Genomic DNA, 57,671 nt, shown 5'->3' with positions numbered 1-57,671 from the left:
GCACAGCTGCCGGATATGGCGGGCGGCCAGGTCACGCTGGCCTGGTCGCTCTACGAGCAGTACGGCGACCGGCAGGTCCTGGAGCAGACGTACCCGTTGATGAAGGCATTCGTCGACAAGAACGCGCGCGACCGGCCGTCGCACATCTGGCCGGCGGACCAGGGCTTCGGCGATTGGTGCCCTCCTGAGCGCGGGCCGGAGACGAACGACGGAATGGGCAGTCCGACCGCGGGAGACTGTTTCAGCGAGGTGTCGCTCGTCAACACCGCGCTTTCCTACCAGCAGGCCTCGAACCTGGCCAAGGCGGCGCAGGCGCTCGGGCAGTCGGCGGACGCCGGCCGGTACGCCGCGCTGGCTGCGGCCATCAAGGCGGCGTTCAACGCGCATTTCCTGTCTGCGGACAGAACGACGTACAGCAGTGGCCGGCAGGTGACCAGCATTCTCCCGATCGCCTTCGGGATGGTGCCCGACGACGCCCTGGCCGAAGTCGGCCGGCAACTCGTCGAGACGATCCTGGTCAAGGACGCGGGCCACCTGGACACGGGGATCTTCGGCACCCGCTACCTGATCGACGCGCTCGCCGAGCTCGGACGCCTCGACGTCGCGATGACCGTTCTGAACCAGGAGACCTATCCCGGCTTCGGCTTCGAGATCGCCCACGGCGCGACGACCCCGTGGGAGCAGTGGACGTACGACTCGTCGATGGAAACCCACGACCACGCGATGTTCGCCGGCATCAACGCGTCGCTCTACACCAAGCTCGGCGGGATCGAGCCCACAAGCCCTGGTTACCGGACGCTGCGCATCGCGCCGCAGGTGCCGCCCGGTCTGAGCCATGTCGACGTGACGATCGAGACGGTCCGCGGCCGCGTGGCGTCCAGCTGGGTGAGCACCGAAGCCGACTTCACGTTGACCGTCGAGATCCCGGTCAACGCCACCGCGTCGATCGAGGTCCCGCTCCGCGCCACAAGTCACGTCCAGGCCCCGTCGATTGCGACCTCGGCCGGCATCGACCGTGACGTGGCCCGGTACGTCGTCCCCGCCGGCAGATGGACGTTCCGCTCCACCTGATTGTCCCGTGGCGTGCGACAATGTGTCGAATCGGTTCGATCAAGTGTCCGCTCGAGCTCACCGCGACGGTCCGGCACGGCAGCCGCCGGCGGGACCGTCGCTGAAGTAGTGTCGACGGGACGTGTCGCTAGGAAGAGAACGTTTTGGCAACCATCGGTGACGTTGCGCGAGTGGCGGGAGTCTCCCGGAGCACGGTTTCCTACGCGCTGTCGGGGAAGCGGTCGATCTCGCCGGAGACCCGCCGCCGGGTCGACGACGCCATCAAGCAGTTGAAGTTCACCCCGAACGCCGGGGCGCGATCCCTGCGCACAGCGCAGACCGGCGTCCTGGGGTTGCTGGTCCAGTTCCACGAGGACGAGTTCGCGCCGGCGATGCTGCAGTACATCCTGCCGATCACCGAGACCGCCCGCACGCTCGGCTACGACATCTTGATGATGACCGAGAACGACGGCGCCGAAGCGCTGACGCGGGCCGCCGAGTCCGGAATGGTCGACGGTCTGATCCTCCTCGACGTCATCGACGGCGACCCGCGGGTGGCCGCGCTGCGAGCCACCCAGCAACCCGGCGTCCTCGTCGGTCTCCCCGGTGACACGCGCGGCCTGGACGTCGTGGACCTGGACTTCGCGGCCGCCGCACGCAATCTCGTCGACCACCTCTTCGACCTGGGACATCGCGACGTCGTACTGGTCTCACCGCCGCGGCACGTCTTCGACCGAGGTGGTACCTACTCCTGGCGGTTCCGTGACGCCGCCGTCCAGCGCGCCGCCGAGATCGGCCTGACGTTCACCGCGCGCTACGGGGAGTCCCAGCAGCCGGCCATCGACGCCAACCTGCACGAGATCCTCGACGAGTGCCCGAACGCGACCGGGCTGATCATGCACAACGATGCCTCGGTCGCCGCGCTGCCGCGTCTGCTGCACGCCCGGGGCGTGCGAGTGCCCGACGACCTGTCGGTCGTCAGCCTCTACTCGCGGGACTTCGCCCGCTGGTTCTCACTGCCCTACACCGCGATCGAATCCTCGCCGGGGCTCCTCGGCAAGGTCGCCATCACGCAGCTCACCCAGCGCATCGCGCACGGGGACGATGCCGGCCCGCACGGAACGCGGCTGGTGGCGGCCGAGATCGTCGATCGCGGCAGCACCCGCTGAGTCGCCGCGCCCGCCCGCGGCGAGCGCATCGCACCGTCGCCAGCCTCTTGTTGCCCGGCGCGATTCGAGTTATGTTCGTCGAACTTCCCGTCGAATCGATTCGACGAAGACAAGGCCGAAATCGTGACCGTGTCAGCCTCCGACGTCCGTCATCGAAAGAGGAGAACCATGTCACCCAGTCAAGGACATCCCTGGAACGGGGTACGCCGTAGGAAGGGACTCGCAACCCTCAGCGCCCTGCTCGTCGCGGCTGCGCTCCTGGTCAGTACCCAGAAGCCCGCGTCCGCCGAAACGGCGATCGAGGCCTCGAGCGCGAAGCAACTGAGCGTCGACCTGTCCGCGAAGACCAAGCGTTCTGCAGGCGTCGGCCTCGGCATCCTGTACGGCGTTACGCAGGACGGGCTGCAGCCGTCCGATCAGTTCATCGACCCGCTCAAGCTCAACGCGTTTCGCAGCGGCGGTTGGTATTCCGGCGGCTGGATCAGGGACAACTTCACATTCGGTGCGGCCACGCAGGCCAACATCGACGCGGTGATCGCGGAGGCGAAGCGGTTGCAGCAGCCGCCACTGCACAAGTTCGAGTACCAGGTCCTGCTCAGCGACGTGTTCGGTTCGACCGGCGGTGCGCCCGCGAGCACGCTCTGGCCGTGCACGAACGGCGACTGCGGCAACTGGATCAGCTTCATCGACGCGACCGTCACCCAGCTCCAGGCAGCTCACCAGCACTTCACCTACGAGATCTGGAACGAGCCGGACCTCAGCATCTTCTGGCGGCCGGGTGTGAACACCGACCAGTACTTCCAGATGTGGGACAGCGCCTACCGCGAGATCCGTCGCCTTGCCCCGGCGGCGACGATCGCGGGCCCCTCGTTCGCGTACACTCCGGAGCGACGTCCGGACGAATGGCAGACCTTCCTGGCCCATGCGAAGGCCGCGGGCACCGTTCCCGACGAGATCACCAACCACGACGAGGGCGACATCGACGACCCCGTGACCGTGGGCCGGTCGCTGGCAGACGCGCTGGACGCCAACGGAATCACCCAGCGGCCGCTCTCGGCGAACGAGTACCAGCCGGCCGACCGTCAGAGCGCCGGCGACACCGCCTGGTACGACGCCCGGCTCGCACAGTCGAACTACGCCAACGCCATGCGCGGGAACTGGATCTGCTGCACGATCCCGAACCTGACGGGCCTGCTCACCAAGACCCCGGCCGGCTGGGCGCCGAACGGCAACTGGTGGGCGATGCGAACCTACGCCGACCTGACCGGGACACTGGTCTCCACGTCCGAACAGGTCGGTTCGACCGCGATCTCGGCGTCCGAGGATCCCGCGGAGAAGCGCGCTGTCGCGCTGATCGGTGACATCCAGGGCGGGTACGTCGGGCCGATGGCAGTGAACTTCACCGGCCTGTCCTCGACGCCGTGGCTGGTACGCGACGGCCGGGTCCACGCCACCGTCTATCGCATCCCGGACCAAGGCCCGCTCTTCGCACGCCAGGTCGTCTTCAGTCAGGACGTCCCAGTCGACGGCGACACCGTCGCCGTGCCCTTCGACTTCCAGTCGAAGCACGATGCGTACGGCATCTACCTGTCCTCGTCCGAACCGCAGCAGGTCTCGCTGGACGCCCCGAGCGCAGTTCAGGCCGGGAGCACGTACACCGTCCCGGTCACCTTCACCAACGGCGGCAACCAGGTCGATCGCAAGGTCCGGACTGGTCTTGCTGTCTACACCGCGACCGGCGAACCGGCTCCGGGGTTCACCATCACCTGTGGCGATACGAACGCAGCGGCCTGCCCGGACGTGCCTGCGCTCGGTGCCGGACAAAGCGTGGTTGCGCAGTACACCGTGGCCACTTCAGCCGACCTGCCCAAGGGCAACTACCGGTTCACGGCTACCGCGGCTGCCAAGTCCGAGGGACAGGACATCTCTGTGCAGAACTCCTCCGATGTATTGCAGCAATGCGGAATCGGTGATGTGTGCGAGGCCGAGGACGGGACGCTCGCCGGTGGTGCCTGTCTGGCTACCGACCATCCGGGGTACACGGGCTCCGGCTTCGTCGCCTGCTTCACGTCACCCGGGGGCAGCGTGATGCAACGGATCGCGGCCCAGTCTGCGGGCACGTATACCCTCGACCTCCGCTACGCAGCCGGTCCTAACGGTCCGGCTCAAACCCGGAGCGCTTCAGTGTCGGTGAATGGTGGAGCTCCTCAGCAGATTCCACTGCCGCTCACGGGGAGCTGGAACACCTGGGGAGACGCAACCATCCCAGTGAACCTCGTGGCCGGCTCCAACACGATCAGTGTCCTCTACAGGTCCAGCGACGCCGGATGGTTCAACCTCGATCACCTGGTCGTCACCAACTAGTCGAAGACTGCCCCGTCCGTCGTGGCTGCGACGGGCGGGGCAGGCGTGCCGTCAGGCTCGGATCTTGTTGTCCTGGTTCTGGGCGGCTTTGAGGTCGGCGAGGAGGGTGTCGCGGCAGCTGTTGAGGTCGGTGAGTAGGGCGGCGACGGCCTGGTCGGGGTCGCCGCTGCGGATTGCTTCGAGGATGGCGGCGTGGCGGTCGGTCAGGGCCCCCAGGTCGAGGCCGGCGTGGGCACGCACCTGGGCGATGCACAGCTGCGTCTCGCCCATCACGGTCTCGTGCATCCGGCGCAGGCGTGCACTGCCGGTGGCGGCCACCAACGCACGGTGCAGAGCGATATCGGACTCGGTGTGCTCGGCGTGCTGGTCGCGTTCGGCCGCCATCCGCATCAGGACCAGTGAGCGGTCGGCGTCGCCGGGCACCTCGCTGCGGTTCGCGAGTGTCATCACGGCGCGGGACTCGATCGGCTCCCTGGCGAAGTAGAGATCGGCCACGTCGTCGGCCGACAGTTGCGGGACCACCGCCGTACGACGGGGTCCGCGGCGCAGGAGGCCTTCGTTCGTGAGCCGATCCAACGCGGCCTTGGCGGTCGGCCGGGCGACGGTGAACCGGTTGGCGACCCAGATCTCCGAGAGCTTCTCGCCCGGCGGGATCTCGCTGGCGATGATCTGCTTGCGGAGCGCTGTGGTCAGCGAGTCGGTCAGCGAGGTGCTCTCGAGTTCGACGCTCACTTTTAACCGCCTCCTTGAGGTTCTGCGGCCGGCTCGGGTCTCGATCGGCCTGTGCGCATACTAATTGATCCCTGGTCAACCTGCCTGACAGGTGTACTGACGATCTGGACGAGTCATCGGAAGGTCGTCCGATCCGCGTTGAGCTTCTCGATCCGATCCCAGTCGTAGGTCACACCGAGGCCCGGTCCCGCGGGTACGCCGACACAGCCGTCGTCGCCGACCGCGGACAGGTCTTCGGCGTAGTCGTCGGCGAAGACTTCCGGCAGGGACGGGTTACCGGTCGTCGGGTCCAGCAGCCCGAGCTCGTAGTAGCTCGTGTTCCGGATCGCAGCCATGCAGTGACGCTGCGCCGGTCCGGCCGCGTGCACCTCGACGTCCAGCCCGAGCGCCTCGGCAGCGTGCGCGGTCTTCATCACGCCGGTGATGCCCAGGTCGAGCTCCGGATCCGCGCGGAGGAAGTCCGTCGCGCCGTCGAGGGCCAGCGCAGTCCGCAGTTCGAGTCCGCGGACGAACTCGGTGATGAGTAGCGGCGTACGCACGCGCTCACGCAGGATCCGGTGTGCCAGCGGCGCGTCACCGCGCAGCGGGTCCTCCCACCAGAAGGCGCCTACTTCGTCGCAGAACCGGCCGAGCTTGAGCGCTGCCGCGAGCGTGGGAAGGCTTTTGCCCGGGTCGGTCATGATGTCGCTGCGCCCGGCCGATCCCTCGGCGGTGGCGCCGAAGATCTCGATCTCGTCCTTGGCCGTGCCGGCAGAGCGGCCGTGGATCTTGAAACCCGGGACGCCGAGACTGGCGCACTCGTCGGCGAAGTCGCGATAGCTGTCCGCACTGGCGAGAGTGCCCAGCCCGGATCCGCCGCCGACCGTGCTCACGTACGCCGGCAGCCGGTCCCGGTACCGGCCGAGCAACTGCGATATCCCGAGGCCGGCCAGCTTGCCGGTTGCGTCCCACAGCGCGATGTCGATCGCGCCGGCGCCGATCCGATCGGTCTTGGCGAAGCCGCCGTTGAAACCGTCCCAGATCGCCTCGCGGTCGTGCAGGTCACGACCGACGAGGCTGCCTGCCATCGCCTTGACCTGGGCGATCGCGTACGGCGGCGCGCTCCACATCACGACGTACCCGCCCTCCGCGCCGTCGTCGGTGCGGATCCGGATCCCGAACCGGCGCGTCGTCCGGCTGGTAGGCTCCGCCGCGTTCAACGGCTCGCCCCGGCGGTCGTAGCGGCGTACGACGGTGTGGTCGAACTCGATCAACTCGACTTCGGTGATGATGGACATGAGCCTCCCGCCCGGCCTACTTGAGACCGGTGGTCGCGATGCCCTGGGTCAGGGCCTTCTGGGCGAACAAGAACACGGCGAACACCGGGATCAGCGTCACGATCGACATCGCGAACAGCGCGCCGTAGTCGCTGAGTCCGGCAGAGTCGGAGAAGGTGCTCAGCCCCAGCGGGACCGTGTAGAGGTCGGGCCGGTTCAGGTAGAGCAGCGGGGTGAAGAAGTCGTTCCAGGTCCAGATGAAGGTGAAGACCGCGGTGACGCCGATCGCGGGCATGCACAGCGGCAGGATCACGCTCCAGAACGTGCGTAGCGGCCCGCAGCCGTCGATCGCCGCGGCATCGTCCAGGGTGGTCGGCAACGTCCGCATGAACTGCACCATCAAGAAGATGAAGAACGACTCGACCCCGAGGAACTTCGGCAGGATCAGCGGTACGTAGGTGTCGGTCAGACCGAGCCTGGAGAAGATCACGTACTGCGGAACGACCGTCACATGGAACGGCAGCATGATCGTCGCCAGCATGGTGGCGAACATCGGTCCGCGCAGGCCGAAGCGCAGCCGGGCGAACGCGTACGCCGCCAGCGTGCACGAGATCAGGTTGCCGACGATGCAGGCCAGCGCGACCAGCATCGAGTTGAACATGAACCGCCCGAACGAGATACCGAGCGAGCTCCAGCCGTGCAGGTAGTTGTCCAGCGTCAGCCCGCCGCCGCCGGCCCCGTCGCCGAAGATGTCGCTGTTGTTCATGAACGACCTGGTCAGCATCCAGATCAGCGGATAGATCATGATGATGCCAAAGGCAACCAACAGCAGGTGCCGCCAGCCGCGGCGCAGGATCCATTGCAGCAGTTCAGTTCTCATAGTGGACCCAACGGCGGGCGGCGACGAAGTTGACGGCGGTCAGCATGCCGATCACGACGAACAGGACCCACGCCAGTGCGCTGGCGTAGCCCATCTCGAAGTTCTTGAAGCCGGTGACGAACAGGTAGAGCGTGTAGAACAACGTCGAGTTCGCCGGGCCACCGGTTCCCGCGGAGATGATGTAGGCCTGGGTGAACGCCTGGAACGAACCGATGAGCTGCAGGATCAGGTTGAAGAACACAACCGGGCTGAGCAGCGGCAGGATCACCGAGGTGAACCGCCGCCAGGCGCCGGCTCCGTCGACCTTGGCCGCCTCGACCAGCTCTTCCGGGATCTGGCGCAGCCCGGCCAGGAAGATGATCATCGGCGAGCCGAAGGTCCACACGTGCAGGATGATCAGCGTGTCCAGCGCATGCGCGGGCTCGGAGATCCAGGAGCCCATCTGGATGCCGAGCTTCCCGGCCAGTTCGGGCACGAGTCCGGTGCTGGAGAACAGCTGTCGCCACAGCACCGCCACCGCGACGCTGCCCCCGAGCAGCGACGGCAGGTAGTACACCGATCGATAGATCGCCAGCCCCCGGACACCTTGGTTGAGCAGGACGGCGATGGCCAACGCGAAGGCGAGTTGCAGCGGAACCGAGATGAACACGTACTTCGCCGTCACGCCGGCGGCCGCGAGGAAGTCCGGGTCGCCGAACATCCGCCGATAGTTCTCCAGCCCGGTGAACCGGGGCGAGTTCCCGAGCCGGTAGTCGGTGAAGGACAGGTACAGCGAGGTCACCATCGGCATGAGCGTGATCAGCAGCACGCCGGCGATCCACGGCAGCAGGAACAAGTACGCGATCCGCGATCGCCGGCCGCGCGAACGGCCGCGGGCTGATGCCCGCTGTACCTCGGTGATCAGGGCCATCGCGCTATTCCACCGGCGACTCGGAGAGCGGCTGCCAGTCGCTCTGCTGCCCCTCCCACCGGTGCAGGCCCAGCTTGACCGCGTCCAGCCGCTCCATGGTCGCGCCGTCGTAGTGGCCCAGCGACAGGCCGTCGGCGCCTGCCTCCACGGCTGCCTTGATGCTGTCGGTCAGCGTCTGGGTCGTCGCGTTCGGCCGTACTCCGAGTGCCGCGATCAACTGCTGGTCCTCGCGGAGGGCGCGGCGGCACTTCATCAATTTCGCGCGCTTGGTCGCTACCCCCTCGGCCGTACCGAGCTGGTCGGAGTAGTCGGATTCGCGGACCGAGTCCACGTACGTGAACGCCGACGCGAAGTCGAGCCCGGCGCGCTCCGGCGAGGCCATGTACGTGTTGTAGCGGAACTCGACCTGACGCCCGGAAGCGGCGAGTGCCTCGCGGACCAGCGCGAACAGCCGGTTGACCGAGCGCTTGCGGAACTGCAGCCACGCTGTGAACGCCTCGTTCTCCACCAGCAGCGCCGATTCGGTGTAGTTGGACTCGTCGAGGAGTTGGCGTTCGTGCAGTTCCTCCAGCCCGATCCGGCGAGACAGGTTGGCGAGATGGGTGACCTCGCGGACGACGGCGTCCCAGTCGAGCCCTTCCTCGGTCGCCTTCGCCTTGCAGGCCGCGCAGAAACAGCCACCGGTCGCCACCGCGAGCAGCTGCTGCCAGGAGGTCGGGCCGAAGCTGTGCGTCCCGCCGTCGTCGCGTCCGGCGCCGAACAGGACCAGGCACGTCTGCACGTAATCGACATCGTGATTGGCCGCGACGTCGGCGAACAAGCCGTAGAGATAGTCCTGGACGTCGGGGTGGTTGAGGCAGGGGAGGGCCCGCTGGGCCTCGACCGCTTCGAACGCGCCGACGATGTTGCCGTACACATCACGCTGCAGTACGTCGGACAGGTTCTCGCGTGCGTACTGCGCGTCGATGATCGTGTGCGAGATCTCGCAACCGGTCCGCATGCCGCGCCGGCGGGCCGCGGCGGTCAGCTCGTCGAGCCAGTCCCGCCCGATCAGGAACTCGCGCTCGGTGGTCAACGGCTTGATCCGCTGATACTTGCCCGGGTCCGGCGCCCAGTAGACCCGGCTGTCCTCGGGAACGTAGTACCGACGGACCGGATTGTGCGGGTAGTGCCGCGCGTGCAGAGGCCGTTTCTCCTTGTGCATAAGGCCGACCAGGTACGCCGAGTTCACCTCCGACCGGCTGCTCAGGACGTCGAGGATGTGCTCGATGCCCTCGTCGGCCAGGTCCCACGGGTACAGGCTCGCGGCGATCTCGTTCAGAGGCATAGGGGTCCTTCCGCGCGTTCGGTGGGGTTACTTCTTGACGAGCTTGGTGCGCAGGTCGCCGAAGATCAGATCGACGGTCTGCTGGATCGAGGCCTTGTCGTAGGCGAGGTTCTTCCACGCCTTGACCATGTCGCTGGAGAACGCTCCGGAGGTCGGCAGCCCGTTGCGTACGGGCCTGGTCTTCGCCTCGGCCTCGAACCCGATGTAGGTGAGGAACTGCTTCTCCGCGGGCGTCACCGAGGTGGCGATGGCGTCGCGGACGGTCTGGGTGGGCGGCGCGCCGATCGTGGTGCCGATGATCTTGGCGCGGTCGACGTCGTTGAGCAGATAGTCCGCGAACTTCAGCGCCGCGTCCGGATTCTTCGTGTTCGCGGCGACGCAGAGCATGTTCGGCGACAGCGCGATCGCCTTGTTGCCGGCCCCGCCGTTGCCCGGGCACGGCATCAGCACCAGCGGATCCTTGGTCAGGCCCTGCAACTCGAGCATCTGGTTGGAGTTGCGCATGTGGTACGCCGCCAGCCCGCGGATCATCGGCGCGCCCTCGAAGTACGGGTTCTGCTCCAGCGCCAGCGCGGTCGGAACCGACGCCTGGGTGTCGCGCAGGTTCTTCCAGTACGTCAGCCACTCGGTCATCAGGTCCCTGGTGAAGCCGAGATCGCCGTTCTCGGCCCACATGTCCTGATCGTGCTGACGGGCGTAGGCCCCGAACCAGTCGGCCGCGCCGCCGGTGTTCGGATCGTCGGTGCCGAAGAACTTGGCCCCTTTGGCGGCGTGGATCTTCGCGCTGAGCTGCGCGTACTCGTCCCAGGTGTAGGAGTCCGGATAGTTCTTCACCGGTACGCCGACCTCGTCGAGGACGTTCTTCTTCGCGAACAGGCCGATCGACTGCAACCCGTGCGTCATCGCGTACTGCTTGCCGTCGATCACGCCCGGCGCCTTGATCGCGTCGCTGAAGCCGGCGTCGGCGATACCCTTGCCCGCGCCCAGGTGCGAGGTCAGGTCCATGACGTGGCCGCCGGCAACGAGTTGGGGCAGCAGGTCGCTGGTCACCCAGAACACGTCCGGGAGGTTCTTGCCCGACATCGCGACGGTGATCTTGGTTTCGATCGCGTCGATATCGCCGAACTCGGGGCCGACCTTGATCGAGGGGTTCTTGTCGGTGAACGCCGTACAGGCCTTCTGGAAACGTTTCACTCGGTCGTCGGAACCCCAGAACATGAACCGGAGAGAGGCCGACTTCGACGATCCGGAACCGGTCGAGTCGCCGCAGGCCGCGAGCGCGGGGCCGGCGAGTGCAGCGGCGCCGAGCCCACCGGCCCAGCGGAGAACGGACCGGCGTGACAGACGAGAGAGCGGGACGGACATCGCCATCACCTTTCGCTCGGCGCGATCGGTCGGCAGAAGCCCCGATGCGCTGGGGGGATGTACCTGCGATCATCTTCATTTCGGCAAACTTGTCTGTCAAGATGACAGGCAAGACGAGTTTTCAGGAGAGTATTGTTATGCCGACGCTCCCGCTCAGTGCCAACATCTCGATCCTGTTCACCGAGCTGCCGTACCTGGATCGTCCGGCCGCCGCCCGTGCCGCAGGGTTCGAGTACGTCGAGAGCTGGTGGCCGTTTCCGACGCCGGTGGCCTCGCCGGAGCAGGTGGACGCGTTGGTCGCCGCACTCGACCGAGCGCAGGTCGAACTCTCGGGCCTCAACTTCTTCGCCGGTGACATGCCGTCCGGCGAGCGAGGCCTCGCTTGCCGGCCCGACCGGCAGGACGACCTGAGCCTCAACACCGGGCAACTCCTGGAGATCGCGCGGCGCACCGGGTGCCGCGCATTCAACCTGCTGTACGGCCAGCTGGACGATCGCTGGTCCGACGCCGAGCAACGGGCCACCGCGATCCACGCCGTGACGACTGCCGCGACGGCCGTGGCCGAGATCGACGGAACTGTGCTGCTGGAGCCGCTGGCGCGTGGCCTCAACGGGACCTATGCGCTGGTCGACGGCGACGACGTGGTCGAGTTGCTCGAAGGCCCGCTGCGTTCGACCCCGAATGTCCGGCTGCTGTTCGACCTGTTCCATCTCGGCAGCAACGGCGTGGACCTGGTCGCTGCGGCGCAGCGGCTGGCACCGTGGATCGGTCACGTCCAGCTCGCCGACTGCCCCGGCCGCGGCGAGCCCGGCAGCGGTGAGCTGCCGATCGAGGAGACGGTCGCCGCCCTCGTCGCGGCGGGCTATCGCGGCATGATCGCCGCGGAGTACCAGCCGACCGGTCCGACGGCACAGTCGCTCAGTTGGATTGATCGGTTGGGCGCCGTCGCTCAGTCCGGGTGATCAGTTTCTGTTCTGCTCGCGGTCGCTGCTCCTAGCGTCATCCCGAACCTCGCGTTCTCCGACCGAACTGCGAATCGAGGGATGGTATGCCCGAGCCACTTGCCGACCTCCGGCTGCGTGATTTCGCTCCGGTGCCGATGCTGACCGCCGCGGTGACGGAGGTGAACGAGCCGGCGGCGCCGATCGTCGACGTACACAACCATCTGGGTCGCCGCTTGACCGGGGTATGGCGGGCGCCCGACCCGGCAGCGTTGATCGCGACGATGGACGAGGCCGGCGTGGCGACGATCGTGAACCTCGACGGCGAGTGGGGTGACGAGCTCGAGGCGAACCTCGATCGCTACGACCGCAGCTATCCAGGGCGTTTCGTCACTTTCGCCCGGCTGGACTGGGCCGACACATCCACGGCCGGCTGGGGCGACCGGATGGCCGCGTCGCTCGAAGATTCGGTACGCCGGGGTGCCGCCGGGCTCAAGCTCTGGAAGGACATCGGCCTGCGGATCCGCGACGAGCACGACCAGTTGGTCTTCCTCGATGATCCGCGGCTCGAACCGCTGTGGGCAGCGCTGGCCGCGGCCGGCGTACCCGCCTTGATCCACACTGCCGATCCGGTGGCGTTCTTCCAGCCGCTGGACGCGCGCAACGAACGGGTCGAGGAACTGCTGCGGCATCCCGACTGGCATTTCCACGGCGCGGAGTTCCCGCCGCTGCAGCGCCTGCTCGACGCGCTCGAGGCCGTCGTCACGGGACATCCGGACGTGCGGTTCATCGGCGCCCACGTCGGCTGCCTCGCGGAGAATCTCGACTGGGTGGAGCAGATGCTCGACCGTTGCCCGAACTATCGCGTCGACATCGCCGCGCGGCTCGCCGAGATCGGCCGTCAGCCACGGCGAACGCGAGCGCTGATCGAGCGCCATCCCGATCGGGTGCTGCTCGGCACCGACTGTGCGCCGCCCGAGCTCGACGACTACCGGATGTACCAGCGTTTCCTGGAAACCGCGGACGAGGCCTTCCCGTACTCGTCGGACGAACCGCCGCCCACCGGGCGCTGGACGATCTCGGGTCTCGGTCTGCCGGCCGAGCTCGCGGCGGCGGTCGAGGGCGACAACGCCCGGGCGTTCATCCCGGCGCTCGCCGGATCCTCAGCGAGGGGGAGCGATGCCGGAGTTTGATCTGGTCATCATCGGTGGCGGCATCGTCGGCGCGAGTGCCGCGCTGGCCGGCGTCCGGAAGGGCGCCCGGGTCGCCGTCGTCGATGCCGGTCTGGCCGGACGGGCGACCGATGCCGGGGCGGGAATCGTTTCGCCCGTCGCTCTCGACCGCGGTGAGCTGCGGCCGGAGTGGACATCGGTGATCACCGAATGCGTGGGCTACTACCGCAGTCTGCTGGCCGAGCTCGATGCGATCGATCCGGCCGGCGCCGGCTCGGCGACCTTCGAGCAGGTCGGCGAACTCGTGGTGGCGGGGGACGATCCGCACGAGCAGGCCGCCCTCGACGCGGTGGCCGAGCGCTTGTCGCGGCCCGAAGGCCGACGTGCTCACGGCATCACCAAGCCTGCGCAGACCGTCGACCGCGCCGACCTACGCCGGTACTGGCCGGAACTGCGCGACGACCTGCGTGGTCTGTACATCGCCGAGGTCGGCCGGGTCGTCGGGTCACGGTTGCACGACCGGTTGATGACGGCGACACGCAGACGCGCACAGGGTGCCCGCGACGGCGCGACGTTCGAGCTGATCCCCGGCGCGGGGATGCTCGATCCGCTGGACTCGGTCCCACGCGTCCGTGTCGGTCACCGTGTGCTCGAGGCGGAGGCGGTGCTCCTGGCCACCGGGGCCTGGGCGGCCGCGGACCTCGCCGGATTCGGTGTCTACGTCGACGTCCGGCCGATCCGCGGACAGCTCGTGCACCTTCGTCTCGACGGCCAGCAGACCGGCATGCGGCCGATCGTCAACACCCCGGGCGGAAGCTACTTGCTCGGCTTCGACGACCGCATCGTCGTGGGTGCGACCCACGAGGATGTCGGGTTCGACGCCCGGGTGACGGCTGCCGGGCAACACGCAGTACTGAACGATGCGCTGAGGCTCGCGCCGGGTCTGTCGGCCGCGACGGTGCTGGAGACCAGGGTGGGCTTGCGGCCGGCGACCACCGACGGCCTGCCGTTGATCGGCGCAGTAGCGCCGGCGATTCATGTAGCCACCGGCCTCGGTGCGTGGGGCCTCACGCTCGGGCCTTTGCTCGGCGAGCTGGCGGCCCGGCACGCACTCGGCGACCCGCTGCCGGCCCGCTTCGACTTCCTCCGCCCGGGCCGCCCCCTCCTGAAGGAGTCCGCATGAACACAGCACGACGTCTGTTGAGCCTCTGTCTCGCGCCGCTGCTCCTCGCGGCGGCCGCCTGCTCCGGGTCCTCGGAGTCCGCCGACAACGAGCACGTCACGCTCACGTACGCGATCTGGGACCAGGCGCAGTCGGCTGCGATGAAGCAGATCATCGACGAGTTCCACGCCCAGCACCCGAACATCGACGTACAGGTCCAGGTCACCCCGTGGGAGAGCTACTGGACGAAGCTGCAGACCAGCATCACCGCGGGCAGCGGTCCCGACGTGCTCTGGATGACGATGGTCTACGCGAAGTACTACGCGGTCGGCGGCGGCATTGCTCCACTCGACGACCAGATCAAGGACTCGAAGCTGGACATGGGCGCCTACGTGCCTGCCGTCACCAAGGCCTACACGGTCGACGGGAAGGTGTACGGGATTCCCAAGGACGTCAACGGATTCGGGCTCTGCTACAACAAACTGCTCTTCGACGCGGCCAAGGTGAAGTATCCGGACGAGTCGTGGACGTGGAACGACGTGATCGCTGCGGCCCAGAAGCTGACCAATCCGCAGAAGGGCGTCTTCGGATTCGTCGCACCTGAGGCCGACGAGCTGAGCTGGTACCTGACGGTGCCGCAGGTTGGCGGGCAGATCATCTCGGCCGACGGCAAAAGCTCGGGCTACGGCCAGCCGGCGACGGTCCAGGGCATCCAGTTCTGGACGGACATGATCACGAAGTACCACGTCTCGCCGACGTTGCAGCAGACCACCGACACCGACCCGCTGGCGATGCTCACCTCGGGCAAGGTCGCGATGAGGTACTGCGGTTCCTGGGAGCCCGAGGAGATCGCGGCCGTCCCGTACGGCAAGGCCAATATCGACGTCGCGCCGCTACCGGCCGGCCCGGACGGGAACCGCAAATACTACAGCAACGGACTGGCGAACAGCATCTCGGCGAAGACCAAGCATCCCAAGCAGGCCTGGGAGTTCGCGCAGTTCCTCGGCTCCGAGCGCGCGGCCGAGATCCAGGCGAAGACCGGCACCGTGATCCCGGCGTACCAGGGGCACGCGGATGCCTACGCCAAGGCGATGCCGGAGTTCCACCTCCAGGTCTTCGTTGATCACCTGAAGTACGCCGAGCCGTTCCCCGCGTCCACCGACACCGCTGCCTGGCGGGACGCCGCGACGAAGCAATTCGCCGACGCATGGACCGGCAAGGCCTCGACCGCGGACGTCTCGCAGCGCGTTGCGGAGACGATGAACGAGGCGCTGGCGAAGGAGAAGAAGTGAGCAGCCCGGGTACCGCCCGGCCGCGGCCGCCCACCCGGGACAGCGGCTGGTGGGCAGCGATGTTCTTGCTGCCCGCCGCCGCGGGGCTCCTCGTCTTCGAGATCTGGCCGACGTTCCAGACGATCTACTACTCCTTCACGAGTTGGGGAGCGTTCGGCGGCCATGTCTGGTCAGGACTCGAGAACTACCGGACGCTGCTTGCCGATTCCGACGTCCTGCATGCGGTGATCAACACGGCGATCATCAGCGCCATCTCGTTGATCGCGGTGCCGTTGTCGGCGGTCGTGGCGGCTCTGCTCAGCCTGCCCGGGATGCGCGGCGTCACTGTCTACCGCACGTTGTACTTCCTGCCGGTGGTTACGCTGCCCGCGGCGATCGCCCTGACCTGGAAGTTCCTCTTCAACGGCGACTACGGTCTGATCAACTGGCTGCTGTCGAAGTTCGGGATCGACGGCCCGCACTGGCTTTCCGACCCGGCCACGGCGATCTTCGCCATCAGCATCGTCGGGGTGTGGGGATCGATCGGCTACAACATGGTCATCTTTCTCTCCGGTATTCGCGGCATCCCGGTCGACTACTACGAGGCGGCCGAGCTGGACGGGGCCGGCCGGGTGTCGCAGTTCTTCCACGTCACCGTGCCGCTGCTGACGCCGTCGATCTTCTTCGTCACGGTGATCACGGTGATCAACTCGCTGCAGGCGTTCGACCTGATCTACCTGATGGTCGGCCAGCAGAGTCCCGCGATCCAGCGGACCGAGACGCTGGTCTACCTGTTCTACCAACGTGGCTTCGCCGAGCACGACGGAGGATATGCGGCGGCGATCGGCGTCGTACTGCTCCTCGCGACGCTGATCCTGACCGCGATGCAGTTCCGCTTGCAGAGGAGGTGGGTGCACTATGGGTGACTCGGCCCGGCTGCCGACCGGTCGCCGGCGGCGTTATCTGCCCCGGCATCCGGTCGCTCATCTGGTGCTCTGCCTGGGCGCCGTGGTGATGGTCGGACCGTTCCTGTGGCAGCTCACGACCTCGCTCCAGACCTTCGGCGAGTCGGTGAGTGTGCCGCCGACCTTCGTGCCGCACTCACCGCAGTGGTCGAACGTGACCGCCGTCTTCGCCGCGTTGCCGTTCGGCCATCAGTTGCTGAACACGACGCTGATGACGATCGCCCGGACCGTCGGTCAGGTGCTGTTCAGCTGTCTGGCCGGCTTCGCCTTCGCGCGGATGCAGTTCCGCGGCAGCGCCGTACTCTTCGGGATCTTCCTCTCGGTGACGATGGTCCCGTACCAGGTGTTCCTGCTCCCGCAGTACCAGATCATGCAGCGGCTGGGCCTGCTGAACACGTTGGTCGCGCTGTTCCTGCCGGGAATGTTCAGTGCCTTCGGCACCTTCCTGATGCGCCAGTTCTTCCGGCAACTGCCGATCGAGATCGAGGAGGCGGCCCGGATCGACGGGGCGAACATCCTGCAGATCTTCTGGCGGATCATGCTGCCGATGAGTGCGCCGGGGATGATCGCGCTCGGCGTACTCGTGATCATCTGGTCCTGGAACGATCTGCTGTGGCCGCTGGTGGTGAACTCGGATCCACGGCAGATGCCGGTGTCCGCCGGTCTGGCCAGTTTGCAGGGGCAGTACACGACGAACTTCCCGGTGCTGATGGCCGGCTCACTGCTGGCGAGCCTGCCGGTGATCATCATCTTCATCGTGTTCCAGCGGCACCTGATGAGCGGTATCGCCTTCTCCGGCGTGAAGGGCTGAGCGTCAGCCGACCCGGGTCTTCCGGGAAGCGCCGGCCACATGCACCGTCACACCCAGCTCGGTCAGGCGGGCGAGCTCTTGCGGGTCCGCCGACGCGTCGGTCACCAACAGGTCGACCGCCGACGCGTCGGCGACCTTCGCGACGGTCGCCGCGCCGATCTTGGAGCCGTCGGCAACGACCATCAACCGGTGTGCGTGCGAGACCATGGCGTGGTTGGTGCGGGCCTCCGTGTGGTCGTGGGTGGTCACTCCGTGGGCCGCGCTGACGCCGTCGGCGCCGAGGATGGCCAGGTTGACGCTCATTCCGTTGAAGGCGCTCTCGGCCAGGCTGCCCACCAGTTCGAACGAGTTCGACCGGATCACGCCACCGGTCATGATGATCTGCAGATTGGGCTGCGATGCCACTGCCGCCGCGGTGGTGAGCGCATTCGTCACGATTGTGAGCCGCCGGCGCTGACCGAGCTGGCGGGCAACCTCGGCCGTCGTCGATCCGCCGCCGATCGCCACCGCCAGCGGCCGGTCGGCGGGCAGCAGCGAGGCGGCCTTGACCGCGATCGCGCGCTTGGCCAACGGGGACCTGGTGTCGCGGAGCTGGACCGGCAGCTCCGGGCCGGTGTTCGCCCGGGCGCCGCCGCGGGTGCGGGACACCAGGCCTTGTTCCTCGAGGTGTGTCATGTCCCGGCGCAGCGTCGCCGGGGACACTTGGAGTTCGTGACACATCGTGTCGACGGACAGGGCTCCCCGCGTGCTCAGCAGGTCGAGGATCTCGACCAGGCGCTGAGCTCGACGGGGTGACGGTGCCGACGGTTGCCCACAGCGCACCGCCGGGAGGGCTGGCGTACTGATGACGATCACCTCGTTCTGACCTGCGCGACGAGTGAATCGCCTCAGTCTAGGGAACCAGGCCCCGCCGCCGATGCTTACGCGCAATCGAAGTGAGCGATCCTGGTCGGCTAGCTGCTCCGGAGCCCGACGGTCAGGAGCAGGTTCGCGTACAGACGCTCTTCCCCGGTCGCGATCACGAGACCGACATCCGGCGTACGGACGATGTCGTAGAACTCGAACCGGTCGACCTGTTCCATCGGCACCTCGTCCCCGAGCTGCCGGCGGTACTCCTCCTGGACGGAGGCGTCCACTCCGTCGGCGGGCCGCATCACGACCGCGCCCTCGAAGTTCACCGCGGTCTGGAGCACCGGCAGTACGTCGGTCACCGTGAGTACGCCGGGTGCGAGATTGAGATGCACGAGGCGGGCCGTCGGGTTCACCATCGTCAGGTACGGATAGTTGCCGTCGGCGAGCAGGATGCGGGAGCCGTGCCCGGCAGTCGCCAGGGCCTCGAGCAGCGGCGGGTGGATGAGTTCGTGGTTGAGCATGGTGAGAGTTTCTCTTCTCTGTCAGCGGTCGCCGTGGGCGCGGGGGGATCCGTAGCCGTTCCAGCCCGGGATCGTGCCGTCGACGTCCCAGAGATCCAGCCACGACTCCGATCCGTCCCAGAGGAACACCTGTCCCTTGATCAGGCGGTTGTTGCGTTCGACTCCGCGCATGTCCTCGAGTTCGGCCGGCGTCAGCGGGTCGGACCGGACGGCGGCGAGGTTCGCGGCGTACTGCTCCTGCTTGACCGAGAAGGGGATCGGGATCTGGCCGCGGGCAACGGCCCACTTCAGGCAGATCAGGGCCGGATGTACGTCGTGGTCGCGGGCGATCCGCCGGACGGTGGGGTGATCCACGTCGACCAGATCGTCGTCGGTCCGGTCGCGCTCGGGACGTGAGGGCGAGCCCAGCGGGGAGTAGCCGATCGGCTGGATGTCGTGGTCCACGGCGTACCGGAACAGTTCCGGCTGCTGGAAACACGGGTGCAGCTCCATCTCGATGAGAGCGGGAGCGATGCGGGCGTCCTGGAGGATCAGCGCCAGTTTCGGGATCGTCACGTTCGACGTGCCGAGGTGGCGCACGAGGCCCGCGTCCACCAGGTTCTCGAGAGCGTGCCACGTCTCCATGTACCGCTCATGCACGTACGGCCGGGCGTGCGGGTCGCGCATCCCGGCCTCCGCGTGCGGCGGATGGTGGTTGGGGAACGGCCAGTGCACGAACACCGCGTCGAGGTACTCCAGCCGCAGCTGTTGCAAGGACCGGTGGACAGACGCCACTGCGTCCGCGGGAGCGTGCGCGTCGTTCCACACCTTCGACATCACGAAGAGGTCCTCGCGAGGGACGACTTCCGCGATGGCTGTTTCCAGTACGGCGCCGATCTCGGACTCGTTGCCGTAGACGGCAGCGCAGTCGACGAGGCGGTAGCCGCCGCGGATCGCCCCCGCGACGGCGGATGCCACGTCGTCCGCGGAGTAGCGGTCGGAGCCGAAGGTGCCCATTCCGATCACGGGGATCGTGGCTCCGGATGCGAGCACCCGTGAAGGCAGCAGATCGGTATCGACCTGGGGCGGGAGGGACGTCATTGTGTGACTTCTCCTTGGAGAGAGAGGCGGTCGCCGAAGTCGTGCGCGAGGCGCACATCGCGGCGTACGTCGTCGAGGTAGAAGGGGTAGCCGAAGATGCGGTCGACGCGGGCCATCTGGTACGGGCGGTAGTGCTGGCCCCAGAAGAAACCGAGGGCCTTCCAGTGGTCGACTGCCTGGTCGAGGAGCTCGGCCGAGCGTTTGGCGCGTTCCGGCTCGTTGCGTTCCTCGGCGCGGGCGAGCTCGAGGGCTGCCTCGATCTTCGCCGCGTAGTACCTGCCGAGTGCGGCTGTGGCTCGCAGGTCGAGGATGGCGCAGGTGGCGAGTGGTTCGCGCCAGGACGCCGTACGGTCCTCGGTCGCCGTTGCGAGTTCGTCGGCCGTGCGTGACTCCTCGGTCAGTACCGCGATCACGTCGAGCGGGGTCTCGGCCGACGCCTCCGTCCCGCCGTTGCGTTCGGCGCGGGCGAACTCGCGGATGCCGATCGTGCCGACGCCGGGCATCGGCGAGCTGTCGAGGAAGTCGAGCACGGTGCGGAGCCCGTGGTCGCGGGTCAGACATCCTTCCGGATGCCACTGGAAGTCGAGGTCGAGCCAGCACAGCCGGTTGACCGCGGGGATGATTCGCGAGGCGTGGCGGAGACCTTCGTACAGGGTCGGAGCGTCCTCGCCGTAGTCGAGACGCGCCAGGCGTTCGAAGACCTCCGAAGCGGTGGCGGGATCGTAGGCGAGACGTCCCCACAGCTGGAACTGGAGCCGGTGGCGTTCGAAGTCCCAGCGCCAGGTTTTGTGGCCGTGGTCGACATGCTGGAAGTCACGGGCCCACAGATACCCGTCCGCACCCCAGTAGAAGCCGTGGGCGTAGCCCTTCTCGACGATCGCGCGGACATAGTCCCGGACGTACTCGACGTCGCCCCAGCGGTGCGTGTGGACGTCGTCGTTCCGCACGGTGAACAGGAGCTGTGTCTGCTCGAGATCCACTCCGTCCCAGACGTGGAGCAAGTCCTCGAACGCGGGACGCGGGTGTGAGTAGCAGTGCGCGATCGAGTACTTCCAGCTGATGTAGAAGCGAGTCGGATCGACCTTGGGCTTGGCGAACGCGATGATGTCGGCCGTGCTCTGCATGTTCGTACGGTGCAGGAACTTCACCCGCCGTCCCGACCGCTCGATGCCGCGCAGATAGGTGTCGACCACCCACTGCTCCTTCTCGCTGCCCGTACCGCTCATCGCTTCGCTGCCGCTGGTGCCGATGCCGTCCAGCTCGGGATAGGTGACGAGCAGGCGATAGATCATCTCTTCGTAGTACGCCGCCACTTGCGGGGCGCGTTGCCTCGCGCGAGCAGCGTCCCAGCGGTTGATGGTCTCGGTACCTTCACTGCTGTTCGCCAAGGCGGCCGGCAGACCGAGACCGCGAGCCACCGGCTCGGGCAGGTAGATGTTCCAGGTGAACAGATAGACGTCGATCCCGCGGTCCCGGGCATGACCGAACAGCGCGTGGAAGAACCTCTCGTGGTCGGCGATCTCCTCGTCGGTGAACGGGTTGGCGTCCCGGAAGTCAGGTGAGCTCACCATCAGGTGGAACGGGTGGAGCGACCACAGGCTCAGGCAGTTGTAGCGATTCCGGGCGAGTTCGTCGAGGTAGTCGCGCCAGAACTCGAGATCGAAGCAGGTCTCGAGGTTCTCCCGGAACGGATCGCCATCGGAGTACGGCTCGTAGGGGAGATTGAACTTGACGCCGCGGATCGCGAGCGCCGGCGATTTCGCGACCTCGAACCCGTCCTCGGCCCAGCTCTGCGCGCGGATGAGGTCGGCGACCTCGAGGCAGCCGTACAGCAGGCCGCGCGGAGTGGCGGCTTCGACGACGACCCGGCCGCCGGCGCCGGTCACCGTGAAGGACTCGTCGGGGTACGTCGGCCCGCTCCGGCCGTCGGCGCCGGCGACGAACGCCTCGACGTCGTCGGTCGAGCTGACCCGTCGGACGACGATCGTGGGCTCGGGACGCGGGTCGTCGCGGAGCTCCGGCCACGGGCCGACGACCTCGAATCCGTCTGTCTGAAGGGCTTTGCGGATCTCTGCGAGGCCGAAGTCCACCAGTGGCGACCGGACCTCGCTGACGATGTAGACGGTGTTCATCGGCCTCCCAGTCCGCTCAGTCGCACGCCTTCGACGAAGGTCCGTTGCGCGAGGAAGAAAACGATGAGGATCGGGAGCAGCGAGATGATCCCGACCGCCATCATCTGGTTGTACTGCGTCTCGTACTGACCCTTGAACAGGCTGAGTCCGAGGGCGAGCGTGAAGTTGTTCTGCGTCCGCAGGTAGATCAGCGGGGTGAGGAAGTTGTTCCAGTTGCCGACGAAGCTGAAGATGGCGACCGCCGCGATCGCGGGTTTCGACATCGGCAGGAAGATCGACCACAGCGTGCGGAGATGTCCGGCGCCGTCGATGCTGGCCGCGTCGGTGAGCTCCTGCGGGATGGTCAGGAAGAACTGGCGGAGCAGGAAGATGAAGAAGGCGTAACCGAACCAGGCCGGCAGGAACAGCGGCCAGTACGTGTTCACCAGGTTCAGCTTGCTGAACATGATGAACGTCGGGACCAGCGTCACCTCGGCCGGGATCGCCATGGTTGCGACCATCAGGGCGAACAGCGGGCCTCGTGCGCGCGCCCGCAGCCGGGCGAAGGCGTACGCCGGGAGCACGCACGAGACCAGGTTCCCGATCACCGACAGACCGGTGATGATGATCGAGTTGATCAGGAACGTTGTGAACGGCAACGAAGTCCAGGCGGCGGGATAGTTGTCGAAGTGCGGCGTCGCGGGCAGCGCCTTGGGCGGGTAGGCCAGCACCTCCTGCGCGGTCTTGAGGGACGTCGTCAGCATCCAGAGGAACGGGACGACGAACACCGCGGTGCCTGCGATCAGCAGGACGTAGGTGATGGTCTTCCGGAACCGCTCGACGGAGGTCTGGCTGGAGCTGATGGTCCAGCGTTGCGCCGGCGGTGCCTGCTGGGGCGGGGTCGCTGTCAAGGTCATGGCGGGGCTCCGATTGATGGTCGGGTCAGGCGTCGTAGTGCACCCAGCGGCGCGCGAGGACGAACTGCAGGGCGGTGACGACGCCGATGAGTGCGAACATCGCCCACGACAGGGCCGCCGCGTAGCCCATGTCGAAGTACTCGAACGCCTGGCGGTAGATGTAGAGGCCCAGCATCAGGGTCGCGTTGTTCGGGCCGCCCTCGGTCATCACCAGGACGAGCGTGTAGGCCTGCAAGCTGGCGATCAGGCTGGTGACGACGTTGAAGAAGATGACCGGCGACATCATCGGCACGGTGACGTGCCAGAACCGGTCCCACCAGCCGGCGCCGTCGAGCAGGGCAGCCTCGTACAGCGTGGGGGAGATGCCCTGCAGACCGGCCAGGTAGATCACGATGGTGTTGCCCGCGCCCCACACCGACATCAGGATCAGCCCAGGGATGGCCCAGTGCTCGTCGACGAGCCAGCCCGGGCCTTTGATGCCGAAGAACCGCAGGAAGCCGTTGATGAGGCCGGAATCGGGTTGCAGGATGTTGACCCACAAGATCGCGGTGGCGACGCCGGCCACGACCGAGGGCAGATAGAAGACGGTCCGGAAGAATCCGAGGCCGCGGACCTTCTGGTTGAGCAGGATCGCGAGCAGGAAGCTCGTGACCACGCCGAGGACGACTGAGCCGGCGCCGAAGTAGACGGTGTTGCCGATCGACTTGTAGAACAGGGGATCGGCGAACATCTTCCGGTAGTTCGCGAGGCCGGCCCAGCTGGGTGTCGAGAGCAACGACCAGTGGGCGAAGCTCAGCAGCAGTGCGGCAACGACCGGGCCGCCGCCGAACAGGATGAAGCCGAGGATCCACGGGGACGCGAAGCCGTAGAACGCCCGTGCCTCGCGACGCGCGAGCGTGCTGGTACGTCGGGTCCGCCGGCCCGGCAGTTCGAGCGTGGGGGCAGCCTGTGCCATGCCGATTCTCGTCTCAGCCCGCGACGTTCTTCTTCAGCAGCGGCTGGATCGTCGACGCGATCTTCTTGCACGCGTCGGAGACACCCAGCGACTTGCCCATCACCTGGTCCCAGATCGGAGTCACCGCGTTGGTGATCTGCGGCGTCGCCGGACCGAACACGACCCCGGTGCTGGTCGCGTAGGTGTTGAGCGCGTTGTAGATGGACTGGGCGCCCTCCGGCGCGGCGTCCGACTTGAGATAGGCCGGCCAGGCCGACTTCCTGGTCATGTTGCCCTTGCCCGTGCTGGCGAACATGAACACCTGGCCCGAGGTCGACAGGTACTCGTTCAGGTAGATCCAGGCGGCGTCCTGCTGCTTGCTCTTCGACGTAATCGAGTACGCGCTGCCGACCGCGGCCGTGGAGTGCCCCTTCGGGCCGGCCGGCCAGTCCGCGATACCCCATTTGAAGGTCGCCTGGTCCCGCAGCGACGGCGCTCCCCAGGAGCCGTCCACCTTGATGGCGGCCCGGCCGAGGGTGAAAGCGTCGGCCTGCGACATCCCCTGCAGCTCCGACGGAGACGGGAACACGCCCTTCTGCAGGTACATGTCCATCCACCACTCGACCGCGGCGATCGACTCCGGCTTGTCCAGCAGCACCTGTGACTCGTCGTCGGTCAGGTAGTGGCCACCCAGTGGGGACAGGCGCACCGGGTCCCAGAACGTGTCGGCGGGAGTCACCGGCAGGGAGAGGCCGAAGACCTTGCCCGCGCCTGAGCCGCTCGTCGTCGCCAGGACCGCATTGCGCAGGTCGTCGAACTTCCAGCCCGCGGTCGGCAGGGCGACGCCGGCCTTCGCGAAGATGTCCTTGTTGTAGTAGATCATCACGGGGCCGCAGTCGTACGGCACGGAGTACTGCTTGCCGTCGCGCTTGTAGTACCCGGTCGAGACCTCGGCGAAGTCCGACGGGTTGAAGTTGGGCTCGCCGGAGATGTAGTCGTTGAGCGCCAGGAACGCGCCCGAGCCGATGAAGTTCTGGGCGAAGCCGAACCCGTTGTACATAACGTCCGGCAGGCTGCCACCAGCGGCCTGGCTGGAGTACTTCTTCAGGTAGTCCGCCGAGCTGTCGCCGGCGTTCTCGGCGACGATCTTGATGTTCGGATGACGCTTCTGGAAGAAGTAGTCGAACTGCTGCTGGCGGACGAAGTCGGCCGGCGACCAGGAGTGCGCCACGGTGATGGTCACCGAGGACTTCGGATCGGCGACGGCCGACTTCCCCCAGTCGAAGCTGTCGTTGAGCTTCTGCGCGTCCGCGGACGGGTAGAGCTTGGACGCGATCAGTGACGTCGTCGTGGGACTCGACGACGAACACGACGCGAGGGCGCCCGCGCCGCCGGCCGCGATGGCCGTGGCGCCCGCCGTCCGCAAGAAGGTGCGTCGGCTGAATCCCTTTCCTGCTGGGGTTCTTGGTACGTGCATCGTTCCTCCTCGATGAGAAATTTCGAACCCGCGTTTTCTTGACGAGCCGGAGTGGGCGTCAGCTGCTCGCAGTGCCTGGGGTGCGGATCTTCAGTTCCGGGCCGCGCACGTCGAGCAGCGCGGTCCGGCCGAGCGCCCGTACGGCGTAGAGCCGGTTGGGTTCCGCAGGGAACAGGGCGTGCACGACGGCACCCTCATCGGCGACGAGTTCGGTGGGGGTCCACTCGTCGGGCCGTTCCATCGTGTCCATGCCGGTGATGTCCTGGTACTCCGCGCCGAGCCGCACGGACCCGGAGGATCCGCGGGCCAGAACCGACACCTCGACCGAGACGGTCGAGCTTGCTGCGTCCCACGACGCATCCACCGTGGAGATCCGGGTCGGTTCGGCCGCCGCCTCGACGTTGGTGAGCTTGATGACCACCGGGTTGGGCCACTTCTTGTCGTTGTACAGCCGCTGTGCGTTGAGAGCCGAGACCACGAGACCGGCGTCGGTCTGCTCCCATCGCGGTGTCGCGTCGAGCTCCGGGCGGTACTCCATCAGTTGACCGCTCTGGCCGAGGACGGAGACCTCGGTGTGTTCGGTCGCCTTGATCGATCGGAGTACGAGCTCGCGCCGTTCGCCCCACTTCCACCGCTCACCGGTGACCATGACGTACACCGTCTTCGCGTCCTTCGACGCGGTGAACCACAGGTTGCCTTCGTTCGTGACGACCCACGGGCGGGAGCCGTAAATCGCCTCGCCGTTGACGAACATCCACAGGCCGAGCTCCTGGAGCCGTGCCTCCTGCTCGACCGGGATGGTTCCGTCCGGTTTCGGGCCGATGTTGAGCAGCAGGTTGCCGCCCTTGGCCCGGGTCTCGATCAGGATCTCGATCAGGCGGGTGCCGGACTTGTAGTTCTCGTTCGTGGGCTTGTAGGTCCACTGCGTGCCCATGGTCAGGTTGGACTCCCAGGCGCCGTCGATCGGCTGGCCCGGGATGTACTGCTCGGGCGTGGGCAGCGCGCCGCGGGTGACCACGACATTCGGGTTCGTCTGCCACGTATGTTCGCGCAGCCCTTCGGCCTCGCCGTCGAAGAAGACGATCTCGACCGGGCCGAACTCGGTCAGCAGCTCGGTCATCTGGGCCTTGTCCAACTCCATCAGCCCGGGATTCGCGGCCGGCTGCACGCTCGGGATCGACCGCTGGATCGGGATGCCCTGCTCCCACAGCCAGGCGAAGTCGTCCGGCGAGAAGTAGACGCCGGCCGCGATGCCGTGCTCCCGGAACGCGTCGAGGATCTCGGCGGTCGTGTCCCGGCCGAACGGCGTGTTGCCGACATGGCGCTCGGTCGTGGCCGTGCGGAACATGCAGAACCCGTTGTGATGCTTGGTGGTGAACACGACGTACCGCATCCCGACCAGATCGGCGAGCTCGGCCCACTCGGTGGGGTCGAAGCGCCGCGGCCGGAACCGGCGGGGCAGTTCCTCGTAGTACCTCTCGACAAAGTCCTGCGAAGCACCGACCAGCGGATGGCTCACGTCGGAGCCGAGCTGCGTATCGATGCTCCAGTGGATGAACATCCCCAGCCCGAGGTCGCGGAACCACTCGACGCGCTCGGCTGCGTTGCCATCGGCGGTGGCATGTGCCACGGGATTGGACTCGACCAACACCAGAAGCTCCTCGTCGAACCAGTGGTGGCGCGATTGCATATCGGCTCACCAGTTAACTTGTCAGGCAAGTTAGCACGTAACGTTTCGCGCTGTCTACGATGAGATTCGTTCGTTGTGTCAGGGCCTTTGTGGACAGGTAGAGCGATACGATTCGCGTTCCGGGACGTCGGTGAGGAGGGGTTGATGGCTACCTATAAGGACATCCAGCGGGAGACAGGGCTGTCGCTTGCCACGATCTCGAAGTACTTCAACGGCCGGACCGTGCTCGAGTCGAACCGGGCGGCGATCGAGGCTGCCGCCGCCGCGCTCGACTTCCGCCCGAACGCCATGGCCCGGGGGCTACGGTCGCGGCGATCCGGGACCGTCGGTGTCGTCCTGCCCGCGCTGAACAACGACTTCCACCTGACGATCATCGCCGGGGTCGAGGCGGCCCTGCGAGCCGCGGGGATCAGCGTCATCGTCGCCGCCAGCACTTCCGGCGAGGAGGACACGGTGGGGCTGCTGTTGAGCCAGATGGTGGACGGCATCATCGCCGTACCGTCCGGGCACGACATCGAACCGCTGCGCGCGGCGATGCAGCGGGTGCCGGTGGTGCTGATCGACTGGGCGGCGGACGAACTCCATACCGACGGGGTCTTCCTCGACAACGCCGGCGCGGGTGCGACGGCTGCGCGTCTCCTGCTCGACCACGGGCACCGGCGGATCGCCGTCGTGGCCGGGCCGCCATCGGTCTCCACCATGCGGCTGCGGGCATCGGGTTTCACGGAGCGGTTGGCAGAGGGCGGCGTCGCCATACCCGAGGAGTACGAGGCCCGCGGTCCGCTGATCGTTCGGACCGGCCATGACTCGATCAGTGGATTCCTGGCGCTGCGGGACCGGCCTACCGCGATCTTCTGCGCCAACTACGAGCTCACGCTCGGCGCCCTGATCGCGATCAACGAGTCAGGTCTTCGGCTGGGGCGCGATATCTCGCTGGTCGGCTTCGACGGCGCGGAGCTGGCTCAGGCGACGGTGCCGCGCCTCACCGTCATCGCCCAGCCGACCCAGGACATCGCGACGCGTGCAGCCGATCTGTTGCGTCGACGTCTTGATGCCTCCGGACCGGCCCTGCCACGGTCGCCCGTCGTGGAATATCTCCCGGCGCAGCTCGTGGCAGGAGGCTCGGTCGAGCGCCTCAACGACTGAGCTGTTTCCGCCAGAGAGTTGCTGCCAGGTAGAGGCAGGCGGCGAGAGTCAGCACGCCGTGGAGGATGCGGACGGTGGGGCTGGCGAAGAACTGGGGGATGAAGAGGGCGAAGGCCGCGGCCAACGGAACGCCGGACCAGCGGGCTCGCGGTGTGGATCGCCAGATGGCTACGGCGGCGAGGATCATGCCGGCGGCGAGGAGCAGCAGGCCGGCGGCGAACAGGGTGATCGCGGCGGGGTTGAAGCGGAAGTCGTTGATCATGTCCAGGGCGCCGGCGTCGTGGGTGGCCAGTGCGTGCTGCGCGATGACATGTGCTCCGAAGACCTCGACGCCGTAGTACGGAAGGGTCAGGCCGACCCCAAGCCAGGTCGTCACGAGGGCCCGTGCCGCGAGTGTTGTCCTGAGTACGCCGTACAGGGCCTGAATGGTGAAGCCCAGCAGGATGAATCCGGCGATCGCGGACAGATGGGCCACGATCCACGACGCGGATGCCATCCCGCGAGCCCCGGCGAGAGTCGTCTCGTCGCCGTACGGACGAACAACCGGGTACAGCAAGAACGCGACACCGGCCGCCGCCAAGGCCACCGAACCGCCACGCCGAGCCACCGGCCCGCCGACAACCTGTTCGTCGGCCTGGACCAGAGAAGTGGTCTGCATAAGTAACTCATTCCGTGAGCAGGGGACGCACTAGAGAGCGGTGCTCTCGAAACAAAGCATCAACGGAAGCACCGCCCTATGTCAAGAGCACTGCTCTCGCAACCGTGCTGCGTCTGCCGATGGTGTGTCACAAAGTGGGGCCGGGCGCGGACTTCCGGGGTGAGTGGGTGCATCCGTCATCACCGCGAGGTGGGTCATGGGCGACGCAATCACCGGAGTGCTGGCGAGGCTTCCTCGGCCGGTTGCCGCGGTGCTGGGTGGGGGCGGCGTGCTGGGCGCGGCTCATGTCGGCGTCGGGCATGCGCTGGAGCGGCGCGGCTTCGTCCCGGACCTGATCGTGGGTACGTCGGTCGGCGCGCTCACCGGCGCGATCGCGGCCGCCCATCCCGCTGCGGCGGCCGCTCGACTGGACGAGGTGTGGCGGCACCTGCGTCGCCGTGAGGTGTTTCCGCTGGGCTACCTGTCCTCTCGGGCGAGCCTGTTCTCGGATCGCGGTTTGCGGCGGCTGATTGCGGAGGCCGAGTTGCCGGCGCGGATCGAGCAGTTGGCGGTCCCGTTCACAGCAGTGGCGATGGACCTCGCGTCCGGTGCCGAAGTACGGCTGGACGCGGGCGACCTCGAGTCGGCGTTGCTGGCGAGCTCCGCCATCCCCGGAGTGCTGCCGCCCGTGGTCCGCGACAAGCGAACCCTCGTCGACGGCGGCCTGATTGCTTACGTCCCGGTGCGGGCCGCGTGCGCGGCGGGTGCGGCCAGTGCGCTGGTGCTTTCCACCGGACCGGCGAGCTGGCCGTTGCCGCCGGCAACACCGCGGCAGCGGGCCGGTGCGATCGCCTCGCGTGCCGCCGTACTCCAGGTGCACCACCAGATCGAGTGCGACCTGCGCGACGTGGCCGCACGGATCCCGACGGTCGTCCTGCCGACCGGCGTCGATCGCTGGCCGGCGCCCTGGGACTTCGGCCACTCGCACCGGCTGATCAGCACGGCAACCGTCGCCGCCGAGCGGTTCCTCGACCAACTCCAGGTCGACGGGCCGGGGCTGTACCGCGCCGACCCCGAATCGTCCGCCTACGTCGAGACAGGAACCCCATGAGTGCCGTTGCCTTCCTGAACATCGCCATGCACGGGCGAGTCAATCCGACCGTGCCGATGGTCGCCGAGCTCGTCCGACGCGGCCACACTGTCAGCTACCACACCTCGCCGGCGTTCGCTGCCGACGTCGAGCAGGCCGGCGCGAGCGTTTGTCTGTACGCCGGTGGCGAGCAGGCGCTGCCCGATCCGCCGACGCCGATCACCTTGCTGGCCGGGCTCGCGCGGACGGCGGTACAGGTTCTTCCCGGCGTACTCGACGACCTGCGGAAGGTCCGGCCGGACCTGATTGTCCACGACTCGGCCTGCCCTTGGGGTGCCGTCGCTGCCCGCATCCTCGGCGTACCGGCGGCGTCCTCGTTCACGACCTTCGCCTTCAACCGGCGAACGCCCAGCCCGACCGCCTTCGGCGCCGGCATGCTCAAGCAGCCACGCGCCGTCGCGGCGTACGTCGACGCCCGGTGGAAGCTCCGTCGCCGTGGACTGCCGCTGTTCGACCTGGGCAACCTCCGGCAGCCGCTGAACCTGGTCTACACGTCGAGCGTCTTCCAGCTCGACGCGGACGACTTCGATGACTCGTACTGCTTCGTCGGACCGAGCATCGGCGCTCGCCGCAACGATCCGTTCCCGTTCGACCGCCTGCGCGGCACGATCGCGTACATCTCGCTGGGGACCGTTTTCGCCGCCGCCCCGCAGCTGCTGCGAACGTTGGCGGCGGCGCTGGCACCGCTGGCCGGCACCGTCGTCGTCGCGACCGGCCAGGTCGATCCGGCCGCTCTCGCGCCCTGGCCGGCCAACGTTCTGGTACGCCGGTCCGTCCCGCAGCTGGAGGTGCTCGCGCGGGCGTCGTTGTTCGTGACGCACGGCGGCATGAACGGCGTCAACGAGGCGATGTACGCCGGGGTGCCGATGCTCGTCGTACCTCAGGGCGCGGACCAACCGCTGGTGGCGAGCCGGGTCGTCTCACTCGGCGGCGGGCTGTCCATCCGTGGTCAGGACGTCACTGAAGAGGCCGTACGCGGGCTGGCCCGGCGGCTGCTCGAAGAGCCCAGGTTCCGCACAGCCGCCGAGGCCTTGCAGACCGCCGGCCGTGAGTCCGGCGGCTACAGCCGTGCGGTCGACGAACTGGAGCGATACCTGCGGGCCTCCGCCGACGTGTCGCGAGCAGGCTGACCGATGACACCGGTGTACGTACTGCTGCTGGTCGCGGGTCTGTCCGAGGCCGCCGGCCGCGTGCTGCCGTTGGTCTCCAGCCGCCCTGGGATGAGCAGGCCCGTCGTCGGCAGCCTCCTGCTGTCCGGTGCGCTGATCGAATGCGTCGTGATCGCGCTCTGGCCGGTAACCGCGTGGACGCTCGCCGGACTGGTGCATCCCGAGTTGCCGGCAACTGGCACCGGACTGGTGTGGACGACAGAGCTCATCGCTCCGCTCGTACTCGCAGGTGTGCTGGCCCTTCCGTGGCTCGGGCCGCTACTGCACGCACTCCTCCTGACGGCGGTCGGCGCGACGTTGACTGCACCGCTCGCCGCTGCCACCGGCTTGGCCTGGGTAGCAGCCGCAGGATGCGTTGCCGTTGCGGCGCTCGGGTTGGAGTGTGCTGTTGCCGTCGTACGAAACCTGGTGTCGCGGGCCCTTGCGATCGGTGTCGGGGGAGTGAGCGGATGAACGGCCTGCTGCTCGTGCTCGGCGGACTCGGTCTCGCGCTGATCCTCGAGGGACTGCTCGCCCGGTACGAGTTGCTGGCCTACAGCGTGGGCTGGCGGGCCTCGACCACTGAACTCCCGGACGGTCTTCCGTACGCGCGTGGCGCGCCGGCGGATCGTCCTCCGCTGGCGTACCTGGTCTATCTCGACGGCATCGGGAAGCGTCAGTTCCGCGACACCAGGGACGGCGGTCAGCTCGTCCAGGCCGTGATCGCCGGTGCGCCGGAACTGCGGGTGCTGGGCCAGGTCCAGCCGTACTCGCCGCTGGCGGCTCCGTTGACGGACCGTCCGGTGTGGGCGTGGCTGCGGCGGCGGGCCGGTCTGTTGCTGTTCCTGCACAATGTCGTACAGACCTTCGTGGCGGCGGACCGGCGGTACAGACCGCTCTACAACCAGGCCGTCGGCCGGCAGATCGTCGTGCAGCTGCGGCTCGCGGGTTATCCGGCCGGCAGCAAGATCCCGGTTGTGCTGCTCAGCTACAGCGGCGGCGCGCAGGTATCCACGGGCGCGGTCGACGAACTGTCCCGGGAGCTGAGCGCGCCGGTGCTGGTGATCATGCTCGGCGGCTTTCACAACGGCGCCAACGATCTGAGCCGCGTCGACCACGTGTACCAGCTGACGAGCTCGAAGGATCGCATCGAACGGGTCGGGAGCTGGATCTTCCCGCAGCGCTGGCCACTGTTCCGCCGCAGCGGCTGGAACCGCGCGCGGCAGGCCGGAAAGGTCAGCGTGCGGCTGCTGGAGCCGGCGACCCATGTCGGGCCGCGCAGCTACATCAGCCCGACCGCGGTACTGGACGACGGCACCAGTCATCTGACCCGAACCGCGGACACCGTGATCGCCCTCGTCCGCGAGTGCTACGCCGTTGAGAGGCGTTGATCATAGCTAGTTGCTTTCGGCACTGATGTATCGCCGCAGCTGAAGACGAGACAGGTGTGCTCGCAGTACGCTCGATCGGTGGCACCGAGCCGATCGAGCTCCGGACTGGTGGGGCGGCGAGACGAGTGTCAGGTCCTGGACGGTCTGGTGACAGGTTCCAGGGCCGGTCGGAGCGCGGCATTGGTCCTTCGCGGCGAAGCCGGCATCGGCAAGAGCGAGCTGCTGTCGTATCTCGCCGAAGCGGCCACCGGTTGCCGGATCGTCCGTGCGGCCGGGATCCAGTCGGAGATGGAACTCTCGTACGCCGGTCTGCACCAGATGTGCGCACCGCTGCTCACCGGACTCGACCGGTTGCCGGAGCCGCAGCGGGACGCACTCGGCGTGGCCTTCGGTCTTCGTGCGGGGACGCCGCCGGACGCTTTCCTGGTCGGCCTGGCCGCACTGAGCCTGCTGGCCCAGGTGGGAGCGGACCAGCCGTTGGTCTGTCTGGTCGACGACGCGCAGTGGCTGGACAAGGCGTCCGCGCTGACCCTCGCGTTCGTCGGCCGCCGGCTGCTGGCGGAGTCGGTCGTACTGGTCTTCGCCGTACGCGAGCCGACCGCGCACGAGACGCTGTCCGGTCTTCCCGAACTGCGGGTCGGGGCCTTGCGTGAGCGCGACTCCCGGACGCTGCTCGACTCGGCCGTGACCGCGCCGCTCGACGAGCAGATCCGTACCCGGATCCTCGCCGAGGCGCACGGTAATCCGCTGGCGCTGATCGAGTTACCGCGCCGATGGGGCGCGGCCGAGTTCGCCGGCGGGTTCGCGCCGATCCGGGCGGGGCAGGTGTCGAGCGGTCTGGAGCGGGAGTTCGGCCGCCGGATCGAGACGCTTCCGGCCCAGAGCCGTTCGCTGATGCTGATCGCTTCGGCCGAGCCGTTGGGTGACGTCGAGTTGTTGCGTCGCGCGGCCGAACGCCTTGGGGTCGACGTCGACCTCGCGGCAGCCGGCGCCGCCGACCTGATGACGCTGAACTCCAGAGTGCGGTTCCGGCATCCGCTGGTGCGATCGGCGACGTACCAGATCGCTTCGCCGACCGATCGCCGGACGGCGCACCGGGTGCTGGCCGAGTCGATCGACCCGGGGGTGGATCCGGACCGTCGCGCGTGGCACCGCGCGCAGGCAACGCTCGGCTCCGACGAGGAGGTCGCGGTCGAGCTGGAGCAATCGGCCGAGCGCGCCCAGGCTCGCGGGGGTCAGGCTGCGGTGGCTGCGTTCCTGGCGCGGGCGGCAGAGTTGACGGACGAACCAGGCGACCGGTCTGCACGCGCGTTGAAGGCGGCGGAGGCGAAGTTTCAGGCCGGTGCTTTCCCTGCGGCCACAGAGCTGCTGATGACTGCGAGTGCGCAGCCGCGGGACGAGTTGGCGCGGGCGCGGATCGAAGTACTCACGGCCGGTCTGGCGTTCGTTCAGGGGCGTGGTCTGGAGGGTCCCGCGCAGTTGATGACCGCGGCACGCAGGCTGGAGAAACTCGACGTAGGGCTGGCTCGGGACACCTATCTGGAGGCGCTGTCGGCGGTGATCTTCGCCGGTCACCTCGCGCAGAGTCCGAGCTGGGAGGAGGTCGGCGCGGCGGCCCGCGGTGCGCCGCGGTTGCCGGCACCGCGAGCCGCTGACGAGCTTCTGGACGCGCTGGCCGTACGTCTTACTGATGGCTTCACGACCTCGGTGCCGTCGATCAGGCGTGCCCTCACGACCTTGTCCGCCGACGATCTGCCGGCCGAGGAATCGCTGCGGTGGTTGCTTCTTGCCGGCGTCATCGCAGCGGACCTGTGGGATCTCCAACATTGGCAAGCGGTCACGACCCGGCATGTGGCGCTGACCCGGCGAACCGGCGCGTTCAGCGGACTTCCGCTGGCGCTCGACTCGTCAGCCGTCGTACTCGTCTTTGCCGGCCAGCTGTCCGACGCCGCGTCGGCGGTGGAGGAGGTGCGAACGGTCAGCGTCGCGATCGGTGCCGTCCAGCCGCCGTTCGGCGCACTCGCGCTGGCGGCCGTCCGGGGCCGCGAGACCGAGGCACGCGCGATCATCGACGCCACCCTCACCGAGGGCACGCGGCACGGTCAGGGCCTCGGCGTCACCGTCGCGAACTGCCATCGCGCCGTGCTGTGCAACGGTCTGGCCCAGTACGACGAGGCGATGGTCGCGGCACGCGAGGCAGCGACGTACCAGGAGGAGTTCGGCGCACCGCGGTGGGCACTCGGAGAGTTCATCGAGGCCGCAGTACGTAGTGGATCGCCTGAGGCAGCGCCGGAGGCACTGGAGCAGTTGGCCGAGGCTGCGCAGGCCAGTGGTACGGACTGGGCGCTCGGTGCCGAGGCCTGTGCACGCGCGCTGCTCAGTCACGGCACGGCCGCCGAGGATCTCTACCGCGAGGCGATCGACAGGCTCGATCGTGCCCGGGTGCGGGTGAACCTGGCGCGTGCCCACCTCTTGTACGGCGAGTGGCTGCGCCAGGAGAACCGTCGTACCGACGCCCGCGAGCAGCTCACGACGGCGTACGAGATGCTGGGCCGGTTCGGCGCGGATGCGTTCGCCGAGCGGGCGCGGGCGGAGCTCGGAGCTCTCGGGAAGAAGGTCGGCGGGCGTGCCGTGGTCCGGCACCGGACGCTCACCGCCCAGGAGGAGCAGATCGCCCGGCTGGCCGGCGACGGCCTGACGAATCCCGAGATCGGAGCGCGGCTGTTCCTGAGCCCGCACACGGTGGACTGGCATCTCCGCAAGGTGTTCTCGAAGCTCGGGATCGCGTCGCGCCGGGAGATCGCGAGCCGCCTCGCCGAGGCCGCCACCGCCGGATCGTGAGACCAGGGGGTCACCTCCGCACTGTGCCCAGTCCGCGGACGCCGGGCAGTGCGCTGACGGGGAGAACGAACATGAGCGTCACGGTGGCCGCGAGTACGACCGACCAGGCCAGGTCGTCGGCGTGCAGGTGCCCGACGTGGAAGATCATGTGCGGCAGCGCGAACGCGGCGTACGCCACGAGTGCGACGGCGACGAGGTACCGGTCCATCCGGACCGCGGCCGCCGCCAGCAGGATGCTCAGGCCGAGCGACGCACTGCCGAAGTCCCGGAACGCGTGCTCGCTGTACGGCGGGTCCCAGTCGACCGTCGGCACGTTGTCGTAGAACGACTGCGGCGCAAAGGTGAGCCAGACGCCGAAGGTCAGCTGGAACACCGCCAGCAGCACCAGCACTGTCCGTACGTAGGTACTCATCCGAGGTGCTCCGCGAACGTGATCCGGCCGTACGTCGGTCCGTCGACCATCGCGTCGCCGCGGGCGAACGCACGGAAGACCTTGCCGCCCAGCCGCAGCGGGACGATCGGGCGGCGTGAGCCCTTCGCCTGCTTCCAGATCCAGGCCAGCTCCCGGACCGTCAGGCGCTCCGGGCCGCCGATGTCCGGCGCGTGCCCCTTCACCGGCGGCTGACCGACGAGCTCGGTCAGCCGCGCCCCGACCTCCTCCACCGAGATCGGCTGCAGCGACATCGTCGGCGCGACCAGCACCGGGAGGTACCGCTGCGCGGCGAAGACGCGGTCCACGAGATCGTGGAACTGCGTCGCCCGCTGGATCGTGTACGGCACACCGGAGTCCTGGACGATCTCTTCGACTTCGAGCTTGGTCCGGTAGTACGCCAGCGGGATGCGGTCGATGCCGGCGATCGACATCAACAGCAGGTGCTGGACACCCGCCGCGGCCTCGACGAGGTTACGGGCCTGGCGCGCATCACCGCGCCCGAGGCTGGTCGCGAGGTGCACGACCACGTCGGCACCCTCTACCGCCGCCCGCAGGCCCGCGCCGCTGGTCAGATCCGCGACGACCCGGTCAGGCCCGGCCGCCCTGCTCAACACACGAACGTGGTGACCGGCGGCACGAAGCTGACTCACAGTGGGCCGTCCCAGGTTGCCCGTGCCACCAGTGACAAGGATGGAGGTCATGTCGAATCCCTTCTTTCTTGTAGAGATCAGACAGCCCCCCAATTTGTGACAGCCGTACGACGCCCGCGACCTTCGCGCCGGACCCGCGACGGCTCGATGCGTTCGTCGGCGAGCGCTCTCAGTCTCCCGTTTCCCCTTGTTGCTAAGGGTTTCCTAAGTTTGCAACAAGCTGCAGCGGGGTTGTGCCGGCCGGTATTTGAACGATAGAAATCTCCTGCCTTTCGCCGGTGTCGCTCGGGGTGCGCCGGATTCCGCCCAGCTTTGGAGTTTGGATGCGCCGCGCCCGCAGGTTGCTGACGTCTGCCCTCGTACTGTCGCTCCCGGCATCACTCGGAGTCCCCGCTACTGCCCTCGCTCATCCAGAGCAGGCGGCGCAGGTCGCCGTGCTGCAGGTCGCTCGTCCTGCGGCCGGCCCGCTGGCGCCACCGGCTCCTGCGCGTGTGACGAAGGCGTCCACGGCCACGGTTGCGAGTGGGAAGCCGACGCGGGTGCGGGAGTTGGACGGGCGGCGTACGGCGACGTCGACCAGCTACCGCATGTCCGACGGAACCACACAGGTCGAGTTGTCCACGGAGCCCGTGCATTACAAGGACTCCAAGGGCACGTGGCAGGACATCGACACCAAGGTCGTGGCCGGCTCGGGTGACGATTCGTTCGAGAACGCGAAGAACTCCTTCCGCACGCGGTTTGGCAAGTCGAGTGATCGGCTGCTGACGTTCGAGGCGGACGGTGAGTCGATCAGTCTGGGCGCGGCCGGCGACAAGCGGGCGTTGACGCCGTTGGTGAAGGACTCGTCGGTGGCGTTCGCGGACGTGTTCGGTACGGCGGATGTGCGGTACTACGTGTCGCGCACCGGCGTGAAGGAAACCGTCGTACTCACAGCTGCCGCGGACGCTGCGAGCGAGTACACCTTCGAGCTGCACACGAGTGGTCTGACCGCGAAGCCGCAGCCTGACGGATCGATCGGGTTCTTCAAGAGGAACGGCGACACACGTCCGAAGTACGTGATTCCGGCGCCGAACATGTACGACTCGTCGGCGGACAACAAACTGGGGCAGCCCGGCTACTCGGAGAAGATCACACAGACGATCAGCCAGCAGGGCGGCAAGACCCTGCTCACGCTGAAGCCCGACCAGGCCTGGCTGACCGCCAAGGACAGGGTCTTCCCGATCGTCATCGACCCGACGATCGTGGTCGTTCCGGATCCGTCGGCAGCGCAGGACACATCGATCTCCGAGGCGAACCAGGCCACCAACTACGGCACGAACCCGACGATGCTGGTCGGTGACGACGCGAGCCACAACACCTGGCGAAGTCTGCTGAAGTTCGACCTGTCGATGATCCCGTCGACCACGACGATCCGCTCGGCCGATCTGAACCTGCACTACGGCGCGGGTTTCGGCGCGGACGTGAAGCTACCGTTCGCAGCGGTGAAGGTCACGCAGGACTGGTCAGAGTCGACGGCCACGTGGGCGTCGATGAACAGCTTCTGGAACGGGACCTATGCGACCAACACGGTGCAGGTGGACGACCAGGACACGCTATCCGCGTCGTATCAAGGTCCGTGGAAGTACCAGAGCAATGCGAGTGCGGTGAACGGTTCGTTCTCGTACGCGCTGACCGGCATCGCGCCGGACTCGTTCACGTGGGACGCGCGGGTGCCGAGCGATGGCGACTACCAGGTGCAGGGGTTCTACTTCCAGTCGTCGGTTCGTGGCAGGCTGCCGACGACACTCATCGGTGCCACGCCCGACGGCCAGGTGACGACGCAAGCCGTGACCTGGGACCAGACGGCCGGAGTCGCCGGGGGTGCGCAGTGGTACACGCTGGGCACGATTCATTCGCGTCCGGGTAGCACGACGCAGGTGAAGGCCACGCGGCAGCCGGGGACGACAGCGACGGTTCCGGTCGCGGATGCGATGAAGTGGATCAAGTACTCGACGGCGACCAAGCAGGCCGGCGATCGCGATGGGTGGCACTCGTATGCGATGGGCAGCTACGTCCAGTCGTGGTTGAACGGTCAGTCGCCGAACTACGGGGTCATGCTGAAGGCGGTCGACGAGGCTCCGGCGACCGCGCCGGCCGGTGGGCTGTACTACAGCGCGAGCGAGGACACGTTCGGCGGGGAGACCGCGGCGCGGCCGAACCTGGTCATTACCTACGACGAGCCAGGGGTCACGCTCAACCCGCCGTCGACGGTCAACGCCAGCGGCGCGGAGCTGACCTGGAGCAAGTACATCGATCCGACGCCGGCCGATGACGACGACCTGGTCGAGTACCAGATCTACCGCGGTTGCCGTGCCCTCCCGGCGAACGGCTGCAGTAGCCCTGTGGGCGACTACTTCTCGAATATCGCTCCTGGGTCGCTCGAGCTGGTCGGGACGGTTGCGCCGGACGTGACGTCGTTCACCGATGACACGGCGAAGCCGTCAACCGCGAGTGATCCGGCGACGTACAGCTATTGGGTCGTGGCCCGGACGGTGGGAGACGGCACCTCGAACGGCAAGGCCGCGTCGAACGTCCAGACGGTGACGATGCCGCGGGAGGGCCGCATCTTGCAGTCGTTCGGCGGCGACATCGCCGACACCACGCTGGCCGCCGCGACGGCGTACCAGAACACGAACCTGTCACGTCCCGACGGCCCAATTCCCAATGGGCCACCGAACACCCGGTACTGGGTGCAGGTCGGCAACAACCACCCGACGTACGGCGACGAGCGCGGGGTTTTCAAGTTCGACACCTCGGCGATCAAACAGGGCACGAAGGTCCTCGACGCGCGGGTAGAGCTGTATTCGAACTACGGTTCTGGCAGCGGCCGCGCGGACTTCGACCTGTTCGGGCTGAACCGGGACTTCGTCGAAACCGAGGCGACCTGGAACCAGGCAACGTCAACGATCAACTGGACCACGCCCGGTGGCGACTACGACTCGGCCAAGCAGCTGGGCTCGGTCCATCCCGACGGCAACGCGCAACGGCTGACCTTCGCGTCGACGGGCCCTACGTCGAATCTGGTCACGAGGTTGCAGTCGTGGGTCGACAATCCCGGGGACAACCACGGCCTGTTGCTGAAGACGAGCAACGAGGCGCCGGACCCGACCGGTCAGCAGTTGGTGTCCATCACGAACGGCGAGTCGCCGGACACGCTGTTCCGTCCGCGCTTGTGGATCGAGCACCTGGCCAAGAACGAGGCCGAGACCTATCAGGCCGACGAGATCCCCGAGCGGTTCAAGCCGAACACGACCGTTACGACGCCTGTCACGGTAACGAACACATCGAATGGCGACTGGCAAGGCGATCTGTCGGTGTCGTATCGGTGGACGGATCCGGGCAGTCTTGTTGATCTGACGACGGAGGGGGAGCGCCTCAGCGTTCCGCTTGGGCAGGCATTGGCGCCGGGCGAGTCGAAGACCGTCGACCTTCCGATCAAGGCGCCGATCAACGCCGATTCGGGCACGAAGCGCCAGTCGTACGACCTGCATCTGGATCTGCTGAAGCCGGATAACAAGACCTGGTTCGACGGTGACAACGCCGTCTCGCCGCCGGCGAGGCCGGCTCAGGGCTGTGTGATGGAGACCTCCGGCCTGCTGTGTGTCGACCGCTACGTCGAGGATCCGACCTCGGACAAGTTGGGGCTGGAGAAGTTCATGTCGTACACCGGCGAGGAGACCGGTGGCGGCGCCCAGGTGCTGACGAATCTGTACAACGGCAATGTCGTGTGGTCGTACGACGCGTTGTCGAACCCGTCGATCGGTCCGTCCGCGTTCGTGCGGTTGGCATACAACAGTCAGGACGGCGACTCGGCATCGGGCTACGGGGTCTCGGTGCAGCCCGCCACGTTGGCGAGGCTGGGCAGCGGTCTCACGGTGGACACCGCCAACGTGGTGTCGTTCGTGGACGGTGACGGTACGACCCAGTACTACAGGGTCGCCACACAGACCCCGCAGGAGATCACGTACACGCGCCCGGCCGGCGTTGCCCTGGAGCTGAGGAAGGAGCTGAACGGCGGCGGGGATCCTCAGTGGGTGTTCTCCCGTCCGGACGGCACGCGGTTCTACTTCAACTCGACCGGTCAGCAGACGTCGGTTGCGGACCGTAACGGCAACAAGCTGTCGTTCAGCTATGACACCAGCGGACGCTTAACGACGGTCCTGGATGCACGTGGTCGGCAGGTCCTGACACTGGGATATGTCAGCAGTACCGACAGACACGTCGCGTGGATCAGGGACATCTCGGAGCGCGCTCTGAAGTTCGGCTACAACAGCACATTCCAATTGACCAGGCTCGAGGATGGCGGCTCGTTCGACCCGGGTACGCAGACGTTCGGGGCCGGGTCGCCGGTCAAGGTGTTCCAGCTCGGGTACACGTCGACCTCGACCAACGGCAACGCGAAGCTGAACTCGGTCAAGGACCCGCGTAACGCCGAAACCAAGGTCGAGTACTACACGTCGTCGGAGAACCCCAGCTACGCAGGATGGCCCAAGCGGTACACCGACCGTCGTGGAAACGACACTACTTTCACCTACTCCGACCCGGACCCGTCCGCGCACGACCGGCAGGCAACGGTCACGGACGTCAATGGTTCTACGCCGTCGGTGACGACGTACAAGATGGACGTGTTCGGTCGGACGACGAGCATTGTGGATGCGAACCAGAATGCGATCGGCGGTGACAAGGCGACCCTGCTGGCCTGGGACAAGGACCACAACGTTATCCGGTTGCAGGAGCCGAACGGCGCGGTGTCGACCTGGGAGTACGACCCGACGACCGGGTATCCGCTGGTAGTGCGGGATGCGATGGCGGTCAAGAACGGACTGCCGGGTGTGCTGCTGACCTATGAGACGTTGGACACTGGTGCGACGGTACTGAAATCGAAGAAGAGCGCCGGCGGCCGCACGGACAACTTCACCTATGACGCGAACGGCAACGTCAAGACGGTGAAGAACGGCCTCGGCTTCGGGCCGGCCTACGAGTACAACGCCGACGGAACCCTTGCTCAGGCCACCGATGCCCGGGGCAACGCGACGCAGTACACGTTGTACGACGCGAGTGGTTATCCGACGAAGATCATCGATCCGCTGCTGGCTCCGACCGCGTTCACCTACGACGCCCGGGGCAACGTGACGAGCCTGTCCGAGGACCTGGTCGGTACTCAGTATCAGCGCGTCACGACAGCGGAGTACGACGCGTTCGGCCGCCCGACCAAGGTCACCAAGCCGTACGACGGGACCGCGGTGCGGACGACCGCGACCGACTATGACCTGAATGACAACGTCACGAAGGAGACCGCGCCGAACGGTGCGCAGTCGGTGTCGACGTTCGATGCCGCGGACAACTTGCTGACCAAGACGTTGCCGGACAACAACACGACCGGCCGGCAGTTGGCCTATACCTACGACGTACTCGGCCGGAAGATCACCGAGACGGCGCCGAAGGGCGTCGCGACCACGACCGACCCGAACGACTTCGTCGCGAAGTACACCTATGACCGGATCGGTCAGGTGCTGAAGGTCGAGACCCCGTTCGTCGACAACGGCGTCACGAAGACGCCGACCACGACGTACGAGTACGACTCCGTGGGCAACCAGACCACGGTGATCGATCCGCTGCGCAACGCCTCGCCGGCCACCGACTACACCTCCAAGACGGTCTACGACCTGAACCATCGCCCGACCGCTGTGACCGATGCTGCCGGTTACACCAGTAAGAAGGTGTACGACGCGGACGGGTTGGTGACCGCGGAGATCGACCAGACCGGTCATACGAAGACGACCAAGTACGACGAGGCCGGTCAGCCGATCGAGGTCTCGGTGCCGCACACGGCCATCGGTGAGCACCAGGAGCTGTGGGTCACCAAGCTGAAGTACGACGAGGCCGGCAACGTCACCCGGCAGACTCGTCCGACCAATGCCGATCGTCCGACCCCGCTGTATTCCGAGACGGTCTACGACAAGAACAACCGGCCGATCCAGAACAAGTCTGCGTTCGACACGACGACCGCGCTCTACAAGACGCCGTCGAGTACGTTCGTCCAGTACTACCCGACCGGTGAAGTGAAGGCGCAGTCGGAGCCGACGTTTGGCTCCACGGCGCCGCCGGCGGCGCAATGGACGAACTTCACCTACTACGGCTCGGGCGACATCAAGACCTCGACGGACCCGTGGCAGATCTCCGCAACGTACGGCTACAACCAGTTGGGCCAGCAGACCGACCGGACTCTGACGGTGCCCGGCGACGACGCGAAACGCACGCAGGGATGGGGCTACTATCCCGACGGTGCGTTGGCGTCCCGTTCGGATACCGCGGCGCAGCAGCCGGTCGACGTGATCGACAACGGCGACATCTGGCAAGCCTCCTCGACGGGCACGTGGACGACCGTCCCGGGTGGTACCAACACCCAGGGCAGCGACTACAGGATGCACGCCGCGGCGACCGGCTCAGCTGACACGTTCAGTTGGCGTGTGCTGCCTGATGTCGCGGGTTCGTTCGATGTGTACGCCTCTTGCCCGGTTCGGACCGACGCGACCACGGCTGCGACGTACACGATCAACCACTCCACCGGATCGGCGACCAAGACTGTCGATCAGAAGGCCTGTACCGCGGCTAATCCGTGGGTGAGCCTGGGCAACTACTCGTTCCCGAATGGTGTTGCGAAGACCATCACCTTGGCGCCGTCGGCGACGGGGGTGGTGAGCGCGGACGCGATCAAGCTGGTCTCGACCAACCCGGTCGACAACCGCTCGTTCACCTACAACTACGACGCCAACGGCCAGCAGACCGAGGTCAAGGACAACAACCCCAACGCCGCGACGGACACCTTCAAGGTCACCACTGACGGCCTCGCCCGAACCACCAAGGTCGAGGAGCTCAAGGGCGCCACGAGCAAGGCGACGACCGACTACACCTACGACCTCGACTCGAACGTGCTTTCCACCAACGCGCAACGCGCACCGGACGCGAGCACGGTTGGCGTGTCCCGTTACACGGGCTACACGTGGGATGTCCGGAACCTGGTCGACACGGTGAAGGCTGGCTCTACATCGACGAGCACGGATACGTGGAGCTATACCTACGACGGCCGCGGCCTGCAGTCGACCGTGACGAAGCCCAACGGGAACCTGGCGACGTTCACCTACCACGAGGACGGCTTGCCGCGGATCCTGTCCGAGAAGACCAGTGGCGGCAAGCTCGTCTCGTCGCACTCGCTGTACTACAACCCTGACGGGGACCGTTCGCTGGATGTCGAGAAGGTCCTGAAGGCGAACAGCTCGGAGTATCTGGACCAGGCCTCGACCTACACCTACACGCCTGCCCGGCAGCTCGCCGCGGTCGACAAGGCCGGTGCCGACAAGGGCGACAGCGAGTCGTACGACTACGACGCGGCTGGCAACACCATCAAGCAGACCATCGGCGCGACCGTGTCGACGATGACCTACGACCGCAACCGCCTGACAACAACAACGGTCACCGGCGGCGCGACACTGAACCAGCGCTACGACCCGTTCGGCCGCGCCACCACAACCGACAGCGGCACCCAGGTTGTCGAGCAGAACGCCTACGACGGCTACGACCGGCTCACCCGGCAGCAAAAGTTTGACACCGCGGGTAACCCGACGTTCACCCGCAACCAGACCTACGACCCGTTCGACCGCGTGTCGAACCAGTCCGAGAAGGTCGGCTCCGCCGCCTCGATCTCCACCCGCTACACCTTCGTGGGACTCGCCAACCAGGTCACTGCCGAGGAGGAGAGAGACACCGCCGGGACCTGGAAGACATCCAAGTCCTACGCCTACGGCGCCTCCGGCGAGAACCTCTCACTGGTCGACAGCCCGGTCAATGGCACCACCTCGAAGAAGTCGTACTACGGCACCAACCCCCACGGCGACGTCGAAACCCTCACCGACGCCACCACCGGCACCACCACATCCACCTACCGCTACACCGCCTACGGCCAGCCCGACAAAACCGGCACCACCGGCGACGACAAGATCACCGGCACCGCCACCGACGACGCCGACATCGTCAACCCCTACCGCTTCAACTCCGCCCGCTTCAACGGCGCCACCGCCACCTACGACATGGGCTTCCGCGAGTACAACCCCGGCCTGAACCGGTTCCTGACCCGCGACATGTTCAACGGCGCCCTGTCGGACCTGTCGTTGGGTACGGACCCCTGGAACGCCAACCGGTACATGTTCGGCGGCGGCAACCCCATCAGCCGCATCGAACTCAACGGCCACTACGCCATCGAGCAAGATAGCGACCGCTTCGCACCCCACGACACACCAACCATTACCTCCCCGACCACGACGACTGGCTCGACCGGTAGCAGCACGGCTGCAGTTCCGAACAATGCCGGCCAAGAGATCAACGAGTCGATGGGCCTGCCGGCCGGAGCCAGCCAACAGCAACAGGCTGTCCGGCTGTCCCAGCTAGGCGTCCCGCCGGCTGTCGCAGGGTTCAAGCTTGGAGCCGAAGAGTTCGACAAGACTGGTCTGCCCGAGGCGCTGGAATTGGTCGCCAGCGTCACAGGCGCCAAGGATGCCCAAGACTGCGCCGCGTACTTCGGGCTGACCGCCTGCGGCATGACAGCCCTGAGCGTCATCCCCATCGGCAAGCTCGGCAACGCCGCGAAGGCTGCCGCGGCGCTCAAACACGCCGAGGACGCAGCCGAGGCAGGTCCCGATCTTGCGAAAGGGTTCTCCTCTTTCCGAGCGGCCAAGCGGGCTCCGCCGTCGCCCGGCCAAGGGAACGTATACGACCACGTGGTTGAGCAGTCCCAGATCGCCCGCAGTGGGTTCGATCCACGCGCGATCCATAATCCCTACAACCTGAACCCCGTCCCGGCGGCGGTCAACCAAGCCAAGGCCAACTACTATGCGACCATTCGACCGTTCACCGGTGGGCAGACGGTTCGTGCCTGGCTTGCAGGGCAGAGCTTCGCGGACCAATACGCCTTCGGCGTGGATATCACGTCCCAGATTCAGCGAGGAGTTGCCTTGCCATGACCCTGAGCGAAGACGAGATTCGTGAGCGTTATCGTGCCTTGGCGCTCGACTGGGCGGCAGCCAAAGGCGAGCCGAAGAAGGCGAACCGAATCTTCAAAGAACACCATGGCCTCTACAGGGAGATTCGTGACCTTGAGCTCGGGTGCCGAGTGATTGAATCATTACTTGACGATCCGGAACCGTCGGTCCGACTGCTTGCTGCCACTCATGCGCTGCCCTTCGCCTCGGCTCGTGCCGAGGCGGTCCTAAGAGATCTCGAGCGCGGCAATGGTCTCTACGCCATGGATGCGAAATACACACTCATTAACTTCCGCACTGGGCGACTCAATCTTGAATGGTAGCAAAGCTACAAGCAGCCAGGGCTGTCGACAGTCGCTAGCGGCACCGAGACGTGTCGCTCGAACGACCGAGCTGTGTGGATGCATGCCACGGCCTACACAGCACCATTAGGCCCTCGGGTCCTGAACGGCTCCACCTTTCGCCTACGGCTGCTTCCGGGTACGTCGCTGCCCGTCCAACTGGGACGGTTCCCCGTCCGGATGCGAGCTCGCAGAAAGCAGTCGCGATGATCGTCGGCAACATTGCGGAATGCATTTCGCAAGGAGCCATCGACGTACTGGCGGACACCACGACCGCCACGGCACGGGGCCGTCGTGCCGAAGCACGCAGTGCACACCAACGCCCAACCCTGATGGGCGGACCTCAGGTCCGTGTACGCGCCCGGCCGACTTACCGGCCGGGCGCGATCCGTCTGAGATGCTCGAGGGAGTAAACCCGGCAGACAGCGGTCGCTGTCCACGAGCCGAGGCCGGATCGGCTGTGTACTAGGCACGCAGGCCGCATCGCTGGCCCGGTCCTCATCCCCGCTGGAGGCGCCGAAGCCGGTGCCGCGAACTCGCCGAACGCGGAGCGATCGTCACTGCCGAGAAGGTTGTGGCGAAGCTCGCAGACTCTGTTGCAAAGCTCCACGCCGAGACTTCTATCTCTCGCTGAACAGATCCGGACGGCAGGTCGGCCGGGTGCTGCCGTCAACCAAAGGACGATTGCGGTCGGTGAGGACGCTGCCGGCAACCTATGGGCCGGTTCCAGCGGTGGTTTTGACGCTGGTCAGCGGACCATGGCAGGCTTGCTTGGCATCGCTCGTGTTCCATCTCGGACACATGAGGGGAATGCATTGCACGCGGAGGAGAACCTCCTTGCCTCGATACCTGATCTGGCACGGATCGGGACCAATGTCCGCATGCCATGTCCGTCGAGCGAGCACGGTTGTGCCTTGATTCTTGAGCGCCCGGGTGTGGTGGTCGAACGATGACTGCTCTTGATCATGAGTTGGAGCAGGTTGCGGGCTTGATCGATGCTCTGCCCCGGACGTCTCAGGCTGCGCTGTTCTGGGCAGCCTCCTCAGCCCATTTGGACTCCGTGGACTGGTGGACGGCGGAACACGGCGAAGTGGGCGCATTACTGCAGCAGGCACAAGAGGCTGCTTACGCGTTCTGCATGGACCGCTTACCTGTCGACCGAGCCGGTGTCTTGCTGTACGAACTTGATCAAACGCTTCCGGAGGACGTCGTTGCGCAGAGTTCCTGGATCTGCGCTGACGCTGCTCTACGAATTGCCGTGGATCCGACGTTCGAGCCAGGCAGGTCAATCGAGTATGCACTGGAGCCGGTCTTGGGTCGTACTTCCGAGAGGCTGTTCGGATTTTGGCAGGTTGGCAGTGGCGACGCCCAGGAAGATGAAGTGGCTGAGATCATGGCTCAGTCGGACGTTGTCAGCGCGATCGAGTTCTGCCGGTGGGCCGTTCGGATGCTTGCCGCGGCTGGTGCACCGAGCGCTGACGGGCTTGAGGCGATCAGAATTAGGGCTGCGGATCTGACCGACAGCTGATCGAAAGCAAACGGTGATGACGGTGGCGCGGCCGCCTCAACAACAGCGGCCACTTCCAGCCGTCGCCTGAGAGCGTCCAGATCGGAATTGATGCATTCAGGTCGTTCGGGTTAGGTTTCTGAGCTGTGGACTGGGAGGATGTCGTCGCTCACAGCGCGTCCTTGGAGGGGTGGCTTTCCCGCCAGCAGCCCTCGGGCGCCGAGCGCCCGAACTGGTGGTTGGGTTGGGTTCTCGTCTCGGGCGGAAAAATCCAATCCGTTGTGAGCTCGGGTGACGTTCCTGATACCGCGACTCTCGATCGGGTGGTGCGCGTACTGAACGCGGCGGCGAATGAAGGTGCGGTCGCTGCCGATGATGTAGCGATCAGGCTGGCCAACTTGGCCGGCCTGATCGCGAAGGCAGGGGCGGTCGTCGGCCAACCGCTGGAGTTGCGTCCAGATGTCGCAGCCCGCAGATGCCTGCAGTTGATTCCGCAGGACATCGCCCAGGTGGAACTGGCTGCTACACGCTGGAGATCTCTTCCGATCGCTGAAATCCGCGCCCTGCGCCGCGTGAAGAACCTGGTGAATCCAACGATCCGACTTGCTCCGTTCCTGAGCGACCGCGAGTTCGTCGATCATGTCGGGAAATGGAATCATGTCCTGCCACAGTTACCCTAGGTTCACCCCCCAAGAAATGGTGATCCTCTCGTCTCGGTCGCGAACTCGATTCTCACTGACTGCTGATCCAGCAGGCAGCACGACCTGGAAGGTCAGTGGATCACAGTCCGCCAAAGTGCAAGAGTTCGTCGACTGGCTCGACGACCGAGTTTCACGGTGAGATGATGGCGGGATCGATTGAGGTCGGCGGGCAGCTCTGGACGAGCGCATCTTGGCTGTTTCGATGGGTAGTGAGCAGGATTGCCGAAAAGACCAATCTGAGCCAGGATGACAGGGGCGTTCTGCATGAGATTGTCGACGAGAATCTTGGCTGGTTTTCTGTCGATTCCCTGGTGCCTGAAGCGCTTTCGACAGTTCGGGAATGGATTGCTAGCAATTTAGTGACGGACGCAGATGCCGAGTTGCCGCTCGATCTCGACGTCGATCGGGCTGCCGCGCTGGACCATCTTCAGGACCTTGCCCGGATGGCGGCGGTAGTAAGGCACGATCGCCTGTCCGACTAGAAAGCTACCGCTGGGAAGGAAATCCGCCACGGTGCACCGGAGATGGCGACCCGTACGCTGTCCGGGCGAGACGACTCCGCAGCGGCGACGAGTCGGAGCGAGGCGACGATCGTAGGTTTGAACCTGATGGGAGGGCTGTGGGAGGGGCGGTTGTGGTGGGCGGCTTGATTGGACTGAGCTTCCTGAATCCGGTGAATTTGTTGAGTGGTGGGAGCTTCAGTTGAGCGTGTCGGATGGCATCGAAGAGATTCGGTTGAGTGCAGCTCGCGGGTTGGAGTTGGAGCTGAACTACGACATGCCGTCGGACAGCCCGGGCCGTGGACTCCGAAGAACTGGGCACGGTTCCTGTCGTTGGGATCCGGTCTTTCGATTGAGATGTCGGCGAAGTTTTCGACGCTGAACGAGTTTGGGCATCCAGGGCAGCCCAGTCTGACGATCTCGGCCTACCGCCTGCAAACTGCACCCAGGTGGTTGAACCTGTCTGCGACCTACGTTGCCGGTGATCGGCGTGAGCCGCGCCGGTTCAACATGGACGCCGCTCGAGGCGATGCTCGGCATTTTCCCTAGGACACTTTGCGTCGGGCTGACGCGGTGTTGCGGGGGTACTCCTGGATCACGGTGACGTCGCCTGGTGTCTTGGAGCACTTGGGTGGTGAGTTCGACCGCTTCAAACTCATCTACGAAGCACCACGTCGCTAGCGGCGCAACACCGTCGACCGCGCATGTCGAACGCAGAAGATCAGCCCCGAGGGGACTGGTCGTCAGTGCGATCGGTAGCAAGGGCTCGCAGGTCAACGGTAGGGGCCGCGATTGACAAGCCGTGAGGGGAACTGTGCGTCTGAAGCGCCTGGGTCCGCGGTGGTAGCGGCGTTCGTTGATGAGTGCCGCGGCTGCTGGGATGAGCTGGGGTAACACATTGGCGTTTTGCCTTGCAAGTAAGGGTTCCCTTGGGTTGCAGGAACATGCAATGAGGTTGCGTCGGCGGCCTTTCGAACGATACAACTCTTCGTGTCTTCGCCGGTGTCGCTCGGGGTGCGCCGGATCCGCCCGCCATTGGAGCGTCGATGTGCCGCGCCCTAGATCGCTGTCGTCTGTCCTCGTCCGGTTGTGTCCGGGTTTGTAGGGCCATTGTCAGCGGGAGTTTCACGAAGGAGAGCAATGCGTCTGCGTAGGCCTGCCCTGATGGGTCTGACCTCGATGGGGATGCTCCTGGGCGGGCTCGTCCTGTCCAGTCCCAGCGCCGTAGCCGAGCCGTTGGCGGCCAAGAGCGTCGGGACTCAACTGCCCGTGCAAGGGTTCAGCGCGATTGAACTGGACGAGGGTCGCGGGCGCCTGTATCTGGCGCAAGGAGCCTCAACCGCGCTGCCGCTGGTGGTGACCGACCTGGACGGTGTCCTGCAGACCGAGGTCTCGGCCGTGACCGGTGCGACGGATGTGGTTCTCAGCGACGATCATCAGACCGTGCTGGTCGCGCAGGGCGACCGTGTCACGACTCTCGATGCGAACACCCTGGTGCCATCTGCTACGTACGGCGCGCCGGCCGGAGCCTGCGTTTCCCAGGTCGAGCCCGCGGCGGACAAGATCGTCGGCAGCTTCCGCAACTGCGGCATCGGCTTCAGCGGACTGCTGATCTGGTCGGCTCCGGACAGCCCGCCAGTTGTCTACGCGAGCGGGATCTTCGACAACCTGCTGGTCGACGCGAGTCCAGGTGGCGGTGCACGGATCATTGCCGGTGACGATGGGCAGGCAGCGAAGCTCTCCGTCATCGATGTGTCCGGTCCAACGCCCGTAGTCGTCAGCAGCCGTAACGATGTCGGAGACAGCCCGTCGGACTACGCGCTCAGTCCCGATGGCACCGAGGTCGTCGAGTCCGTTGGCTATCCCTACGAGCACCGCGCCTACACGGTTCCGGACCTCTCGGACGCTGGTAACTATCCCAGTGGCCGCTTCGCGACTGATGCGGCGTGGTCCGGTGACGGCTCGACGATCGCCATCGGCCGTTCGAGCACGGCCTCGAACGAGTCCGACGTAGTGCTGTACGACAAGGACGGCAGTACGCCGAAGTACGCGGTCGATTTCCGGGACAACGACGACCTTCGGGAAGGCGGATTGGTCGTGAACGCGACTGGCACCCGGGTTTGGGCCGTCACGTCCGACGATCCGTATCAGCGCACCCAGTTGCTGCACTCGTTCGGCCCGTCGCATCCGCCGAAGGCTCCCACGACGGATATCCAGATCGCTGTCCAGACCGGCTCGGGCAAGGAGAAGAGCACAGGCTACGTCACGGTTACCTGGACCTCGCCGGTCTCGAAGGCCCTGACCTCGACCGGTTACCAGTCGTTCAGCCTCTATGCCGGCACCGATGGTGCGGCGGAGACCTACATCGGCGGAGCGGAGATGACCGCGGTCGGCACCTACACCGTCACGTACGCCTTGCCGCGCGGGACCACCACGTTCACGGCCCGCTACACGGACTCCGAGAACTGGTACCCCGCCGCGACCGTGACAGCCACACTCACTCGCTAGGAGCTGAACGCAGTGGAGTCACGTGGTTGCAGACGGTTCAGGTCTGGGCCGGTTCGGTTGCTGATCGGCAACATTTTCACTGAACGGGGTGAGAGATCCGTATCCTCGCTCCCGGGAAATCTCGTTCGACCTGGGGGGATCATGCTTCGCAAGGTGCTTGCTGCGGTGGCCGCATTGGTGGTTGCTGTGGCAGCGGTGGTGTTCTTCAATCGTGCGGCGGACGCGGCTGCGGCGAACATCACGGTGACGGCCACGCAGGCGTCGAACGGCACGACGACCTTGACGTACCGGGCGACGGTACTGAAGGCGGGGGCGATTCGCGAGGTCACGATGGCGATTCCGGCGGGGACGACCGGGCATGTGACCTCGATCAACGGCACGGTGAGTTCGGCGTCGTCGACGGTTTTGCGGTGGCGGCCGAGCCGGACCACGAACGTGGCGGTCGGCGCCAAGCTTGCGATTCCGATGTACGGGCTGCGGCTGCCCGCCGGCGGTCCGTGGACGCTGGGCTTCAAGACGGTCGGTACGACCGGGGTGACGCTGACCTCCGGTGCCGGGGTCTTGCAGCCGCTACGGACGTACACGGCGTCGGTGGCGGTCAAGGCGACCAATCCGATTCCCGCTCAGACGACGAACCTGACGTACCAGAGCACTGTCACCAAGGCCGGCGCTCTGGGCGCGGTTCGGATGCAGTTGCCGACCGACTCCACGGGCACGCTCAGTACGATCAACGGGACGCTCAGTTTCGCCGGTGGTTACGCGACCTGGAAGCCGAAGGCGGCAATCAACGTCGCGGCCGGCGCGCGGCTGGCGATTCCGGTGAACGGCGTCCAGCTGTCGAAGTACGGCGGCACGATGACGCTGAGCGTGTCCGCGACGACGTCGACCGGAACGGTCCTGAGCTCCGGCAGCGGGAGCATCTCGTTCATCGCGCCGCCGGCCCCGATGCCGGTTCTCGAGGCGGCCGGTTTTGCTGCGACTCCGGCCGGGTGCCCGGACAGCTGGCCGACGACGAGCGCCGAGAACTCGAAGGCCGGCACGGACGACTGGGTGATCCCCACCAGTATGGACGGCCCGCTGGCGGCGTACCTGACCGAGGTGTCGGCCACCTGCGGTGACACGGTCGACCTGAAGGTCAGCTCCGGAAGCCCGGTCGACGTTGTCGCCTATCGGATGGGGTACTACGGCGGGCTCGGCGCACGTGAGGTCTGGCGCCAGGACGACGTACCGACGGTGGCGCAGGAGGCTCCGACGACCGGAGGTACGTCGGTCGACGGCAAGCCGTTGCGGATGACCTCGGCCGCGAGCTGGACCAAGACGCTGGCCATCCCGGTGGACAACACCTGGGTGCCGGGCACGTATCTGATCAAGGTCAGCGACGGGACGTATGCCTCGTATGCGCCGCTGACCGTTCGCGACGACACCGGGACGAAGCACGATCTGCTGATCCAGCAGGCCAATGCGACCTGGCAGGCGTACAACAGCTACGGCGGCGTGAGCTTCTACACCGGGGTGGACACGGGCTCGGGCCGGCTGACGTTCGACCGCCCGTACAACGAGGGCCAGGGCTCTGGGCAGTACCTGTCGCTCGAGCAGGGACTGGTGTTCTGGGCGGAGTCGAAGGGACTCGACGTCACCTACTGGACCGACAACGACCTGGACCAGTACGGCGGCCAGCTCTCATCGCGTGCTGGCACGATCTTCCTGCCAGGCCATGACGAATACTACTCGTTGCGGATGCGGGCTGCGCTGAGTCAGGCGATTGCGAAGGGCGTGAACGTCGCCAACCTCGGGGCGAACACGGCGTACCGGCTGATCACCTTCACCGACGACTCCAGGCGCGCGTGGGACATCGATCGCTACACCGACGGCTACAACTCCACGACCTGGCGGTACCAGGGCGACGCCTACGCGTCGCAGGCCCTGTTGGGTGCGGACTACATCTGTCCGGTGCTCGGAAATACTCTGACCACCGGGAGCAGCTGGATGTTCACCGGCGTACCCACCGGCACTACGCTGCCCGGCTTCATCGCCGGTGAGGTCGACTACGTCTGGCCGGATCTGTACAAGCAACCCGGGCTGTCGACGATCGCCAGCGGCACCGGGACGTGTCACTCGAACGGGCGAGGTGTGCCGATGCATGCCACGGCCTACACCGCGCCGTCAGGCGCTCGCGTCGTGAACGGCTCCACCTTCGCCTACGGCTGCTTCCTGGTACGACGCTGCCCGTCCAACTGGGCCGTACCGGCTCCGGACGCGAACTCGCAGAAGGCGGTCGCGACGATCGTCGGCAACATCACGGAATGGGTCTCGCAAGGAGCCATCGACGTACCGGCCGACACCACAGCCGCCACGGTACGGGTCGCCGTACCGAAGCACCCGCTGCAAACCAACACCACCCAACCCTGACCGACGGCTCCGCCACGTCCCAGTCGCTAGACGTGGCGGTAGCCGTGGTCCACGGTGAGTTCGAGGAGGGTCCCCGGCGGCGGCTGGTCGTTGGTCGGCCAGGTCTGGCTGTGCAGGTTGCCGGTCACGGTGAGCCCTAGCCGATCGCCGTCCATGAGTACGGCGTCGTCCGGACCGAGCGCGCGGATCCTGCGAATCCGTCCGCCGCGGTGGTGCACCGTGAAGCCGCCGTCATGCTCGACGATCTCGACCTCGAGGCTTCCGAGTCCGGGGACGTCGATGATCCCCGGTCGCCAAGGCGCCGTCAGGGTCAGTTGTTTGTCCTCGGTGAGGACGAGGAAGTCGACCACGAGAGCGACCAACGTGCCGTCGGCGGCGACGCCCCAGTAGCACGGGTACGCGCCATCGCCGTACCCGCTGGTGACCATGGCCGCATCGGTCACGTCGCCGAGAAGACTGAAGATGGTACCTGGACCTGTTTCCAGTTGGTCGGCCTGCCGGACGAACAACTCTTCGACCTGCTGCGCCTCGCAGCGCACGAGGTCGGCCAGGTCCAGGATCGCCACATTGGCGTAGTCCACGCCGACGATGTGTGTTCCATTCGTCCGTTGCGCGGGATGCCAGGTGGCTGCGGGAAAGTCGGAGAGTCGCAGCCGCAGCGCCACGTTCGTCTTGTCGACCATGGCGATCTCGACCGGATACGTTCCGGACGGCACTCGCCGGGCGAGCGGCTCGAGGTCGAATCCGTTGTAGCCGAAGTCGCGAACGGTCAGGACACCCGACCGGCAGGAGAGGTCCCCGATACGATGCACGCTGATCGTCGCCGGGGTGCCGAACGGAGCGACCTCACGGCCGACTGCGAACAGGTCCGGGATGTTTAACTCGAGGTCAGTGTTGATCGCGTCGAGAGGCCCTCCGGTTTGCGCTGCGGCCAGCAACCGTTCGGCTTCGCGCTCGTCGACCAGTGGTGCTCCCGGCGGATCAAAGAACGACAGAACCCGGTCGATGCGCCACTGGCCGTCGACAAGCACGAGCCGGTATTCGAAGTACCTGTGTTGTGTCCCGTGCTCTGCTACCGAGCGCACGACTGCGTGGTCATCGTGACTGATGACCTGAGTGACGACCTCGCTCGCAGGGCTGTGGGCCGGCCGGCTGGACAGGACACCCTCCTCGCCCGTCTGCGTTCCAGGCGAGCAGTGGGAATCGACCAGCTGGGCCAGTTCAGCTAGCCATACCTCCGACAGACTCGGGTCGAAGGACAGGTCCGCGGGGGCCTGTCCCGCGCGCTCCCATTTCTGATGGAAGTCGGCGATGAAAGCCTCTACACGGGACTGCGGGTCAGGGATCACCGCCTGAGGCTACCGAGCAACCGAGACCGACACCATTCGTCCGGGCAGCGCGTTGGACCGAGCGAAGCTGTCAAGGATGACCCGGACTCGGCTTTGTTGCCTCAGGCCAACAAGGACGACAGGAAGTCGAGTAGGGCGGTGAGGGTTTCCTCAGGTGCCTGTTCGGGGAGGAAATGGCCGGCGTCGATCGGGTGGCCTGTGACGTCGTCGGCCCAGGTCTGCCACAGCGTCAGCGGATCGCCGTACCAGGTCCCTACCGCGCCGGAGCCGTCCCACAGGACGTGGACCGGGCATTGGATCCGGCGGCGTCCGCGGTCGGCGGCGTCGCGTTCGTGGTCGATTGTTGCCGCCGCACGGTACTCCTCGCAGATCGCGTGCACAGTTGCCTCGTCGCGGAACTGGTCGACGTACACCGAACGCACCTCGGCCGGGAACGCGCCGGGCTCACCGGACCAGTCGTCCAGCATGTACCCGACGAAGGTCTCAGGCGCTGCGGCGATCATCTGCTCAGGCACTGGCTCCGGCGCAGCCAGGAAGGACCAGACCCAGTATCCGAGCGCGAACTCCTTGTCCGCCCGGTCGAACGCCTCACCCGTCGGCACGATGTCCAGCACCGCCAGGCGCGTCACCACGTCGGGATGATCGAGTGCCATTCGGTACGCACACCGTCCACCGCGGTCGTGCCCGGCCACTGCGAACTGGTCGAATCTGAGCGATCGCATCACCGCGACTTGTTCGGCGGCGATCGTGCTCATGCCGTACGGCGTGTGGTCGGGCGTGCTGGGCGGCTTGCCGCTGTTGCCGAAGCCGCGTAGATCGGTCGCGACCACGGTGAAGTGCGCCGCGAGCGCGGGTGCGACGCGGTGCCACATCAGGTGCGTCTGCGGGATCCCGTGCAACAACAACAGCGGCGGACCCGAGCCGCCGATCCGTCCCGCGATCACGTTTCCGTCGACCTCGACCCGCAGCTCCTCGAACCCGTCGAACATGTCACCAAGGCTAGATCGAGCCGAGTCCCCGGACGCCGGCGTGCACGGACAGCTGGCGCCCGGAGCGGCGTGGTCGAGGGTTAGTGGTCCTGGTGGTGGAAGCCTTCTGGGGCCTGGTCGAGGAAGGCGGCGACGGTTGCGATGCGGCCGTGGTCGTCGATCTCGAGGACGTCGGTGCCGGTGGCGAACGGCGTACCGTCGACCAGGAGTTCCCATTGCAGGCGGGCGCGGCCGTGGTGGGTTTCCGGGTCGGCGCGCGGCCGGAAGACGTAGCCGGGCTGGTGTTCGGCGAACTGGTTGCGGAAGCCGATCAGTTCGTCGACGCCGCGCAGTACGCCGATCGGTGCGTGGTAGGTGATGCCGTCCGCGAAGCTCGCGTCGGCGCTTGCGTTCCAGAAGTCGACGTACTGCTCGACGACCGTGAGGTCGGTCATGGGAACTCCTTCTTCGAGGTTTGCTGCCTCCACTCTGAAAGCGAACGAGGACCCGGCTCAATAACCTCGGAGGTGATTGCCCGGCGTCCGCCACGGCGGCATCGTTACGGTCGTGACTGCAATCACGGTGCGCCCGGACGAGACGATCGGAACGCTGGTGAAGCGATGGCGTGAGCGGCGGCGTCGCTCCCAGCTCGACGTCTCCTTGGCGGCGGATCTGTCCGCGAAACATCTGAGCTACATCGAGACCGGGCGGTCGAATCCGAGTCGCGAGATGATCGAGCGGATCTGCGACGAACTCGACGTACCGCTGCGCGAACGCAACCGCTTCTACCTGGCGGCCGGCTTCGCGCCGGCGCACCGCGAGCGGCCGTTCACCGACCTGGGAGCGGCGGCGGATGCGGTCCGGGCAGTGCTGACCGGGATGGAGCCGAACCCCGCGGTCGCCGTCAATGTCCGCTGGGACCTGCTGGCGATGAATCGATCGATGCAACCCTTCCTGGCGGATCTGCCGACCCATCTCGCCGGTCCACCGGTGAACATGCTCCGTGCGACGTTGCATCCCGACGGCCTGGCCCCGATGGTCCGCAACCTGCAGCAGTGGCATTCGCACGTCGTACGACGCGTACGTCGCCAACTCGACCGGACCGCCGACGACGGCCTCGCCGACCTGCTGATGGAGCTCGAGTCCTACGGCAAACCCACCTCGCCGGCACCCGCCTCGTTGGCCGACGACCTCGTCGTACCGCTCCAGCTGACGACGCCGTACGGCGACCTCGACTTCTTGTACGCCGCAACAGTCTTCGGCTCACCCCGCGACGTCACCCTGGACGAGATCGCAATCGAGACCTTTTTCCCCGCCAACCCCACCACAGCCGGCATTCTCAGCTCGCTGGCGAACGGCCGGTGATCCGCAGCATCCCGCTCGGCCCAGGTAGCTCTACGCCGTAGCGATTACTTTCGCGGTCAGCTCGCCTCTGTACAGGTATGAGCTCGTCGTACCGGTCACCGGACGGCGTACAGCTCACGGGGCAGAACATCCCGCAATTACCTGGACAACCTGAAAGAGAAGCTCATGTTGCTGGTCAACAAGAATGTCGTCGTCTACGGCGCGGGCGGCGCGGTCGGCAGTGCGGTAGCCCGCGGTTTCGCTCGCGAAGGTGCCAGAGTGTTCCTGACCGGCCGGAATCTCGACGTCATCGACACTCTCGCGAAGGAGATCTCCGCCGCGGGTGGAGCGGTCGAGACCGGCGTGGTCGACGCCGGCGACGAGAAATCCGTGACGGAGCACCTCGACGCGGTCGTCGCCGACGCCGGCAGCATCGACGCGTCGTTCAACGCGATCGGGATCTCGCCCGACGGGCTGCAGGGCATACCCCTCGCCGAACTGCCGGTCGAGAATTTCCTGCGCCCGATCACCACCTATGCGCAAGCTCATTTCATCACCGCGAAAGCCGCCGCCCGGCACATGATCGCGCGGGGGTCGGGGGTGATCATGATGCACAC

General features: G+C 66.6%; 44 protein-coding genes (2 of these 44 only partly in view). 24 read left to right on the top strand and 20 right to left on the bottom strand.

What is annotated here, in order from left to right; genetic code table 11:
* From ABT313_RS01365 to ABT313_RS01355, 3 genes are all read left to right on the top strand, one after another.
* Positions 1-1,071, top strand: partial view of a family 78 glycoside hydrolase catalytic domain gene (locus tag ABT313_RS01365; protein WP_350847410.1) — the 3' end only. It extends 1,545 nt beyond the left edge of the window; the window shows 1,071 of its 2,616 coding nt (coding positions 1,546-2,616); its start codon lies off the left edge, out of view; the stop codon is at positions 1,069-1,071.
* A gap of 143 nt (positions 1,072-1,214) precedes the next feature.
* Positions 1,215-2,219, top strand: a complete 1,005-nt coding sequence (locus ABT313_RS01360; protein WP_350847408.1) for a LacI family DNA-binding transcriptional regulator — start codon at positions 1,215-1,217, stop codon at positions 2,217-2,219.
* 168 nt (positions 2,220-2,387) lie between these two features.
* On the top strand, positions 2,388-4,583 hold the full coding sequence (locus tag ABT313_RS01355) for a CBM35 domain-containing protein (protein WP_350847406.1): 2,196 nt from the start codon (positions 2,388-2,390) through the stop codon (positions 4,581-4,583).
* Between the two features lie 51 nt (positions 4,584-4,634).
* Here the strand turns inward: ABT313_RS01355 and ABT313_RS01350 are convergent, their stop codons facing one another.
* The 6 genes from ABT313_RS01350 to ABT313_RS01325 form a co-directional block, all read right to left on the bottom strand.
* A complete protein-coding gene (locus ABT313_RS01350; RefSeq protein WP_350847404.1) occupies positions 4,635-5,315 on the bottom strand; it encodes a GntR family transcriptional regulator in 681 nt (226 codons plus the stop codon).
* Between the two features lie 113 nt (positions 5,316-5,428).
* Positions 5,429-6,592 (bottom strand): enolase C-terminal domain-like protein, encoded by a 1,164-nt coding sequence (locus tag ABT313_RS01345; RefSeq protein ID WP_350847402.1) that lies wholly within the window; start codon positions 6,590-6,592, stop codon positions 5,429-5,431.
* Between the two features lie 16 nt (positions 6,593-6,608).
* The gene (locus tag ABT313_RS01340; RefSeq protein WP_350847400.1) at positions 6,609-7,451 is read right to left on the bottom strand and encodes a carbohydrate ABC transporter permease; all 843 of its coding nucleotides are present in this window, start codon (positions 7,449-7,451) and stop codon (positions 6,609-6,611) included.
* A complete protein-coding gene (locus tag ABT313_RS01335; protein WP_350847398.1) occupies positions 7,441-8,361 on the bottom strand; it encodes a carbohydrate ABC transporter permease in 921 nt (306 codons plus the stop codon). The genes ABT313_RS01340 and ABT313_RS01335 overlap by 11 nt, the downstream gene beginning before the upstream one ends.
* 4 nt (positions 8,362-8,365) lie before the next feature.
* The gene (locus ABT313_RS01330; protein ID WP_350847396.1) at positions 8,366-9,688 is read right to left on the bottom strand and encodes an alpha-amylase family protein; all 1,323 of its coding nucleotides are present in this window, start codon (positions 9,686-9,688) and stop codon (positions 8,366-8,368) included.
* 27 nt (positions 9,689-9,715) lie between these two features.
* Entirely contained in the window at positions 9,716-11,053 is a 1,338-nt protein-coding gene (locus ABT313_RS01325; RefSeq protein ID WP_350847394.1) for an ABC transporter substrate-binding protein, read from the bottom strand.
* Positions 11,054-11,190: 137 nt separating this feature from the next.
* On the opposite strand from ABT313_RS01325, the gene ABT313_RS01320 reads away from it, so the two are divergent.
* The 6 genes from ABT313_RS01320 to ABT313_RS01295 all read left to right on the top strand — a co-directional run bounded on the left by ABT313_RS01320 (position 11,191) and on the right by ABT313_RS01295 (position 17,375).
* A complete protein-coding gene (locus ABT313_RS01320) occupies positions 11,191-12,015 on the top strand; it encodes a hydroxypyruvate isomerase family protein (RefSeq protein WP_350847393.1) in 825 nt (274 codons plus the stop codon).
* Between the two features lie 86 nt (positions 12,016-12,101).
* Positions 12,102-13,187: an amidohydrolase family protein gene (locus tag ABT313_RS01315; RefSeq protein ID WP_350847390.1), complete on the top strand. Its 1,086-nt coding sequence runs from the start codon at positions 12,102-12,104 to the stop codon at positions 13,185-13,187.
* Positions 13,174-14,349: an NAD(P)/FAD-dependent oxidoreductase gene (locus tag ABT313_RS01310; protein WP_350847388.1), complete on the top strand. Its 1,176-nt coding sequence runs from the start codon at positions 13,174-13,176 to the stop codon at positions 14,347-14,349. Before ABT313_RS01315 ends, ABT313_RS01310 begins: the two co-directional genes overlap by 14 nt.
* On the top strand, positions 14,346-15,620 hold the full coding sequence (locus ABT313_RS01305) for an ABC transporter substrate-binding protein (protein WP_350847387.1): 1,275 nt from the start codon (positions 14,346-14,348) through the stop codon (positions 15,618-15,620). Before ABT313_RS01310 ends, ABT313_RS01305 begins: the two co-directional genes overlap by 4 nt.
* Positions 15,617-16,525, top strand: coding sequence for a carbohydrate ABC transporter permease (locus ABT313_RS01300; RefSeq protein WP_350847385.1), 909 nt, complete (start codon positions 15,617-15,619; stop codon positions 16,523-16,525). The genes ABT313_RS01305 and ABT313_RS01300 overlap by 4 nt, the downstream gene beginning before the upstream one ends.
* Positions 16,518-17,375 (top strand): carbohydrate ABC transporter permease, encoded by an 858-nt coding sequence (locus ABT313_RS01295; RefSeq protein WP_350847383.1) that lies wholly within the window; start codon positions 16,518-16,520, stop codon positions 17,373-17,375. Before ABT313_RS01300 ends, ABT313_RS01295 begins: the two co-directional genes overlap by 8 nt.
* A 3-nt stretch (positions 17,376-17,378) precedes the next feature.
* Here the strand turns inward: ABT313_RS01295 and ABT313_RS01290 are convergent, their stop codons facing one another.
* The 8 genes from ABT313_RS01290 to ABT313_RS01255 all read right to left on the bottom strand — a co-directional run bounded on the left by ABT313_RS01290 (position 17,379) and on the right by ABT313_RS01255 (position 26,957).
* The gene (locus ABT313_RS01290; RefSeq protein WP_502883943.1) at positions 17,379-18,149 is read right to left on the bottom strand and encodes a DeoR/GlpR family DNA-binding transcription regulator; all 771 of its coding nucleotides are present in this window, start codon (positions 18,147-18,149) and stop codon (positions 17,379-17,381) included.
* Positions 18,150-18,328: 179 nt separating this feature from the next.
* A complete protein-coding gene (locus tag ABT313_RS01285) occupies positions 18,329-18,748 on the bottom strand; it encodes an RbsD/FucU family protein (protein ID WP_350847378.1) in 420 nt (139 codons plus the stop codon).
* A gap of 21 nt (positions 18,749-18,769) precedes the next feature.
* Entirely contained in the window at positions 18,770-19,828 is a 1,059-nt protein-coding gene (locus ABT313_RS01280; RefSeq protein ID WP_350847376.1) for an aldo/keto reductase, read from the bottom strand.
* A complete protein-coding gene (locus ABT313_RS01275; RefSeq protein WP_350847374.1) occupies positions 19,825-21,960 on the bottom strand; it encodes a hypothetical protein in 2,136 nt (711 codons plus the stop codon). Before ABT313_RS01275 ends, ABT313_RS01280 begins: the two co-directional genes overlap by 4 nt.
* Positions 21,957-22,856: a carbohydrate ABC transporter permease gene (locus ABT313_RS01270; RefSeq protein ID WP_350847372.1), complete on the bottom strand. Its 900-nt coding sequence runs from the start codon at positions 22,854-22,856 to the stop codon at positions 21,957-21,959. Before ABT313_RS01270 ends, ABT313_RS01275 begins: the two co-directional genes overlap by 4 nt.
* Positions 22,857-22,881: 25 nt before the next feature.
* Positions 22,882-23,811 carry a carbohydrate ABC transporter permease gene (locus ABT313_RS01265; RefSeq protein WP_350847370.1) on the bottom strand — a complete coding sequence of 310 codons (930 nt, stop codon included), beginning with the start codon at positions 23,809-23,811 and terminating at the stop codon, positions 22,882-22,884.
* A 13-nt stretch (positions 23,812-23,824) separates the two neighbouring features.
* Entirely contained in the window at positions 23,825-25,267 is a 1,443-nt protein-coding gene (locus ABT313_RS01260) for an ABC transporter substrate-binding protein (RefSeq protein ID WP_350847368.1), read from the bottom strand.
* Between the two features lie 58 nt (positions 25,268-25,325).
* The gene (locus tag ABT313_RS01255) at positions 25,326-26,957 is read right to left on the bottom strand and encodes an alpha-L-fucosidase (RefSeq protein WP_350847366.1); all 1,632 of its coding nucleotides are present in this window, start codon (positions 26,955-26,957) and stop codon (positions 25,326-25,328) included.
* Positions 26,958-27,101: 144 nt separating this feature from the next.
* Between ABT313_RS01255 and ABT313_RS01250 the strand changes: the two genes are divergently transcribed.
* On the top strand, positions 27,102-28,103 hold the full coding sequence (locus ABT313_RS01250; protein WP_350847364.1) for a LacI family DNA-binding transcriptional regulator: 1,002 nt from the start codon (positions 27,102-27,104) through the stop codon (positions 28,101-28,103).
* On the opposite strand, the gene ABT313_RS01245 is transcribed toward ABT313_RS01250, so the two are convergent.
* On the bottom strand, positions 28,093-28,761 hold the full coding sequence (locus ABT313_RS01245; protein ID WP_350847362.1) for a hypothetical protein: 669 nt from the start codon (positions 28,759-28,761) through the stop codon (positions 28,093-28,095). The two genes, ABT313_RS01250 and ABT313_RS01245, sit on opposite strands and share 11 nt — an antisense overlap.
* Positions 28,762-28,957: 196 nt before the next feature.
* Here ABT313_RS01245 and ABT313_RS01240 point away from each other — a divergent pair, with 196 nt between their 5' ends.
* From ABT313_RS01240 to ABT313_RS01220, 5 genes are read left to right on the top strand one after another with little or no spacing between them, the layout of a single operon-like run.
* Positions 28,958-29,851 (top strand): patatin-like phospholipase family protein, encoded by an 894-nt coding sequence (locus ABT313_RS01240; RefSeq protein WP_350847360.1) that lies wholly within the window; start codon positions 28,958-28,960, stop codon positions 29,849-29,851.
* Positions 29,848-31,020: a macrolide family glycosyltransferase gene (locus tag ABT313_RS01235; protein ID WP_350847358.1), complete on the top strand. Its 1,173-nt coding sequence runs from the start codon at positions 29,848-29,850 to the stop codon at positions 31,018-31,020. Before ABT313_RS01240 ends, ABT313_RS01235 begins: the two co-directional genes overlap by 4 nt.
* A 3-nt stretch (positions 31,021-31,023) precedes the next feature.
* Positions 31,024-31,512 carry a hypothetical protein gene (locus ABT313_RS01230; RefSeq protein WP_350847356.1) on the top strand — a complete coding sequence of 163 codons (489 nt, stop codon included), beginning with the start codon at positions 31,024-31,026 and terminating at the stop codon, positions 31,510-31,512.
* On the top strand, positions 31,509-32,429 hold the full coding sequence (locus ABT313_RS01225; protein ID WP_350847354.1) for a hypothetical protein: 921 nt from the start codon (positions 31,509-31,511) through the stop codon (positions 32,427-32,429). Before ABT313_RS01230 ends, ABT313_RS01225 begins: the two co-directional genes overlap by 4 nt.
* A gap of 54 nt (positions 32,430-32,483) precedes the next feature.
* Positions 32,484-35,270, top strand: coding sequence for a helix-turn-helix transcriptional regulator (locus tag ABT313_RS01220; RefSeq protein ID WP_350847352.1), 2,787 nt, complete (start codon positions 32,484-32,486; stop codon positions 35,268-35,270).
* A gap of 10 nt (positions 35,271-35,280) precedes the next feature.
* Here the strand turns inward: ABT313_RS01220 and ABT313_RS01215 are convergent, their stop codons facing one another.
* Both ABT313_RS01215 and ABT313_RS01210 read right to left on the bottom strand, forming a co-directional pair.
* The gene (locus ABT313_RS01215; RefSeq protein ID WP_350847350.1) at positions 35,281-35,682 is read right to left on the bottom strand and encodes a DUF4345 family protein; all 402 of its coding nucleotides are present in this window, start codon (positions 35,680-35,682) and stop codon (positions 35,281-35,283) included.
* Entirely contained in the window at positions 35,679-36,404 is a 726-nt protein-coding gene (locus tag ABT313_RS01210; protein ID WP_350847348.1) for an SDR family oxidoreductase, read from the bottom strand. Before ABT313_RS01210 ends, ABT313_RS01215 begins: the two co-directional genes overlap by 4 nt.
* 272 nt (positions 36,405-36,676) lie before the next feature.
* Here ABT313_RS01210 and ABT313_RS01205 point away from each other — a divergent pair, with 272 nt between their 5' ends.
* The 7 genes from ABT313_RS01205 (at position 36,677) to ABT313_RS01175 (ending at position 53,393) form a co-directional block, all read left to right on the top strand.
* Positions 36,677-45,409: a DNRLRE domain-containing protein gene (locus tag ABT313_RS01205; RefSeq protein WP_350847346.1), complete on the top strand. Its 8,733-nt coding sequence runs from the start codon at positions 36,677-36,679 to the stop codon at positions 45,407-45,409.
* The gene (locus tag ABT313_RS01200; RefSeq protein ID WP_350847344.1) at positions 45,406-45,750 is read left to right on the top strand and encodes a hypothetical protein; all 345 of its coding nucleotides are present in this window, start codon (positions 45,406-45,408) and stop codon (positions 45,748-45,750) included. Before ABT313_RS01205 ends, ABT313_RS01200 begins: the two co-directional genes overlap by 4 nt.
* Positions 45,751-46,717: 967 nt before the next feature.
* A complete protein-coding gene (locus ABT313_RS01195; protein WP_350847342.1) occupies positions 46,718-47,296 on the top strand; it encodes a hypothetical protein in 579 nt (192 codons plus the stop codon).
* Between the two features lie 125 nt (positions 47,297-47,421).
* The gene (locus ABT313_RS01190) at positions 47,422-47,955 is read left to right on the top strand and encodes a hypothetical protein (protein ID WP_350847341.1); all 534 of its coding nucleotides are present in this window, start codon (positions 47,422-47,424) and stop codon (positions 47,953-47,955) included.
* A gap of 164 nt (positions 47,956-48,119) precedes the next feature.
* Entirely contained in the window at positions 48,120-48,458 is a 339-nt protein-coding gene (locus ABT313_RS01185; protein WP_350847339.1) for a hypothetical protein, read from the top strand.
* Between the two features lie 1,158 nt (positions 48,459-49,616).
* Positions 49,617-50,984: a hypothetical protein gene (locus tag ABT313_RS01180; protein WP_350847337.1), complete on the top strand. Its 1,368-nt coding sequence runs from the start codon at positions 49,617-49,619 to the stop codon at positions 50,982-50,984.
* Between the two features lie 141 nt (positions 50,985-51,125).
* Entirely contained in the window at positions 51,126-53,393 is a 2,268-nt protein-coding gene (locus tag ABT313_RS01175) for a N,N-dimethylformamidase beta subunit family domain-containing protein (RefSeq protein WP_350847335.1), read from the top strand.
* A gap of 26 nt (positions 53,394-53,419) precedes the next feature.
* On the opposite strand, the gene ABT313_RS01170 is transcribed toward ABT313_RS01175, so the two are convergent.
* The 3 genes from ABT313_RS01170 to ABT313_RS01160 form a co-directional block, all read right to left on the bottom strand.
* Positions 53,420-54,478, bottom strand: a complete 1,059-nt coding sequence (locus ABT313_RS01170; RefSeq protein WP_350847334.1) for a DUF4241 domain-containing protein — start codon at positions 54,476-54,478, stop codon at positions 53,420-53,422.
* A 365-nt stretch (positions 54,479-54,843) separates the two neighbouring features.
* Positions 54,844-55,731, bottom strand: coding sequence for an alpha/beta fold hydrolase (locus ABT313_RS01165; RefSeq protein ID WP_350847332.1), 888 nt, complete (start codon positions 55,729-55,731; stop codon positions 54,844-54,846).
* Positions 55,732-55,811: 80 nt separating this feature from the next.
* The gene (locus tag ABT313_RS01160) at positions 55,812-56,165 is read right to left on the bottom strand and encodes a nuclear transport factor 2 family protein (protein WP_350847330.1); all 354 of its coding nucleotides are present in this window, start codon (positions 56,163-56,165) and stop codon (positions 55,812-55,814) included.
* A 112-nt stretch (positions 56,166-56,277) separates the two neighbouring features.
* Between ABT313_RS01160 and ABT313_RS01155 the strand changes: the two genes are divergently transcribed.
* On the top strand, positions 56,278-57,075 hold the full coding sequence (locus ABT313_RS01155; RefSeq protein ID WP_350847328.1) for a helix-turn-helix domain-containing protein: 798 nt from the start codon (positions 56,278-56,280) through the stop codon (positions 57,073-57,075).
* A 165-nt stretch (positions 57,076-57,240) separates the two neighbouring features.
* A protein-coding gene (locus ABT313_RS01150) for an SDR family NAD(P)-dependent oxidoreductase (protein ID WP_350847326.1) crosses the window boundary here: on the top strand, positions 57,241-57,671 show its 5' portion. Its footprint extends 361 nt past the window's final position; 431 of the gene's 792 nt are visible here — the first part of the coding sequence; it begins with the start codon at positions 57,241-57,243; its stop codon lies beyond the right edge, outside the window.

The organism is Kribbella sp. NPDC000426 (assembly GCF_040300265.1).
GTDB lineage: Bacteria > Actinomycetota > Actinomycetes > Propionibacteriales > Kribbellaceae > Kribbella.
The sequence above is the reverse complement of the archived record's forward strand: the minus strand, read 5'-3'. Positions and strand labels throughout refer to the sequence as shown.

Bases quoted from the DNA above. Each gene is read 5' to 3' on its own strand.
- ABT313_RS01270 (WP_350847372.1), bottom strand. From the start codon at position 22,856: ATGACCTTGACAGCGACCCCGCCCCAGCAGGCACCGCCGGCGCAACGC.
- ABT313_RS01215 (WP_350847350.1), bottom strand. From the start codon at position 35,682: ATGAGTACCTACGTACGGACAGTGCTGGTGCTGCTGGCGGTGTTCCAG.
- ABT313_RS01180 (WP_350847337.1), top strand. From the start codon at position 49,617: ATGCGTCTGCGTAGGCCTGCCCTGATGGGTCTGACCTCGATGGGGATG.
- ABT313_RS01175 (WP_350847335.1), top strand. From the start codon at position 51,126: ATGCTTCGCAAGGTGCTTGCTGCGGTGGCCGCATTGGTGGTTGCTGTG.
- ABT313_RS01275 (WP_350847374.1), bottom strand. From the start codon at position 21,960: ATGAACACCGTCTACATCGTCAGCGAGGTCCGGTCGCCACTGGTGGAC.
- ABT313_RS01160 (WP_350847330.1), bottom strand. From the start codon at position 56,165: ATGACCGACCTCACGGTCGTCGAGCAGTACGTCGACTTCTGGAACGCA.
- ABT313_RS01235 (WP_350847358.1), top strand. From the start codon at position 29,848: ATGAGTGCCGTTGCCTTCCTGAACATCGCCATGCACGGGCGAGTCAAT.
- ABT313_RS01165 (WP_350847332.1), bottom strand. From the start codon at position 55,731: ATGTTCGACGGGTTCGAGGAGCTGCGGGTCGAGGTCGACGGAAACGTG.
- ABT313_RS01185 (WP_350847339.1), top strand. From the start codon at position 48,120: ATGGCGGGATCGATTGAGGTCGGCGGGCAGCTCTGGACGAGCGCATCT.
- ABT313_RS01315 (WP_350847390.1), top strand. From the start codon at position 12,102: ATGCCCGAGCCACTTGCCGACCTCCGGCTGCGTGATTTCGCTCCGGTG.
- ABT313_RS01325 (WP_350847394.1), bottom strand. From the start codon at position 11,053: ATGTCCGTCCCGCTCTCTCGTCTGTCACGCCGGTCCGTTCTCCGCTGG.
- ABT313_RS01245 (WP_350847362.1), bottom strand. From the start codon at position 28,761: ATGCAGACCACTTCTCTGGTCCAGGCCGACGAACAGGTTGTCGGCGGG.
- ABT313_RS01340 (WP_350847400.1), bottom strand. From the start codon at position 7,451: ATGAGAACTGAACTGCTGCAATGGATCCTGCGCCGCGGCTGGCGGCAC.
- ABT313_RS01195 (WP_350847342.1), top strand. From the start codon at position 46,718: ATGACTGCTCTTGATCATGAGTTGGAGCAGGTTGCGGGCTTGATCGAT.
- ABT313_RS01285 (WP_350847378.1), bottom strand. From the start codon at position 18,748: ATGCTCAACCACGAACTCATCCACCCGCCGCTGCTCGAGGCCCTGGCG.
- ABT313_RS01355 (WP_350847406.1), top strand. From the start codon at position 2,388: ATGTCACCCAGTCAAGGACATCCCTGGAACGGGGTACGCCGTAGGAAG.
- ABT313_RS01205 (WP_350847346.1), top strand. From the start codon at position 36,677: ATGCGCCGCGCCCGCAGGTTGCTGACGTCTGCCCTCGTACTGTCGCTC.
- ABT313_RS01260 (WP_350847368.1), bottom strand. From the start codon at position 25,267: ATGCACGTACCAAGAACCCCAGCAGGAAAGGGATTCAGCCGACGCACC.
- ABT313_RS01330 (WP_350847396.1), bottom strand. From the start codon at position 9,688: ATGCCTCTGAACGAGATCGCCGCGAGCCTGTACCCGTGGGACCTGGCC.
- ABT313_RS01295 (WP_350847383.1), top strand. From the start codon at position 16,518: ATGGGTGACTCGGCCCGGCTGCCGACCGGTCGCCGGCGGCGTTATCTG.
- ABT313_RS01335 (WP_350847398.1), bottom strand. From the start codon at position 8,361: ATGGCCCTGATCACCGAGGTACAGCGGGCATCAGCCCGCGGCCGTTCG.
- ABT313_RS01230 (WP_350847356.1), top strand. From the start codon at position 31,024: ATGACACCGGTGTACGTACTGCTGCTGGTCGCGGGTCTGTCCGAGGCC.
- ABT313_RS01210 (WP_350847348.1), bottom strand. From the start codon at position 36,404: ATGACCTCCATCCTTGTCACTGGTGGCACGGGCAACCTGGGACGGCCC.
- ABT313_RS01280 (WP_350847376.1), bottom strand. From the start codon at position 19,828: ATGACGTCCCTCCCGCCCCAGGTCGATACCGATCTGCTGCCTTCACGG.
- ABT313_RS01265 (WP_350847370.1), bottom strand. From the start codon at position 23,811: ATGGCACAGGCTGCCCCCACGCTCGAACTGCCGGGCCGGCGGACCCGA.
- ABT313_RS01225 (WP_350847354.1), top strand. From the start codon at position 31,509: ATGAACGGCCTGCTGCTCGTGCTCGGCGGACTCGGTCTCGCGCTGATC.
- ABT313_RS01320 (WP_350847393.1), top strand. From the start codon at position 11,191: ATGCCGACGCTCCCGCTCAGTGCCAACATCTCGATCCTGTTCACCGAG.
- ABT313_RS01345 (WP_350847402.1), bottom strand. From the start codon at position 6,592: ATGTCCATCATCACCGAAGTCGAGTTGATCGAGTTCGACCACACCGTC.
- ABT313_RS01310 (WP_350847388.1), top strand. From the start codon at position 13,174: ATGCCGGAGTTTGATCTGGTCATCATCGGTGGCGGCATCGTCGGCGCG.
- ABT313_RS01255 (WP_350847366.1), bottom strand. From the start codon at position 26,957: ATGCAATCGCGCCACCACTGGTTCGACGAGGAGCTTCTGGTGTTGGTC.
- ABT313_RS01250 (WP_350847364.1), top strand. From the start codon at position 27,102: ATGGCTACCTATAAGGACATCCAGCGGGAGACAGGGCTGTCGCTTGCC.
- ABT313_RS01200 (WP_350847344.1), top strand. From the start codon at position 45,406: ATGACCCTGAGCGAAGACGAGATTCGTGAGCGTTATCGTGCCTTGGCG.
- ABT313_RS01305 (WP_350847387.1), top strand. From the start codon at position 14,346: ATGAACACAGCACGACGTCTGTTGAGCCTCTGTCTCGCGCCGCTGCTC.
- ABT313_RS01240 (WP_350847360.1), top strand. From the start codon at position 28,958: ATGGGCGACGCAATCACCGGAGTGCTGGCGAGGCTTCCTCGGCCGGTT.